This window comes from Neisseria sp. 20925_1_37 (assembly GCF_041433255.1).
Lineage (GTDB): Bacteria > Pseudomonadota > Gammaproteobacteria > Burkholderiales > Neisseriaceae > Neisseria > Neisseria flavescens_D.
The window spans coordinates 1-57,671 of the sequence record NZ_JAPWBC010000004.1; the positions used below are offsets into that span (position 1 = coordinate 1).

Below are 57,671 nucleotides of genomic sequence, written 5' to 3' on the forward strand. Positions count from 1 at the left end.
CTTGCTGACATTTCACGAAAGCGAACAAGACAAACGCGAACGCTTATTGTCGCTGACCGAGCAAGGCAAGGAATACGCCGCACCATTGGTGCAAAACATGCAGGAATTCAGCAAACGAATTTTTATCACCTTCGGTGAAAAACGTGCAGCCCGACTGTTTGCCGATTTGGACGCATTGGCCGAATTAATGGCGCAAACCCTCAATACTAAATAAGGAGGGCAACCATGTGGAAAATGTTGAAACACATCGGTCAAACACACCACCGAAAACTCATCACAACCTTCTCTCTCGTTGGCTTGGATAATCTGCTCTTTCTGGTATATCCCGTGTTTGGCGGCTGGGCGATTAATGCCGTTATGAAAGGCAACGTCTGGCAGGCGATGTTGTATGGCGTGGTGGTTTTATTAATGTGGCTGGTCGGAGCCGCCCGCCGAGCAGCAGATACGCGTACGTTTACCCAAATCTATACCGAAATCGCCGTCCCCGTTGTATTGGAACAGCGCAAACGAGAAGTACCGCATTCCGCTATTACTGCACGCGTCGCCCTATCGCGTGAGTTTGTCAGTTTTTTTGAAGAACACCTGCCCATCGCTGCTACTTCGCTGGTCTCCATCTTCGGTACATGTATGATGTTGCTGATACTGGAATTTTGGGTAGGCGTATTGGCTGTCGCGATACTTGCCCTGTTTTTATGGTTGCTGCCGCGTTTTGCCGCCATCAGCGAAAATCTATATTTCCGTTTAAACAACCGGCTTGAACGCGACAACCACCTTATCTGCGACGGCAACGAGCATCAGCTCTACCGCCACTATGGCTGGGTTGCCAAACTACGCGTGCTGATTTCCAACCGCGAAGCCTTAGGCTATCTCAGTATCGGCATGGCGATGAGCGTATTGTTCGGCTTCGCCTTTATACACATGACGCTTAAAGGCTACGGAAGCGCCGGCCATATCTATTCCGTCAGCACTTATTTATGGATGTTTGCAATAAGCTTGGACGACGTACCGCGCTTGGTCGAACAATACTCCAATCTAAAAGATATCGGACAACGCGTTGAACTCTCGGAAGAAAACAATCTTTCCAAGGCCGTCTGAAACCTTAACACACTATCAGGACATATTATGAGTTGGTTTTATTTAATCTTAGCCGGTATGCTGGAAATCGGCTGGCCATTGGGCTTAAAGCTGGCACAACAGGAAGGCTACCGCTGGCATGGCTTTGCCGCCGCGCTTGCCTGCATCGTCGGCAGCGTATACCTCCTTTACCTTGCCCAAAAAAGTATTCCGATGGGTACAGCCTACGCCGTCTGGACAGGCATAGGCGCGGCAGGAGCTTTTTTGGTAGGCGTTGTATTTTTCAACGATGCAGCCAACTTCGGCCGCTGGCTCGGAGCATTTCTCATCATCTCCGGCGTCGTAGTGATGAAACTCTCCAGCGGAAACTGAAAATCTCGTTTCTATCCAATCCAAGGCCGTCTGAACGAGCATGTTCAGACGGCCTAATACCTTCCCGAATATAACGAAATCATCTTAAATTAAAACCAAGCATTCTTTCCTTTTTTCAGACGGCCTGTTTAAAGTGGCGACTGTCCATTATTCAAACAATCGGTTATAGCCGTCCAACAAAGGAATCCAAATGAGCCAAGCCAATCCGCTTCCACCCGAACTCTCCGTCCAACTCTCAACCCTATCCCCCACCCAACTTGCCTGGCTCTCCGGCTATTGCTGGGCGCAAAGCCAAGGCGTATCCGGAGCAGCAGCCGAACCATCTGCCCTGCAAACAGCTGCCCCGACAGTCAGCCGCCGCGTATTAGTCCTCTCCGCCTCCCAAACCGGCAATGCACGCAGCGTTGCCGAATCCTTACACGCCAAACTTCAAGCCGCAGGCGTAGAAGCCCGCCTCAGCAACGCAGGCGATTTCAAAAGCAAAACCCTGCCCGACGAGGACATCGTGCTTTTGGTTACCTCCACCCAAGGCGAAGGCGAACCGCCCGAAGAAGCCCTGCCCCTGTACAAATTCATCTACGGCAAAAAGAAACCTGATCTCAGCAAACTCACCTTTGCCGTCTTGGGCCTTGGCGACTCCTCCTATCCCAACTTCTGCCAAGCAGGCAAAGACTTTGATGCCAAATTTGCCGAACTGGGCGCAGGCCGTCTGAACGACTTGGGCATTTGCGACTTAGAATTCCAAGCCGATGCCGACACATGGATTGCCGCCGTCGTACCCAAAGTAGCCGAATTGACCGCCCAAGCAGCAAGCCCAAGTCCAACCGCTACACCAAACAGCTCAGCAACACCAAGTAGCGGCACCGTCTACACCAAAGAAAAACCCTACACAGCCACCCTATCCGTGCGCCAAAAAATCACCTCGCGCGACGCAGAGAAAGACGTCGAACACATCGAAATCGACCTCAGCGGCTCAGGTCTGCATTATCAGGCAGGTGACGCACTCGGCGTATGGCCGCTGAATGCCGCCGACCTCGTTCAAGAAATCCTCGACCTCAACCAACTGAACGGCAACGAAACCGTCCAACTTTCAGACGGCCGCGAAACCGACATCCGTACCGCCCTGACCGAATCTGCAGACATTACCCAAAACACACCTGCATTCGTCCAACAATACGCCGAATTAACAAACAACGAAGAACTCAAAATCATAGCCGCAGATAAAGCCCAACTAGACGCTTATCTCGCCGCCACACCGCCCGTTGGCGTATTTGCCGCCCATCTACACCCACTGGACGCACAAACCCTATACAGCCTATTCCGCCCACAAACCCCGCGCCTTTACTCCATCGCCTCCGCACAAGACGAAGTCGGTGAAGAAGTCCACCTTACCGTAGGCGTCGTCCGTTTCAACCACCACGACCACACCTACACCGGTACAGCTTCCGGCTACTTGGGCGAACGCCTCGAAGAAGGCAGCGAAGTCCGCGTCTTTGTCGAACCCAACCCCAACTTCCGCCTACCCCAAAACGGCGATACCCCCATCATCATGATCGGCGCAGGCACAGGCGTCGCCCCATTCCGCTCCTTTATGCAACAACGCGCAGCCAATGGCGACAGCGGCAAAAATTGGCTCTTCTTCGGCAACCAACGCCTGGCCGACGACTTCCTCTACCAACTCGAATGGAGCGAATGGCGCAAAGACGGCCTCCTCACCCGCGCCGACCTCGCATGGAGCCGACAAGGCGAACACAAAGTCTACGTCCAACACAAAATCACCGAACGCGCCGCCGAAGTTTGGAACTGGCTGCAACAAGGCGCACACATCTACGTCTGCGGCGACGCCGCACGCATGGCACGCGATGTCGAAAACGCCCTGATCGAAGTCATCGAAACCCAAGGCAAACTCAGCCGTGACGAAGCCGAAGACTACCTCAACGACCTGCGCGAAGACAAACGCTACCAACGCGACGTTTATTGATTGGATAAACAAAAATAAAGGCCGTCTGAAAGCTAAATTTCAGACGTCCTTTTTAAAGAGCCAGCTCGGATTGTTATCAATTTACCCGGTTTTGCATTATAATTGTGCAAATTTGACTCACTTGAAAGAAAATAAATTGGAAGGATTACAACAACTTGTAGATTTATTGGTGGGTTTTGTCGATTGGATATTGAAATTACTGGCATTCTTGTTTTAAACTACGTTTCATTCTTTTATACATTAAAGACGTATTTTCATCATGCAAACCGCGCAACGCTCTGCTACTTTTTTCTATTGGTACCACACAAACGTGCGGTACTTTTTTGCGCTTGTCTGAAACAGACCAAATTGAAAATACGCAAATTAGAGCCGCCTCATTTGAGCGGCTTTTTTTATACCCACCATGGCCGCTTAAATCCACCCATTTTTAAGAAATAAGGAATACAGCCATGACTGCCTCAACTAAAATCCATAGCCAAACACAAATGTTACACACCTGCCGCATGGTCGTTGACAGCAACAGCCACCACAGCATGCTCAACATGCACACTTTGCCTGATTCGCCTGACAGCCTCATCAGCGAAGCCCTGATTCCGCAAGTACGCACCATCGCGACCTTGATTGCCGCAGAGCGCCACGACTTCAATCAAAGCAGCCCCAACGTTTTTACTGATGAAGCGGATTTCTTCGCAGCGCGTATTTTGGTTTTGGGCGTACGCCGTTTCCATTTGGACATTACCCTGCTGCCTATGCTCAAAACCGCCAACAAACGTGCCGAAGCTTTCGCCAAACGCCATCACATGCCCTTCTCTCCCGCTGAAATGCAAATGTCCCTGCACACCCGCCGCCCTGCCAACCTGCTGATTATCGAAACCGAACATGAAATGCCTGCACTGGGCAATCTGGCTGCCAACAGCCGTGCATTTGCAGCGCAACTTTCCAATATTATTTTGTAAAACTACTTGAAAAACAGGGAAATGGTTTAATATTAGGCAAACACACTCCGCCGAAATCTCGGCAAAGACAAACTTCTCTCAGGAAAAACAATGAAAAAACTGATTGCCTTAGCCGCCCTTTCCACTTTTGCCCTCGCTGCCTGTAAAGACAATACCCAAGCGCAGCTTGAGCAGCAACAAAAACAAATCGAAGCATTACAACAACAGTTAGCACAACAAGCAGGCCAACAAGAAGATAATACGGTTTACCAGCTCACGCCTGAAGCCGTGAAAGACACCATTCCTGCCGAGGCACAAGCCAACGGCAACAACGGCCAACCGGTAACCGGTACAGACGGCCAACAATACATCTACGACCAATCCACCGGCAGCTGGCTGCTGCAAAGCTTGATAGGTACTGCAGCCGGTGCATTTATCGGCAACGCATTGGCCAATAAATTTACTCAGGCGCGCAATCAAAACAGCCCGATTGCCCGTCAAGCCCGTGCCAACTATTATCAAACCGCACGTCCAAACGGACGCACTAGCCAACAGCTGAATACGCGCACCCTGCGTGCCCAACAGCAAAATGCGCAACAACAATACGCCCAGCAGCAACAGCGTTACCGCGAAACTACGCGTCAGCCTTCCAACTACCGCCGCCCAAGCATGGGGCGAGGCTTTGGCCGCCGTCGCTGATTCAGTTTATACCCTATCTTTAATATAAACTCGCACAATATAAAAGGCCGTCTGAAAATCTGATTTTCAGACGGCCTTTAGCCCTTCTCTATTTTCTTATTGCAGACTTGTGGATCTGTCTGTATGCGTTATGCCCAGAAGTCTCGCGGAGCATCCAATACAGGTTTGACGATGCCGGTACGGATGGCGAAATCGCCAAAACCTTCATCATCCAAACGGTTTCGAGACCAATCTGCCACCCAGCCTTCGACAATTTCAAGGATTTCAGGTTCGGTAATATTTTCTTTAAACAGGCGCGGAATGCGGGTACCTTCGCGGTTGCCGCCTGCGTAAAGGTTGTAGCGGCCGACCGCTTTGCCGACCAAACCGATTTCCGCCAGCATGGCGCGGCCGCAACCGTTGGGGCAACCGGTTACGCGCAAAACGATGTATTCGTCTTCCAAGCCATATTTGGCGAACATTGCGTCGATTTTATCGGAGAATGTCGGCAGGAAACGTTCAGCCTCCGCCATCGCCAACGGGCAAGTCGGCAAGGCAACGCAGGCCATCGAGTTCTCACGCTGGATGGTAATCGATTTGCTGATTAATCCATGTTCTTTGGCGATTTTATCAATCATGTCTTTCAATTCCGGCGGCACATTGGCAACCACCAGATTTTGATTGGCAGTCAGACGGAAGTCGCCGGGATGGATTTTAGCAATTTCGCGGATACCTGTTTTCAACGGTCTGCCGGGATAATCGAGCAGACGGCCGTTTTCAATAAACAAAGTCAAATGCCAGTTGCCTTCATGCCCTTGTACCCAGCCGATGTGGTCGCCGCGGTGGGTGAATTCGTAAGGGCGGATGGGCTCAAACTTAATGCCCATGCGTCTTTCGACTTCTTCTTTGAACACATCTACGCCGACGCGTTGCAGCGTATAGCGTGTACGCGCTGCTTTGCGGTCGCTGCGGTTACCCCAGTCGCGCTGGGTGCTGACGACGGCTTCTGCGGCGTTGAGGGTGTATTCAAGCGGAACGAAACCGAATTCATAGGAAATATTGGGATAAGTTTTGGTATTACCGTGTTCGCTGGATAAACCGCCGCCGACCAATACATTGAACCCTACCAACTTGCCGTTTTCTGCAATCGCCACAAAACCCAAGTCGTTGGAATGAATGTCCACATCGTTATCAGGCGGAATCACAACGGCGGTTTTGAATTTGCGCGGCAGATAGGTTTTACCCAAAATCGGCTCTACGTCGTCGGCAATTTCTTTATTGCGCGGCTCGGTCGGCTCGGTTGTAAACACTTTTTCACCGTCCAGCCATACATCGGCATATGCCATGGTGCGCGGCAGAAGGTGCATACTGATGCGCGCCGCCCATTCATAGGCTTCTTGGTGCAAAGTGCTTTGTACAGGATTGCTGGTGCACAACACATTACGGTTGACATCGCTGGCTGTGGCAATGGAATCCAAACCAAGTTTGTGCAATGCCTGATGTGCCTGTTTTAAATCGGTTTTCAGAATACCGTGGTATTGGAAGGTTTGGCGGTTGGTCAGGCGGATGGAGCCGTAAATCGTATTTTCACCGGCAAATTTGTCGATACCCAGCCACTGTTTCGGCGTAATGATGCCGCCGGGCAAACGGCAACGCAACATCATGTTTTTTAAAGGTTCAAGCTTTTGTTCGGTACGCTCGGCACGGATGTCGCGGTTGTCCTGTTCGTACATGCCGTGGAAGCGGATAAGTTGAAAGTTGTCGGCGGTAAAGCCGCCGGTAAAGTCGTCTTTCAACTCTTCTTTAATGGTGCCGTGCAGATAATCGCTGCGTTCTTTCAAGGCTTCGTTGCCGGAAAGCGGTGTATCAGGCAGCTTGGCGCGCGGGTCGGTCGTGGTAGCAGTCATTGAAGCACTCCTTATTTTTGGTATAGGCGTTACTTTAATGAGGCCGTCTGAAAATGGGAAAGAATGGTTTGTTTGTTTTAAAGACGATTTTGTTATATCGGTTGGGAACATAAAAAGGCCGTCTGAACTTTGCTTTCAGACGGCCTTGATATTGGACGGGACAAACTGATTAGGCTTGTTTGTTCCAACGTTCGATAGATTCTTTGATGACTTGTTTCGCTTCTTCTACATCGCCCCAAGATTCAACTTTAGTGGTACCTGCTTTTTTCAGGTCTTTGTAGTGGTTGAAGTGGAACTCGATTTGTTTGATCAGTTGTTGCGGCAAATCGGCCAAAGTTTTGTAGGCGTTGCCGTTGTTGCGGTCGTCGGCCGGAACGCAGACGATTTTGTCGTCCACTTCGCCGTCGTCAACGAATTTCATCACGCCGATAACGCGTGCTTCCAGGAAAATACCGGTTGCCAAAGGCTGCTCGGTAACCAGCAATACGTCCAATTCGTCGCCGTCTTCGTCCAAAGTTTGCGGAATGAAGCCGTAGTTGGTCGGTTTGGCGAAAATTGCCGGTTCAACGCGGTCGAGTTGGAAAGCGGCCAGTTTGCGGTTCCACTCGATTTTGTGGTTGCTGCCTGCTGGGATCTCGTTGACAACATTGATGATGCCGCCGTCCACGTCGCCCGGGGTCAGGATTTTGTTGAAGTCTGCCATGATGGTTTCCTTTGATTTTAAAGAGAGTCAAACGGCGAAAGTATAGCAAACCCAAGGCCGTCTGAAAATGTGAAACTGTCGTATTCAGACGGCCTTTTTGGCATTCAACCTTTTGACCAATTCTAAAATTGCGCGTTTATTGGAAGGCGAAAACACTTTTTCCGCCGCTTCTTCTGCGCCAAACCAACCGTAGGCAACGTGTTCGTCCGGTTGCAAGACGATAGGCGTATCGTGTGGAATTTGGGCGGAGAAGATGTGTTCGCGGTTTTCAAAAACGCCTTTGGGATAGCGATGGCGCCAGTGATGATAGATTTCATAAACGGTGCTGTCATGCCAGTTTTCCAGCTGGCCGTCTGCAAGGCGGATACCGGTTTCTTCCCACACTTCGCGCCATGCAGTTTCTTCGATGCGCTCGCCTTCTTCCAAGCTGCCGGTAACCGACTGCCAAAAACCTTGCGGCGCCGTGCGTTCAATCAGCAGGATATTGCCGTCTTTATCATGCAAAACAACCAAAGCAGAAACGGGATACTTCAAAGGCTTACCGCTCATGACTTGTCCTTGCCGGTTTGATTGGGGAGGCTGATTTTTTGTAGTAAGTAAGCCAAAAGGTTTTCCATGTATCTCTCAAAAATGGGAAATTGATATTCAGACGGCCTTTGCCGGAAATCCGCAAAGGCCGTCTGAAATTATACCTGATTTAACTGCGCCAGTTTCCGAGACACCAGCTCAGCCGCTTCTTCCGGCGAATTGGCCTTCAAGCCTGCTTCGCCAAAATATGAAATTTTAGGCAACTCGCACAAAAACTTATCGACGTCTTGTACCGTCAAAAAACGGCCGTGCAAATCGAATCCGACATTTAAAGCACGCCCTTTGATTTCCGCCACCCTGTCATGCAAATGGCCGTACAAGTGATACCAGCCCTGATAGCAGCCGTCCCACTCCTGAATCGGATAGTGAAAGAGAACCAGCGTATTCTTAATTTCCGGCAATTTGAGTTTCAAATACGGCCGTATGGACGACAGCAGCGGATGACCGTCATGCTTGGTTTGGCTGCGGAAAAAATCGGCATGCTGCCGAATCACATGATCATGATTGCCGTAAATCAAGTGATGTTGCCCGTTCAAACGCGACAAAACGCGCTCTATCTGCTTATAGTCTTGGGCAAAGGAAAAATCTCCCAAGTTGTACACCGTATCTTCAGGCGTAACGGTTTCATTCCACGTTTGGATTAAAAATTCATCCATCTGCTCCACATTATCGAACGATCGAAATTGCGGGCAGAATTTGGCAATGTTTTTATGTGAGAAATGTAGGTCTGATGTGAAGTAGGTTTTGCTCATACCGTGCTTTCTGCGTTGCAGGCTTGAATCGTATCACGCGCGGGCGTATGCTGAATAATGTTTATTGTGTGCTTCAAGGAGTTTTTATGCGTTTGGTTATTGCCGCGCCGGCCAACGGCGCAATATTGAAAGACGCGCTCAAAGCGCATCTGCAAAACGACCTGCGCGTCAGCAGCTTGGTCGATTTATCCTCGCCCGAAGGGACCTATCCGCAACTCTCGTTTGCCGCGGCCAAAGAAGTCGCGGCAGGACGTGCCGACCGTGCGCTGTTGATTTGCGGCACCGGCGTGGGCACGGCAATTGCCGCCAATAAAGTGCGCGGCATACGGGCGGCGACGGCGCATGATTTACTCACGCTCCGCGGCTCGGTAGAAAACTATGATGCGCAGGTTTTATGTATGGGGCAAAACGTCATTGCCGCACCTGCCGCTTGGGCATTGGTCGATATCTGGTTGGACTTACGCCACAACACAAGCAGCAGCTATGCACCTAAAGTCGGCGAAATCGAAGCGTACGAGCGCGGAAAATAAATACGTGTTGCTCCATATATTTTCAGACGGCCTTGTTACGTTTCGCTTTAGCAAAACCGGTAAGGCCGTCTGAAAATATTTAAATGCTTATTTTCCTTTTTTATTGCAAGGATGTCCTGCGCTGTTGTCGCAGACGCGTAAATTGCGCAAATGCATGACGGCATTGGTCAATTCGGCCTTCGTCGGCTCGTAACGGAAAGCATATTGCTTCACGTACAAAGCTTCGTTACCCTGTACGGCTTTTATCCAAGTAAATTCAGGTTTGCTGGTTTGCGGATTGTTGGCGCAAAACAACATCACCAAAGCGAATGGATAGCCGTTTTCTTCACCTGCCGTTATTGGGTTGACACTACTTTGCGGACAGGCATTCTGCCATGAGGCTGAAAGATTGCCGAAAAACTGCTCAACACCCGGTTTCATACCTGCCATAGATTGCAGCGTGACCATTTGCGTCCAGTCTTCCACAGTCTGTTTCTGCGGCACAAGTTCTATCAATGTCACACCATTTTGCGCGGTTTGATAGCCGACTTTGAAGCCTTTAGGCGGAGCGCCGAAAGACCCAAATTCCTCAGCCTGCGCAGTTTGAGCAGCCAACGGAAGCATGGCGACAGCGAGCATCAGTTTCCTAACGATACTTGTTTTTTTCATTGTTTTTCCTTATTCACTAAAAGTATGGCAGATGAAACACTCCATCCGCCAGCGCCATACTAACACAAACATACGGCATTTTTTCAGACGACCTTACAACTGTCTCAAAAACGCCTGAATGAACGCAATCTTATCCGATTCCGGCATAACGTTGAATGCTTCCTGATACTCGTGGATATAGTCGATTAAAGGATAAAATTCTTCATCAACATGGCGTTTATCCAGTTTGCGGCCGATATTCCCCTCGTTGCTTCGTCCTAAAAACTTAGAAATCAGATAATACGGCGATTTAAGTTTGAACAACATTTCGCCGTTTTGCGCATCAAATACCATAAAGCCTTCGTGTTCCACATTTTTCAGACGGCCTTTCAGCTCGCCGAACGTGATGTTTTTCAGCGTTTCGGGGCGGCGGATGGCGTATTGTTTGCCGATTTCGTCCAATTCGGCTTCGGTAAACTGACGGCCTGTCGCCACGTCGATGCAGCCGATTAAGGTTTCCCCCAATTCTTCGCGGATGATGTGCACGTCTTTTGCGTCTGTGATTTCAAACAAAAAAGTGTGGTTCGGATAAGCGCGGAACAGGGTTTCGTATTGCGCGCAGTGTGCGGCGGTCATGTCCGCAAACACGCTATCAAGCGAACCGGTAGTCGAATACAGCACTTTGCCGTCAAACGAAGCGCCGTGGGACGGATGGTCGTCTGAAAGCGAGACGAAAGTGCAGCAGCCGAGGAAGCCGTTTACTTTCACCACCGCGTCCACCAGCCTCTCGTCGCCGATTCTGATCGGATAGCGGCTGCCTTTGGCAATACATTCCGAATAATTGAACACTTTTTTAAACGGGCGCACAATGATTCGATTATGCGCATCGATAATCAAACCGCGCATTTCCAGCAAAGCATCATCAAAGCGGTTGTTATAGAACACGCTGCGGGCGTATTTCAACACGCGCAATTCAGGATAACGCTTGGATGCTTTGGCGGTAAAGTTGCGGCTGCCGTGTTGCAGATAGTGATCGGTCACAAAGGTTTGCTGCGCTTCATCAAACACCAGCGGCTTATGCTCGACAGCCTGCATCTGTTCGATTTGTTCTAACTGCTCCGCATTTGCCGGTTGCACGGCCTCGATATGGATTTCGTTTGCCACTCGGTTTTGGTTCAACTTGATATACGCCGCCAACACATCATGCTCTTTCACGCCGTGCAGGTTGGGATAGAAATTGTGCAGTCGGTAGGCCTCTGTTTCAAAACCGCTTTTCTCCGCCTGATCCAATAAATGACGGCAACGCGAAGCTTTTTGGTTAGTATTGGAATTAATGATCAGAATATTTCGATTCGGATTTTGACGTCCAAGTCTCAAGGTTTTAGTCATCAAGACATTGCCGCGTTTTTGCGCCTTATCCACCGCTTCGCCCGACCAACGATATTCACCGTATTCATCGGTAATGAACAAATCGTTTTCAATACGGACAACTTCCGCATCCTGATACTGCGCTTTAAATTCCGCGGCTTTTTGTTCGGCAAACGTCGATTTTCCCGAACCTTGATGACCGCGGATTAAGATAAATTTTTGCATTTTATTTCCTTATTCTTTTTCTCAGCTTGCCCTGAATAAATAGGCCGTCTGAAAAATATTTCCACCCTTTTTTCAGACGGCCTTAGCTTCAGTTCACAACTGCCAACGGCGTTTTCTCAATCTCTTCTACCCAGAAATCTGTACCCATGCCTCGTTCGGCAAAGGAACCAATCAGGGAGAATACTTGGTCGGAGAAGCCGCCGATGTTCAAAATATCCTGACGGTTTCGTGCTTGAGCCTTGGTGTAGGGCTGGATATCCAGACAAACGAGTTTGGCTTCTGGGCAACGTCGTTTCAGAATATTCCACTCTTTCATCAGGCTGGTTGTTGCGCCCCATCCTTGGTTGTCATCTGCCCAACTTTCATTGTCTGACACGATGACGACCAAATCCACGTCGGCTTTTTCACGGTTCAGCATGGCAAGCGGTGCGCTGCATGCCGTTCCGCCGCCGCCGATATTGGCGAGTTTTTCGGCGTTGGTCATGATACTGTCGCGCGGATTGAGCTGCACGTTTACCGTGATTTGTTCAAACGGTATCACGCGGGCTTGCGGATTGGTACGCAACATGGCGGCGGACACGAGCGCGGCAATATCGATGCAGCGGGTTTTGGTGGTCGCGCTGCCGCGATAGCCGGTAACCGAGCTGTGCATAGAGCCAGAAACGTCCGGACAAACCACGACTTTGCCTTGGATGGCCGGTACGTTTTGTACGGCGGTTTCCATCGCATCTTGCAGCGCTTCGCGGATTTCAAACGGCATTTGATTAGATGTTGCCTGATACGCGGTCAGCAATTGGTAAGGCAGGACGCGGGCGCAGGCAATGGCGGTTTCGTCACGCAGTTTTTCTGCCACCATTTTGATGTTTTTGCTTTTGGCAAACACTTCGTGGCGCAGGAAAGTGTTCAGGTTTTGACGAACCTGCTGCCATGAACCGTTACAGGCGATTTGCGCCCAGTCGCCGCTGTTCAAGTCTAAAGCAGTGAGCATTTGGAAAGGAACGTTGGGTAATTCGCCTTCTCGGCTTTGTTTGTAGTCTTCAAAAGCGCGGGTAATGGGCGGCAATGCTTCGCGGTCGTAAGGTTTGCCGATCAGCCATGCAAACCATGCGGCACGCCATGCTTCACGCGGTTTGGGGTGCACCATTTTGACCACGTCTGCCAGCGACGGCGAATTACCGACGGCGGCGTTCAACAGTTGTTTTTCGGTGGCAGTCAAAAGCCAAGTCTGCATCAGTTTTTTCGGACGGTTGCCGAAAGATTTTCTACCGACTGCGCCGCTGCGGATGATTTGAGCGAAGTTGCGCAACATTTTACCGTTGTCCACTACTTGGTCGAATACCCGGGCGAGCATGTTCACATCTTTTTGCGCCAACACGGCAAGTAACAGCGCAGGCATATCTTTCATAAAACCTTTTTGACGGGCATATACGGCAGTTTTGGCGATAAACTCGGCATCCAGGCTTTCTGCCAACTTCAATACTTGGTCAAGCTGACTTTGGGCATCGGCATAGTAAGTATTGTTCAGACAACCGGTAGCAGCAAGCTGTGCCAGCTGTTGTTTGGGCGTCAGCGTGTAGGCGATACCGCCGGCTTCATTATGGGTATCGGTTTTAGTAAAACGGTTTTTAATCGATTGAAACAAGGTAGTATTAGCCATTTTCATTTTCTTTCATATTGTTGGTTTGAGGCCATCTGAACTTGTTTTAGCTTTGTTTTCAGACGGCCTTGAATGGGTGGCAGTGTGGCGGCTAAAGATGAAGAGAAGTGTTTTTAACTGAAAGCTAATGTATTCTCTTCCGGGCATCCGCCTACTGCCGTAGGGCGACTAGATTTACTAGGATCATTCAGGTTTGTAGCAAGCAAGGAATGTAATCCTAATGGCATTCGCCCATAAGGGGTGGAACATTGGGCAACAAAGAGTGGAGAAATTTTTACGCGCTCTATCCTCTGAGCTACTCTGCCATAGTTGGCGGCAGAGACGGGACTCGAACCCGCGACCTCGAGCTTTACAGGCTGTAATTCCTCCGGCATTTGCCGTTTGCACCAAAAACAGTTTTTATATCAGCCCGCCTGAATATTTCAGACGGCCTTGCATGGGTGGCAGCGTAGCGGATAAACATGAAGAGAAATGGTTTTAACGTGAAAGGTTCATGTATTCTCTCCAGACATCCGCCTGCTGCCGTAAAAGTAATATGGCACGCAACAAGTTTTTAAGGGAAACATGCCTTGGCTCTACCAACTGAGCTACTCTGCTATTTTGAACAACAGAGACAGGACTCGAACCTGCGACATAAGGATATCCATGTTGTAGTTTCCCTAGGCATTTGCCTGCCATATTGAAAAAGGGTGGGCGACTAAATAAACAAGACGTTCAACGTCTATCAGACGAGACAGGATTCGAACCTGTTAATCCAAATGTAGTCTTGTTGGCATTCGCCCTGTAACCACACCGCAACTAAATTTACGGAAAATTTTTCTCCGGTAACTGTATTTCCCGAAGCATCTGCTGTATCGTTACATTCACAACATAGCCAACAGCGTGCCAAGAATAAAATTTTTATAAAAATAATTTTTAATTAATTGAATATAAAGAAAATATATTTTAAAGTGGCTTTTATCGCCAAATAGCGTAGAATACTAAAAAATATATTTATAGATAGTTATATAGAAAATAAAATATACAAGGATATATGATGCGATTCGATGATTTGGACAAACACTTGCGGCTAAGTAAACGGAAAATTTGTCCTGGAAAAATAATTTAAAGGCCCTCTGAAACATGAATACCATCCCCAAAAAACAAGTCGCCGTCAGCTTTCTTGGTACAGTGCTGGACAAAGGTTTCGGTCAGGGCCGTTGGTTGAAATGGCGGCCAAACGTCGCCATGAATCAGCGTCAAGATTTTCATCTCGACCGTATGGAGCTGTTTTATGCGGAGAAATACCGCGAACTGGCGGATCATGTAAAAGCCGATATTCAGCAAGTATCGCCGCACACAGTCGTCAATCTCGTGCCTATGGAGCTGGCAAACCCGTGGGATTTCTCCGAGGTTTATACCAAACTGCACGATTGGGCAGCAAACTATCCATTTGATACAGAAGAAGAAACCTATCTCACCCACATCACGACAGGTACACACGTTGCCCAAATCTGCCTGTTTTTATTGGTGGAATCACGTCAAATCCCCGGCGTACTGTTGCAAACCGCTCCGCCCAAAAATCAAAGACGCAGTATGGAGGACGGCAATGTCGGTAGTTATGAAATCATCGATTTGGACTTGGCGCGTTACGACGTGCTGGCCGAACGCCTCGCCGCCGTGCGCGATGACGCAGTGCGCTACCTGAAAAGCGGCATTTCTACCCAAAACGCCGCCTTCAACCGCATGATTGCCGAAATTGAACAAGTCGCACTCAACTCTCCTTCCCCCATTCTGCTTTCCGGCCCGACAGGCGCGGGTAAATCCATGCTGGCACGCAGGATTTTTGAATTGAAAAAAGCGCGCCATCTGATTAAAGGCACATTTGTCGATGTAAACTGCGCCACCCTTCGCGGCGACGGCGCAGCATCTGCCCTGTTCGGCCACAAAAAAGGCGCCTTTACCGGTGCTGCAGAAAAGCGTGAAGGCTATTTGAAAACCGCCGACGGCGGTGTATTGTTTTTAGATGAAATTGGCGAATTGGGCTTGGACGAGCAAGCTATGTTGCTCAAAGCCATTGAAGAAAAACACTTTTATCCCGTCGGCAGCGACAGCGAAGTCAAAAGCGACTTCCAACTTATCGCCGGCACCAACCGCGACCTACGCCACGAAATCCGCGCCGGACGCTTCCGCGAAGACCTGTTCGCCCGCATTAATATCTGGAATTACCCACTACCTGCACTCGCCAACCGTCGCGAAGACATCGAGCCCAACGTCGAACACCAGCTCGCCTTAGCCTCGCAAGAACTCGGCCGAACCACCCGCTTCAACAAAGAAGCCCTGGCCACCTACCTCGACTTCGCCCACTCCAACCAAGCACCATGGCGCGGCAACTTCCGCGACCTCGCCGCCAGCATCATGCGCCTGGCCACACTCGCGCCGCAAGGCAGGATACAAGTAGAACAAGTCCAAGCCGAAATCGAACGCCTCAAATGGTTATGGTCGGAAGAACCCTTTTCAGACGGCCTCCTACATAACAGGCCGTCTGAAAAAGCACAAGACTACCCCGATAAAATCGATTGGGACACATTGGATTTATTCGACAAACTACAACTGCAACACGTTATCGACGAATGCCGCAAACATCCCAACATGGCCGCCGCCGGCCGTGCATTGTTCAACGTCTCCCGAACAGAAAGGGCAAAAGTCAATGACAGCGATCGACTGAGAAAGTATTTGCAACGGTTTGGACTGGAATGGGGGGATATTTAAATAGAGTGGGCAGACTAGTTCATTTTGAGAGCATTATTTTTTATCATTTATAAAAAACAAAAGGCATCAATCTGATGCCTTTTTATTTTCGTTAACATAAAAAATTAACGTTCATACTAACGTTTGGTCGATTCACGAATCACTTCTTTGGTTTACTTCAAAAATGCCGCATGATAGGCAATATGCTCGCCAACAAAACTGGCGATGAAGTAATAGCTATGATCATAGCCTTTGTGGAAGCGCACATCGACTGGTTGATTTGCCGCACGACAGGTTTCAATAAAATCTTCGGTACGTAATTGTGTTGGCAAAAACTCATCTTCCAAGCCCTGATCAATGCGCATACCTTGCACTTTATAGCCTTGTTGAATGAGTGAGCTGGCATCATATTGCTGCCATTTTTCACGATCTTTCCCTAAATAGGCAGAAAAGGCTTTTTCTCCCCAAGGCACGAGGCTTGGCGACAAAATGGGCGAAAAGGCAGAAACACTTTGATAACGTTCTTGGTTTCGCAATGCCAATACCAATGCGCCATGTCCGCCCATTGAATGTCCCATAATCGAACGTTTGCCGTTGGTAGGGAAATTTTCCTCAATCAGACCAGGCAACTCGTTCAAAATATAATCATACATTTGATAATTTGTCGCCCAAGGCTGCTCGGTCGCATTAAGGTAAAAGCCTGCACCTTGCCCTAAATCGTAAGCAGCATCGTTCGGCACTTGCTCTCCGCGAGGACTAGTATCAGGTGCAACCACAATTACTTGATGTTCTGCCGCATAACGCTGAAAGCCTGATTTGGTAATGAAATTTTGTTCCGTACACGTTAAGCCGGAAAGCCAATAAATCACACCAAGCGGTCGATTCTTCGGATTATCCGGCAAATAGACGGCAAATTTCATTTCGCATTGAAGCGTTTGGGCATGGTGTGCCCAAACTTGTTGCGAACCACCAAAAATTTGATGTTGTTCAATCAGTTTCATCGCGTACCTTAGTAATGAATAACAGCGCGGATCGATTTACCTTCGTGCATTAACTCAAAGGCTTCATTGATTTGATCGAGCGTCATTGTGTGGGTCACAAACGGTTCTAACTCGATATCGCCTTTCATTGAATCTTCCACCATTTTCGGCAGTTCAGAGCGGCCTTTAACGCCACCAAACGCCGTGCCTTTCCAAACACGACCTGTGACCAACTGGAACGGACGAGTTGAAATTTCTTGTCCTGCACCTGCTACGCCGATGATAATGGATTGTCCCCAACCACGGTGTGCACTTTCTAATGCTTGACGCATTACATTTACGTTGCCGATACATTCAAAGGTATGGTCAATGCCCCATTTATTAATGTCTAACAACACATCTTTGATCGGTTTATCGTAATCGTTCGGGTTCAAACAATCAGTTGCACCAAACTGTTTTGCCAGCTCAAATTTTGAAGGATTGGTATCAATAGCGATAATGCGGCCAGCTTTGGCTTGACGCGCACCTTGCACCACCGCCAAACCAATCGCCCCCAAGCCAAACACGGCAACAGAGTCGCCTTCTTGCACTTTTGCCGTATTATGTACCGCACCAATACCTGTGGTAACGCCGCAGCCGAGCAAACATACTTGTTCGTGGTTTGCTTCCGGATTGATTTTCGCCAGTGAAACTTCGGCAACAACTGAGTATTCACTGAAGGTCGAACAGCCCATATAGTGATAGATCGGCTGACCTTGATAAGAAAAACGCGTCGTGCCGTCCGGCATTAAGCCTTTACCTTGCGTATCACGCACTGAGACGCATAAGTTGGTTTTACCTGAACGACAAAACTCACATTCGCCACATTCAGCGGTATAAAGAGGAATGACGTGATCACCTGGTTTTACGCTTGACACACCTTCGCCCACAGCAACAACCACCCCCGCACCTTCGTGTCCAAGCACCACGGGGAATACGCCTTCAGGATCGCTTCCTGATAACGTAAATGCATCAGTATGGCACACGCCAGTATGGGTATTGCGGATTAACACTTCGCCTTTACGCGGCATTTCTACGTCGATTTCCACAATTTGTAAGGGTTGATTTGGGGCAAATGCTACCGCCGCACGAGATTTGATGGTTGAATTGGTTTGTTTATTTTCCATTATTTTTGCCTTTTAATTCATTAATAAAGTTATCTAGCCTAAGTAAGATAACCACAGTTTATACTTTGGAACCCACCCTGAAGCAAGCGTTTTTGCAATTTTGACTACAACAGTAACATGATCGACTGAAGGGCTGCCATGCAAACGGTGGTCAAAGGTTTCGGAATATTTCCCTAAGTCATGAAGCTGTCCCGTCTGACAAGCAATTTCCTGCGCACCAAATACCCGAGCAAACTCCGCCGCCATTTCCCCAACATTTACCGAATGGCTTTGTAAGGTTTGCTAATGTTCGTAAGGTAAGAGATTACCAAGTTTGTCTTGCGCGAAATGAGTGTAGTAAATTAAGGGTTTCATTTTGAAATTCTAAAAAAATTCAAATTGATACAGATGCAATGATAATATGCTATCAAATTTAATATGCAAATAGAAAAAATGCCGTCTGAAACTTTTTCAGACGGCATTGTTATTGATTAACCTTTATAACTTGCTTCTAATATCCTCTACTGCTTTTACTAAAGCCTCGGAAAGCGAAGGATCAAAAGAAGAATGGCCTGCTTGGACAATTCTCAATTCTGCTTCAGGGACGGCTTGCGAGAGCTCCCACGCGCTTTGCATCGGGGTGCATAGGTCGTAGCGGCCTTGGACGATGATGGTTGGGATATGGCGGATTTTGTCGATGTTTGCCAAGATAGCCTTATCGCCCTGCAGCCAGCCTTCGTTCACGAAGTAATGGTTTTCCATTCTTGCGATGGCAAGGGAGGCTTGCGGGTCTTCATCTACGTCTTTAGGTTCAAACTGAATAAGGTAGCTTTCCCAGTCTGCCCATGATTTAGCCGCTTTGAGGCGCGTGGCTTCATCTTCGCTGAACAGCATTTCATGGTAGGCTTTAATTAGGGCTTGGCGTTTGTTTTCGGCTACGGGGGCAATGAATTTTTGCCATTGAGCCGGATAAATTTGGCTGACGCCGCCTGCTTCGTTCAGCCATGCCATTTCAGACGGCCTACACAGGAAAATACCGCGCAAAACTAAGCCGCTGACGCGCTCGGGATGGGTTTCGGCATAAGTCAGTGACAAGGTGCTGCCCCATGAGCCGCCGAAAACCAACCATTTTTGAATGCCGAGCATTTCGCGTACTTTTTCAATATCGGCAACCAAATCCCATGTGGTATTGTCTTCAATACAGGCATACGGTTTGGAGCGTCCGCAACCGCGTTGGTCGATAATAACGATTCGGAAATGCTCTGGATTGAAAAAGCCGCGACAGGCAGGTGATGCCCCTGCTCCGGGGCCGCCATGCAGGAAAATCACGGGGTGGCCATCAGGATTGCCTGATTCTTCCCAGTAGATTTCGTGAATGTCGGATACGCGCAAAAGGCCGCTATTTCGTGGTTCTTGAATCGGATGCATGAGCTTTCTCCTTTGTCTGATGAATATGTTGATTGTAACACTTTGCCTTCTGATTTTTCAGACGGCCTACATAGGTTTATCGCCACAAATGGCGTAAAATAGCACTTTTTTGACAGGATTATTTATGTCTGACAACAAACAAACACATGCTGCACCCGAAGGGCAACTTTTATTGCGTACGGTAGCCATGCCGCGCGATACCAATCCTAATCAGGATATCTTCGGCGGCTGGATTATGTCACAAATGGATCTAGGCGGCGGTATTTTGGCGGCAGAAATCGCACAGGGACGAATTGTAACCGTGGCCGTTCAAGAAATGAATTTCATCAGACCGGTAAAGGTCGGCAACGTCGTGTGCTGCTACGGTCATTGCGTCCGCGTAGGCAATACTTCTTTGCAACTTAAAATCGAAGTATGGGTTAAGACTTTGATGAACGATATGGTAACGGAAGACCGCCAACTGGTCACCGAAGCAGTGTTCACTTACGTCGCCATCGATGCACAAGGCAATCCGCGCCCTATTCCTCGCGAAGGCAATGCAAAACTAGCACATTTGTAAGTTTAAAAAAATCAAAACAAGGCCGTCTGAAACCTCAACGTTCAGACGGCCTTTTTTCATACAGAAGCAAAATGTAACCAGCAATATGATGATCATGTCTTTAGGCAGATTGGCCGGACGGATTTCCTCCAAAATGCTGCTGCGTAACTGGGTTATCGTCTGCATGGGCAATTTGGTGGGCACACTGGCAATGGCTTTTTTCCTTGGATACTATGTCGGTATGATTGAAGGCAGCGTGGCAGAAAAAACCATTGCCGTGGCGGAAGCAAAAGTCCATATGGATTTCGGCCGCGCTTTTGTATCGGCAGTAGCATGTAACTGGATGGTCTGCATGGGCACGTGGTTGCACTTTGCCGCTAAAAACACAACCGGACGAATGCTGGCCATTTGGTTCCCCGTCATGATTTTCGTATTAAACGGCTTCCAACACCTTGTCGCCAATATGTTCGTTATCCCCGCAGGTATTCTGGCAGGCGCAAACATCACATGGGGACAATTTTTCTTCAATATGATTCCCGTATTCCTGGGCAATGTCGTCGGTGGCGCATCCTTTGTCGGCGCATCTTATCTTTATACTTATAAAGACACGCTGAAAGATAGTGCCGAATAGGCTGCTTTATAAACAACAAAACCTGCTTTTGAAAAAGCAGGTTTTGTTTCAGACGGCATTGGTATTAAGTTTTAAAATCCATTCGGACACGTTATTCAGATAAATCATCCAAACGAAAAAAGAGCCGTTTTTAAAACGGCTCTTTCCAATTTTTTGGTCGGAGTGAAAGGATTCGAACCTTCGACCCCTTGCACCCCATGCAAGTGCGCTACCAGACTGCGCCACACTCCGACTCGATAAGCTGTGAATTCTAGTTTCAAACGCTGATTTTGACAAGTGCTTTTTAGAAAGGGAAATTTACTCGTTTGAAAACATTTGAATTATTTGTAAGCAAAAAAAGGCCGTCTGAAATCGTTCAGACGGCCTTTGATTATTCAGTCAAATATCAAGCTTCAACCGGAATAATACCGATTTTAGCCTGCCATTGTTTTGGCGCAATGGCGTGAACCGATTCGCCGTTACTATCTACCGCAACGGTCACAGGCATGTCTTTGACTTCAAATTCGTAAATCGCTTCCATACCCAACTCTGGGAACGCCAAGACTTTAGATGCTTTAATGGCTTTGGCCACCAGATATGCTGCGCCGCCGACAGCCATCAGGTAAACGGCTTTATTATCGGCAATGGCTTGGCAAGTTGCTGCGCCGCGTTCGGATTTACCGATCATACCCAAGAGGCCGGTTTGTTCCAGCATTTGGCGGGTAAATTTATCCATACGGGTGGAAGTAGTCGGACCGGCTGGGCCAACAACTTCATCACGGACTGGATCAACCGGGCCAACGTAGTAAATCAGTTTGTTGGTAAAATCTACCGGCAATTCTTCGCCTTTGTTAAGCATATCAACCAAACGTTTGTGCGCGGCATCGCGGCCGGTCAGGATTTTACCGTTCAACAACAACACGTCACCGGTTTTCCATGTAGCCACTTCTTCTTTGGTCAGATTGTTGACATCGACACGTTTGCCGTTGTCAGGGCTGTAAGTCAGATCCGGCCAGTCTTCCAAAGACGGGGCTTCCAGTTTGGCAGGGCCTGAGCCATCCAATTCAAATTCGATGTGGCGGGTTGCCGCGCAGTTTGGAATCATGGCAATCGGTTTGGAAGCCGCGTGGGTTGGGTAGTCAAGGATTTTGACATCCAGCACGGTGCTCAAACCGCCCAAACCTTGTGCGCCAATACCCAAGGCATTTACTTTTTTGTAGAGTTCCAAGCGCAGGGCTTCAGTAGTAGACAATTCTGCACCTGAATCGGCTTTTTCTTTGAGCTCCTGAATATCGATATGGCTCATCAGGCTTTCTTTGGCCATCAACACTGCTTTTTCAGGCGTACCGCCGATGCCGATACCCAAGATGCCCGGAGGACACCAGCCTGCACCCATTTGAGGAACGGTTTTCAATACCCAATCAACGATATTGTCTGAAGGGTTGAGCATGGCAACTTTGGTTTTGTTTTCAGAACCGCCGCCTTTGGCTGCGCAAGTGACTTCGACTTTGTCGCCTTTTACGATTTCCATGTGTACAACGGCAGGGGTGTTGTCTTTGGTATTTTGACGTTTGCCAGCCGGGTCGGCCAATACGGAGGCGCGCAGTTTGTTGTCAGGATAGGTGTATGCACGGCGTACGCCTTCGTTAACCATTTCCTGTACGCTCATCTCGGCATCCCACTGTACATCCATACCCACTTTCAAGAATACGGTCGCAATACCGGTATCCTGACAAATCGGACGATGGCCTTCGGCACACATACGGCTATTGACCAAAATCTGCGCCATCGCATCTTTGGCCGCAGGGTTTTCTTCTTTTTGATAAGCCTTATACAAAGCCTGGATGTAGTCTTTAGGATGGTAGTAGCTGATGAATTGGAAAGCATCGAAAATACTTTGGATAAAGTCTTCTTGCTTGATGACGGTCATGATTGTGTTCCTTTTCGGAGTCATGGTAGGGAGGATTTGTTTATTTCTTAAGAGACCAATTTTCTCAGACGGCCTTCAATAGTGTAATAGTGCTTTCAAATGAATAATCCAGACAATATCATTTTCATACCTTATTGATTTAAATAAAATTTAATATCGCATTAAATCACTTGGTTATTGATAATCTATATCTACTGACCATTCACTTACATAGAAATAAAATTACATTATTTTTAAATGATATTCTAATTGCAAGGCCGTCTGAAAATATTTGCCTTAAGCATCTGAGAAAGAAATTTAGTAGCCTGTATTAAAAGGGAATAACCTAAATTTCAGACGGCCTTTCTTATTTTCCAATACAATACATAATTGTAAAATCTGTGTCATTTTCTCCCTCAATCTTCTTGACTGATATCAAACTTGTTTGATTTCATGAAATTTTATAACAGTCTTTTCACTTACCCACATACCCAAATATTATTCAATATATACAACAATCTATGCAAAATTGTCTAACATATAATAATGATTTTTACTAGTAAATAGACGAATATTTTAAAATTTATAATAAAAAGTAATTTTATTTTACTTTTAAAATCAAATTTTTGTAATAAATTTGTCTAAATAATAGGCATATTTTGTTTGCAATCCTCCTTCTATAAAACCTTAGGTTACCCCTATCATCAAAACCACTAAATTCTGATACACTTCGAATCATACAGATAAATATTGATTTTAAAAGAATTTCTGAGTAAATCACTTGGATATTTCCTCACGCACCACAGATGTAATAAAAATACAATTAATCAAATTACCCACTATTCCAATTTCACAGGAACAAACCATGAGTGAAAATTTGTTAACCCTGACCATAGACGGCCATGAAGTCAAAGCTTCCGCCGACTCGTCAATCATCCAAGCCTATGCCCGTTCAGGCAATGCGATTACTGCCAATGTCGGCTGTATGGGTCAAGGCGTATGCGGTTCCTGCCGCTGCATGATTCGTAAAGAAGGCGAGCGCGAAGTAACCACTGCACTGGCATGCGAGACCAAAGTCGAAGAAGGCATGCAAGTCAGCTTCTTGGACTACTTTATTCCGGAGCACATCCAATATTACGACGTCGGCGAGATTGGTGACGGCTGGAACTGGTTGGACGATACCGCCAAAGCCTTCCCAGAAGCGCAAAACTGCCGTCATTGCGGCGGCTGTAATCGCGCCTGTCCTAAAGGTTTGCAAGTGGAAAACGGCGTAGCGCAGGTAGTTTCCGGCGATTTCGGCGCGGCTGCGCTGACCTTCGACCAATGCGTAATGTGCAACCTCTGCACCCTCTCCTGCCCCGAACACATCCGTCCAAACCACTTGGGCTTGTTCGCTCGCCGTATGAAAGCGGCGCGTACGCTGCGCCCGGTGGATTTGATGCGCCGCCTGCGCGAAATCGACAGCGGCAAAATGAAAGTCGAATTTGAAGAGGAGGCAATGTGATGGCAAACGAAATCCAAGGCATAGACTACGAAACCGCCCTTGCCAACCTGCGTGCGTCCTCATTGGAGTTGCGCGGCGATTTACCTGAAAAGAACGAATTACTGAGCCAATTTCACCCTGACTATCAGGCAAATGCCCGTGTGAAACTGCCTATCGGTCCAAACCAAGGCGATTACTGCCATCCTGATTTGGCGAAACTGCTGATCAGTCATCCACTGATTGACGACTATGATTTGTCGGGCGCGGAACATTTGAACACTGACGTGCTGGTTATCGGCGGCGGCGGTGCGGGTGCGGCAGCGGCGTTATCCGCGACCGAAGCAGGCGCGCGCGTGATTATGGCGAACAAGCTGCGTATCGGCGACAGCAATACCGTAATGGCAGAAGGCGGCATTCAGGCTGCTGTCGGCGCAGAAGACAGCTTGCAGCAGCACTTTGACGACACCATCAAAGGCGGCCACAACGCAGGCAAAAAAGAATTGGTTGCCCAAATGGTTACCGACGCGCCGTCCGCCATCCGCTGGCTGATCGGCTTGGGCATGACTTTCGATCTTGCCAAAGGTGCGGACAGCAACGGCACGTTGAGCCGCAAACGTGCAGGCGGTACGACCGTGCCGCGCATTCTGAGCTACCGCGACTTTACCGGCCTCGAAATGATGCGCGTACTGCGCGAGGCAGTCGAGCTCGACGAAAACATCACACAGCTCAACCGCCACCCCGCCATCGAATTATTATCGGACGAACACTGCCGCTGCGTCGGCGCGATTTTGTACGATTTGGAAAAACGTTCTTTGGTGTTGGTTCACGCCAAAGCCGTGGTATTGGCAACCGGCGGCAGCGGACGCCTGCATTTGCAAGGTTTCGCCACTTCCAACCACTATGGAGCGACTGCAGACGGCCTGGTCATGGCCTACCGTATCGGCGCCAAACTGCGCGATGTCGATTCTTTCCAATACCACCCAACCGGCGTCGCCCACCCTCCGCACTTGGCAGGCGCGCTGATTTCCGAAGCCGTGCGTTCCGCAGGCACCAAGCTGGTCAACGGTTTGGGCGAACGTTTCGTTGACGAATTGCAACCGCGCGATGTTGTTGCCGCTGCGATTCTGCGCGAATGCCGCGAAGGCCGCGGTGTGGTACGTGACGGTCAAGTCGGCGTGTTCCTTGACACCCCGCGCCTGATTGCTAACGACCCTGACGTATTAAACCGTTTGGTAACACTCGGCCACGTTGCCCACAAATGCGGCATCGACCCTGCTGTTGAGCCGGTCATGATTCATCCAACCCTGCACTATCAAAACGGCGGTATCGAAATCAACGGCGACGGCGCAACCTGCGTCGAAGGCCTCTATTGCGCCGGCGAAGTAACCGGCGGCATTCACGGCCGCAACCGTCTGATGGGCAATGCGCTTTTGGACATCATCAGCTTCGGCCGCCGCGCGGGTAAAGCCGCAGCAACTTGCGGCCTGCCGCTGAAAAAAGTACGCGGCGGTGTCGGACACGTCCACGACCTGCAACGCGAAATGACCCGTGCCGGCCTGACCAGCGACATCAAAGCCCCCGTTTTATATCCCGACTACGGCAAATTCGATTTGCGCGAACACGCCGGTTTGCAGGAGCAACAATCATGAATCAAGCCAATCAAAACTTACTGCATCCTTCCCGCCAAGTCGGCGCAGATTTAGCCGCGTGGCGCAAAGTCGGCGGCGGCGAAGGCCTGCTGGCTGCGCTTGCCGATCCTCAAAGCATTGTTTCCAAACTGCAAGATGCCAATCTTTGCGGTATGGGCGGTGCAGGTTTCCCGACTTGGCGCAAATGGGAAGCGGCCGTTGCCGCCCAAAGCAAAAATGGCGACAAATACGTTGTCTGCAATGCCAACGAAGACGAACCGGGTACATTTAAAGACCGCGTACTATTGGCAAATACGCCGCACCAAGTCATCGAAGGCGTCCTGATTGCCGCCGTTGCCTGCCGTGCCAACAAAGCGATTTTGTACGTCAACCCTCATCAAACTGAATCCATCGCTTCCATCACACCGGCCATCGAGCAATGGAAAAACAGCGATTTGTTTATCCGTATCGAAAACTACTTGGGTAAACCTTTGGACTTGCAACTGGTTGAAACCTCAGGCCGTTATATCGGCGGCGAAGAAACTGCCGTGATTTCATGGCTGGAAGGCGGTTTCCCCTTCCCGCGCCGCAAGCCGCCGTTCCCTGCCGAAAGCGGTGTCAACGGTGAACCGACCTTAATCAACAACACCGAAACCTTCGCTAACATCCCGCAAATCCTTGCCAAAGGCGCGGAATGGTACAAATCGCTGGGTTTGGGCGATGCCGCAGGCACGAAACTCTACTCGCTTTCCGGCGACGTATTGAATCCGGGCCTGTACGAACTGCCGATGGGCACGACCTTGCAATCGCTGATTTACGATCACGGCGGCGGTATGCTTGAAGGCCGCACGTTTAAAGCCGTATTTACCGGCGGCCCGTCAAACACGCTTTTGACCGTAAAAGATTTGGATGTGCCTTTGGACTTCGTTTCCGTACGCGAACGCAAATCCAGCCTCGGTACCGGCGCGATGATTGTGATTTCCGAAGGCACCAGCGTGGTGCGTAAAGTGGCCGAATATGTGGAATTTTTCGCTTCCAACTCATGCGGTCAATGCCCGCCGTGTAAAGGCGGCACATTCCAGCTTTCCCGCCTGCTCAACCGCGTGGACACCGGTATCGGCACTCCCGACGACCTGCGCGCCCTGCAAAGCCTGTGCCAACTGTTGCCACGAAGCGGCCGTTGCGGTTTGATTGACGGCGCAGTTACCGTGTTGCAAAGCTCGCTGCGTACCTTCCCCGAAGAATACGGCCTGCCGCAAGAACAGGAGTAAAACGGCGTTGTTTTCAGACGGCCTGTTACTGTAAAGGCCGTCTGAAAAACGATACCCGCCCCCCTTTCTCTTCTTTCCAAGATGGAAGAGAAACCCCAATAAGAAAATACCTTCCGAACCTACCAAAATACGTTCAGACAGACTTCAGCAACACTCAGGCCGTCTGAAAACCGATTTCCCAATACTTCAATCCTCAAATTAGGAGATTCAACATGGGCTTCAAGCCAATTCCTGCTGCGGTCGCACTTGTGCTGACGCTGCTTATCTGGTTCGTTATCCCCGTTCCTCAAGGCGTCTCGCCTGACGCATGGCATCTTTTGGCATTGTTTGTCGGCATCATTGCCGGTATCATCGGCAAAGCCATGCCTATCGGCGCAATGGCGATTTTGGGCATCACCTTGGTTGCACTGACCGGCGTGACCAACGAAAAAGCTGCAGACGCAACCAAAGACGCTTTGAGCAGCCTAAACAACTCACTCATCTGGATGATCGGTATCGCCATCATCATCTCGCGCGGCCTGTTGAAAACCGGCTTGGGTATGCGTATCGGCTACCTGCTGATCTCCCTCTTCGGCAAACGCACGCTGGGCGTTGGTTACAGCTTGGCGCTGGCAGACTTGGTCATCGGTCCGGTAACGCCGAGCAACACCGCGCGCGGCGGTGCCATCGTACATCCGATTATGAAATCCATTGCCCTGAGCTTCGACTCTGACCCTGAAAAAGGTACGGAAGGTAAAATCGGTAAATACCTTTCACTGGTCAACTTCCACTCCAACGTAATTACCTGTCTGATTTTTATCACTGCCACCGCACCCAATCCGCTGGTAGTCGAATTGGTTGCCAAAGCCACCAATTCGCAAATCCAACTCTCTTGGGGTACTTGGTTCTTGGCAATGATCGTACCCGGCCTGCTTGCTATGCTACTGATGCCGCTGGTGCTGTACTTCCTGTATCCGCCTGAAATCAAACAAACCCCTAACGCCACTGCATTGGCAAAAGAGCATTTGGCTGCCATGGGGCCGATGAAGCGTGAAGAAAAAATCATGCTGGGTATTTTCTTGGTTCTGCTGCTGTTGTGGGCTGGTATTCCCGAGATGCTGTTTGGTGTGAAAGTTGATGCTACTGCCACCACCTTCCTCGGCTTGAGCCTGTGTCTTTTAACCGGCGTACTGACTTGGGAAGATGCGCTGAAAGAAAAAAGCGCGTGGGATACCATCGTTTGGTTTGCGGCCTTGGTTATGATGGCAAACTTCCTCAACAAACTGGGCCTCATCAGTTGGTTGTCCGACTCCATGCAAAGCGGTATCGCCCACATGGGTTTGGGTTGGGAAGCCGGTTGTGCCATGTTGATGCTGGCCTACCTCTACGCCCACTACGTTTTCGCCAGCGGTACGGCACACGTTACCGCCATGTTCGGCGCATTCTACGGCGCAGGCTTGGCCTTGGGCGCACCACCGATGCTGTTTGCCCTGATTATGGCAGCCGCTACCGGCATCATGATGTCGCTGACCCACTACGCCACCGGTTCTGCACCTGTCATTTACGGCTCCAACTATGTAACCATGACCGAATGGTGGAAAGCCGGCTTCATTATGAGCGTGGTCGAAATCCTGATTTTCAGCACTGTCGGCATCTTATGGTGGAAAGCCTTGGGCTATTGGTAATTCTTTAGCCGATTGAAAAATCAGGCCGTCTGAAACTCCAATTTCAGACGGCCTTTTGTTACAATTTCATTTTTACCGAACACACTCGATTACCGTGAAAATACTCATTCTCGGCAGCGGCCAAGTCGGCTCGACCGTCGCCCAAAACCTCGCCTCCGTTCCCAGCAACGACGTTACCATCATCGACATCGACGAAAAAGCGCTCAACCGCATCAGCAGCCGCCTCGATGTCCAAACCATCGTCGGCAACGGCGCATCGCCCTTTACCCTCGAACAGGCAGGCGCGGCAGATTCCGACCTCCTGCTTGCCCTGACACGCAGCGATGAAACCAACATTGTCGCCTCCAAAATCGCCGCCGACCTATTCAACATCCCCAGCCGCATCGCACGCGTGCGCTCAAGTGAATACCTCGAATATCCGGTTGACGGCAGCGACAACCCCGAAGAAGGCAGCCTCAACATCTTCGGCATTACCGAAACCATCAGCCCCGAACAACTGGTTACCGAACAACTCGTCGGCCTGCTCAACTACACCAGCTCATTGCAGGTACTCAGTTTCGCCAACGATAAAGTGCGCATGGTGATTGTTCAAGCCCGCAAAGGCGGTTTGCTGATCGGCCGTGAAATTGCCGACATCAACCAACACCTGCTCGAAGGCGTGGACTGCCAAATCTGCGCCATCTACCGCAACAACCGCCTGATCGTCCCCACCCCGCAAACCGTCATCATCGAAGGCGATGAAGTCCTGTTTACCGCCGACATCAACAGCGTGGAAGCCATCATGCGCGAATTGCGTCCGAAAGAAGCGCGTACCCGCCGCATCATGATCGCCGGCGGCGGCAACATTGGCTACCGCCTCGCCAAGCAGCTCGAATCCAAATACGACATCAAAATCATCGAATACAAACCCCACCGCGCCGAATGGCTGGCCGAAAATCTGGACAACACCCTCGTCCTGCAAGGTTCCGCCACCGACGAAACTCTGCTGGACGAAGAATATATCGACGAAATCGACGTCTTCTGCGCGCTGACCAACGACGACGAAAACAACATCATGTCCAGTCTGTTGGCGAAAAATCTTGGTGCCAAACGCGTGATCACCATTGTCAACCGCTCAAGCTACGTTGATTTACTCGAGGGTAACAAAATCGATATCGTCGTTTCCCCCCACCTGATTACCATCGGCTCCATCCTCGCCCACATCCGCCGTGGCGACATCGTTGCCGTCCACCCCCTGCGCCGCGGCACGGCCGAAGCCATCGAAGTGGTGGTACACGGCGACAAAAACACTTCCGCCATCGTCGGCCGCCGCATCAGCGGCATCAAATGGCCGAGCGACTGCTACATCGCCGCCATCGTCCGCGGCGCAACCAGCGAGGTCATCATGGGACACCACACCGAAACCATCCTCCAAGACGGCGACCACATTATCTTCTTCGTCTCACGCCGCCGCGTCCTGCCGGAGTTGGAAAAACTCATTCAAGTCAAAATGGGCTTTTTTGGTTAAACCCGAAATCCATCCTCTTGAAGACATTAAAAGGCCGTCTGAAAACCTTTTCAGACGGCCTTTATTCTTGTTTTATTTACGCTTTGGCAACACGGTTTTTACGGCCAAACCAAACGAAACCAATCACGCCCAATACAATCATCGGCACGCTCAACCATTGACCCATGGATAAGCCCAAAGTCAATAGGCCGAGATAGTCGTCAGGCTGACGGGCAAATTCGGCGATGAAGCGGAACAATCCGTAACCGCCCAAGAACAATGCTGCCGTTTGTCCGGCCGGACGTGGTTTTTTCGAGAAAATCCAAACAATGACAAACAGGCAAATGCCTTCAAGTGCAAACTGGTAAAGCTGAGACGGATGGCGCGGCAGCATGCCGTATTGTTGCAGCCATTCGGCCCACAAAGGATTGTGCGCCGCAGCTTCCGTATCTTCGTAACGCGCTTGCGGGAAACCCATCGCCCAGAAAGCATTGAGTTCGGTCACGCGTCCCCAAAGTTCGCCGTTGATAAAGTTGCCGATACGGCCGGAAGCCAAGCCCAGCGGTACGAGCGGTGCAACGGTATCCATCAATTTTAAAATACTGATGTTGTGCTTGCGGCCAAACAGCCACATGGCAACGACCACGCCCAAGAAGCCGCCGTGAAACGACATACCGCCTTCCCATACTTTGAAAATATCCAACGGGTTGGCAAGATAGTCGGAAAATTTATAAAACAAAACGTAGCCGATACGGCCGCCCAAGATGACGCCCAAGATACCCCAAGTCAGGAAATCGTCGAGTGTTTCTTTAGTAAACACAGAATTGCCCTGCGCGATACGACGGCGGCCCAAAATCGTAAACAGGATAAAGCCGACGATATAGCTCAAGGCATACCAGCGGATGGCAAGCGGGCCGATGCTGATCAGCACCGGATCAAACTGGGGATGTATCATCATAATGTGTGTTCCTTATCTCAAAGGCCATCTGAAAGCCTGAACTTTCAGACGGCCTGTATGCGGTGTCGGATGGTTTAACGCAAATCGTCAACCACATTCAAAATAGCAGACAACATTGCCTCGCCCAAGCGCAGCGAACGTTGGCCGTTCCAGCCGAAATCATCGTCCGGCAGATTGGCATTGTCTTTAAACGGCATTTCCAAAGTATAGGCAAGGCAGTTGAAATGATTGCCGACCCAGTTGGTCGCCAAAGTCATATTTGCCTGACCCGGCGCATCTTTATCATAGCCGTAATCGTCTTGGAAATCTGGGCTGGCATTGAGCAGCGCGAGTTTGAATTGGTCTTCCAAGGCTTCGATGCGCTCGTTGTAGTTAGGCACGCCTTCGGTACCGGCCACAAAGACAAACGGCAGACCTTCATCGCCGTGAATATCCAAGAACAAATCCACGCCAGTTTCCATCATTTTTTCGCGGACGGTAAAGACTTCGGGGCTTCGCTCCAAAGTCGGGGTTTCCCATTCGCGGTTGAGATTGGCGCCGGCGGCATTGGTGCGTAGATTACCCAAAACCGAACCGTCCGGATTCATATTCGGCACAATGTAGAAAGTCGCGCGGTCAAGCAGCATGCGCGCGGTCGGATCTTGCGGATCAAGCAGACGGCCCAGCAAACCTTCGACAAACCATTCCGCCATGGTTTCACCCGGATGCTGACGGGCGATAATCCAGACTTTCATGTCGCTTTCGACTTGGTTGCCGATGGTCAGAAGATTGATGTCGCGGCCTTGAACGGTACTGCCCAAATCGTCGATACGGCACAAACCGCTGCCCTGAGCATCGCCCAAAAGGTTCAAATGCTGCTCGTTGGAATAAGGCTCGAAATAGGCGTAGTAAACGCTGTTGGACAAAGGCGTATGGTTGATGGTCAACACACCATTTTCATAGCTGGTCGGCACGCGAAACCAATTTTGGCGGTCGTAAGAGGCGCAAGCCTGATAGTCCTCCCAGCCCAAAGGATACGCAGCGTCCGCCGCATTTTCAAAATGCATCACGCAGTTTTGATAGGCCGCACCCTGCAAACGGAAGTAAAACCATTGGGCAAACTCCGAAGCATTGTCGGGACGCAGGGCGAGGCGGATATCGGCAGGGTTGCTCAAGTCTTTGACAACGACCGAACCGGCATCGAATTGGGTGCTGATTTTCATCATGGGTATCCTTAGTAATCGGCGAAGAGGCCGAAGCAAACCGTCATTTTACCGTTTGCATGAGGCTGGTTTCAACCATTTAACTGATTTAACAGGATTTCAAGCGCTTGGAAATATTGTTTCAGACGGCCTTTGGGATTAAGATAAAGGCCGAAATCATGAAACAAGGTTGAAACCATGACCCAGCAACAATCTGTCTCCCCTGCCATCAAGGCGCGCGTCCTTGCCGAATCTTTACCTTATATCCGCCGTTTTTCCGGCTCCATCATCGTCATCAAATACGGCGGCAACGCCATGACCGAACCTGCCTTAAAAGAGGGTTTCGCACGCGATGTCGTCCTGCTCAAACTGATCGGTCTGCATCCCGTCATCGTTCACGGCGGCGGTCCGCAAATCAATGAAATGTTGGAAAAAGTCGGCAAAAAAGGAGAATTTGTTCAAGGCATGCGCGTGACCGACAGCGAAACCATGGACATCGTAGAAATGGTTTTGGGCGGACACGTCAATAAAGAAATCGTTTCCATGATTACCACCTTCGGCGGTCGCGCCGTCGGCATTACCGGCCGGGACAACCACTTCATCAAAGCGGAGAAACTCCTGATCGACACGCCCGAACAAAAAGGTGTGGACATTGGCCAAGTCGGCACAGTGGCCGACATCGATACCCGTTTGGTGGAAGGCTTGGTCGAACGCGGCTGCATTCCTGTCATTGCACCCATCGGCGTAGGCCAAAACGGCGAAGCGTTCAACATCAATGCTGACTTGGTTGCCGGTAAACTGGCGGAAAAACTTCAGGCCGAAAAACTGCTGATGATGACCAATATCCCCGGCGTACTGGATAAAGAAGGCAAATTATTGACCACCCTGACGCCAAGCCGCATTGACGAACTGATTGAAGACGGTACGCTGTACGGCGGTATGCTGCCTAAAATTGCCTCTGCCGTCGAAGCCGCCAAAAGCGGCGTCAAAGCCACGCATATCATAGACGGCCGTGTTCCCAACGCCCTGCTCTTGGAAGTACTGACCGATGACGGCGTAGGCTCGATGATTTTGGGCGAAGGCTAATCTGTTTTTCAGACGGCCTTATGCCTTATTTAATCAGCTTTTCACCCTAAAAAGGGTAAAAAATGTTACACTATACGGCTTATGTTTGTTTGAGCGATATTGACGTGAAACAAACTTACAGTCGGTTTCATACCGACTACGATGCCATACTTGGCAAAGACGGTATAATGTCTGCATTCATCAGACTTCGGCAATCATCCTTAAGGCCGTCTGAAACGTAACAAAGCTACTTTTCTTTTACCATCCTATTTGGAGATATTCATGAGCGCAATCGTTGATATTTTTGCACGCGAAATTTTGGACTCCCGCGGCAACCCTACCGTAGAGTGTGACGTATTGTTGGAATCCGGCGTTATGGGACGCGCAGCCGTACCTAGCGGCGCATCAACCGGACAAAAAGAAGCTTTGGAACTGCGTGACGGCGACAAATCCCGTTACTTGGGCAAAGGCGTATTGAAGGCCGTTGACCACGTCAACAACCAAATCGCGCAAGCCCTCATCGGTATCGATGCCAACGAACAATCTTATATCGACCAAATCATGATCGAATTGGACGGTACTGAAAACAAAGGCAACTTGGGTGCCAATGCTACTTTGGCCGTTTCTATGGCCGTAGCACGCGCAGCCGCTGAAGATGCAGGCCTGCCACTGTACCGTTACTTGGGCGGCGCAGGCCCAATGGCTCTGCCGGTTCCGATGATGAACGTAATCAACGGCGGCGAACACGCCAACAACAGCCTGAACATCCAAGAATTCATGATCATGCCTGTCGGCGCAAAATCTTTCCGCGAAGCCCTGCGTTGCGGTGCAGAAATTTTCCACGCGCTGAAAAAACTGTGCGATAGCAAAGGCTTCCCAACTACCGTCGGAGACGAAGGCGGTTTCGCACCTAACCTGAACAGCCACAAAGAAGCCCTGCAGCTGATCGTTGAAGCAACCGAAGCCGCAGGCTACAAAGCTGGCGAAGACGTATTGTTCGCCCTGGACTGCGCATCCAGCGAGTTCTACAAAGACGGCAAATACCACTTGGAAGCCGAAGGCCGCTCTTACACCAGCGCAGAATTTGCCGAATACTTGGAAGGCCTGGTTAACGAATTCCCAATCATTTCCATCGAAGACGGCATGGACGAAAACGACTGGGAAGGCTGGAAACTGCTGACCGAAAAATTGGGCAAAAAAGTTCAATTGGTCGGCGACGACTTGTTCGTAACCAATCCAAAAATCTTGGCCGAAGGCATCGAAAAAGGCGTGGCAAACGCATTGCTGGTCAAAGTCAACCAAATCGGTACCTTGAGCGAAACCCTGCAAGCCGTCGACTTGGCCAAACGCAACCGCTACGCCAGCGTAATGAGCCACCGTTCCGGTGAAACCGAAGACAGCACCATTGCTGACTTGGCAGTTGCCACCAACTGTATGCAAATCAAAACCGGCTCCCTGTCCCGTTCTGACCGCATGGCGAAATACAACCAATTGCTGCGCATCGAAGAAGAATTGGCCGAAGCCGCTTACTACCCCGGCAAAGCCGCATTCTACCAACTGGGCAAATAAGCAAAATATAGGATATTGATTGTATGAAGTGGGTGACTTTTGTTTTAACCTTCGCACTTTTGTGCTGTCAGTACAGCCTTTGGTTTGGCAAAGGCAGCGTCGGGCATACGGAAGAATTGCAGGAGCAGCTCGTCCGTCAGGAGGAAAAAAACCAAACGCTCACTTTGCGCAACAATTTCCTCAATGCGGAAGTTGAAGACTTGGCACACGGACAAGAGGCCATCGCCGAAATTGCCCGCGTCGAATTGGGTTATGTCCAAGACGGCGAAGTGTATTACCGAATCATCGACCGCCGCTAAACCCTATCAAACAAAGGCCGTCTGAAAACACACTTTTCAGACGGCCTTTTTTATCGCAATCGCTATATAATCACATATCCCAAAATCAAATCACACCCATCATGTATGACGTAAACACCCACGATGTCCGCCGATTTTTTGCCCACGTCTGGCAACACAGGCTCGCACCGCTCCAATTAGACGGCCTGCAACAAAAAGCTTTGCGCATTATCGAAGCCCATCCCGAATACGGACACTATCTCGAAGACATCGAACAATATTTAGATAAAGAATGGTTGCCCGAAGACGGCGAAAGCAACCCATTCCTGCATATGTCGCTACACCTTTCCCTACAAGAGCAAAGCGCCATCGACCAGCCACCGGGCATCCGTGCCATCCACCATCAACTTTGCGCCCGTTATAACGGCGACTGGGTCAAAGCCGAACACGATATGATGGAAGCCTTGGCAGAAACCATCTGGGAAGCACAACGCTACAGACGGGGCCTTGACGTCAATGCCTACATGACCCGCTTGCGGAAATTAGTCGGCTTAGGCCAAGAAGAAAAAGCCCGCCTCAATCCCCATGAAGTCGGCTTGATGGATACAAAATAACTTCTTTTCAGACGGTCTCAACCCATACAAATCCTTACGCTTGCCAAAGCCAACGTTTCCATATTTCATGCTAAATTATTTTTTTAAAATCCGCATTACAAGGAAAACCAAAATGCTCCGCCCAGCCATTACCGCCCTACTGCTAGCTGCCTCCCTGCCCGTAGCAGCAGAAAGCCTCAACTACAACATCGTTGAATTTTCCGAATCCGCGAATATGGAAGTGCCACGGGATACCATGACCGCGCATTTCAGCGTCAACACAGAAGGCAAAGACCGTCAAGCCGTCAACCAAGCCTTCATAAAAAAATTCAACCAGTTCAACAAAATCTCCCAAAACAGCAAATTTAAAGCCGAGCTGATGGAGCGCAACGCGTCCCCTCGCTATCAATATACCAACGGCAAACGCACCCAAACCGGCTGGGAAGAACACGCCTACTTCAAAGTAGAAAGTAAAGACTTTGAAGCACTCAACCGCCTGATTGCCGACAGCATCAATATCGCTGTTTTAGAAAGCTCCTCATTTTCCGTATCCAAAGAAAAACGCGAAGAAACCGTCGATCAACTGAGCAAAGCCGTCATCCTGCGCTTCAAAGACCGCGCCCAAAATCTCGCCCAAACGCTTGGCTTCTCCAGCTACAAAATCGTCAAACTCAACCTGGGCCACATCGGCAACCGCCAAGTCGGCGGCGATTTCGCACACGCCAAAATGCTGCGTGCAATCCCTGCTGCAGAAGTGGCTGCAGGAATAGAAGATGGCATACCTGCTTCCCCCGGTTCGGAAGAGATCAGCCTGACCATCAACGGCTCGGTGCAAATGTAGGATTTTCTTTGAAATCATTTAAAAGGCCGTCTGAAAGTATATTTTTCAGACGGCCTTTTGTATTGTTCAATGATTAGAAGGGAATATCGTCGTCAATATCCTCAACCGGAGCGGTCGGTTGTGCCGGAGCAGGACGACGGGCCGGGGCGGCCGGGGGTTCTTGCGTCGGGGCAGATTGGTATTGCTGTTGAGGCGCTTGTTGGTAACTGCTTTGGCTTGAATGACCGCCTTGGTTGTAGCCGTCATCGTATGGTGCGCCGCCGCTGTTGTCGTTGCGGCTGCCGAGCATTTTCATCTCATTGGCGATGATATCGTAAGCGGTGCGCTCGATGCCGTCTTTACCTTGGTATTTACGGCTTTGGATACGGCCTTCCAAATACACTTGGCTGCCTTTACGCAGGTATTGACCGGCGATTTCGGCGAGTTTGCGGTACATGGTGATGTTGTGCCATTCGGTACGTTCTACGCGTTGGCCGTTGCGGTCGTTCCAAGTTTCGCTGGTGGCAACGCTGAAGTTACAGACGGCCTCGCCGTTGGGCATATAGCGGACTTCTGGGTCGCGGCCGAGACGGCCGATAAGGATGACTTTATTTAATGACATTTTACACTCCTGTGATGATTTTTTCGGCGGCCTCTTGGTCGAATCCTTTTTGCAAGGCCTTGATATAAATGGTTTGTTTGTCTGCGCTGAAGCTGATGCTTTCGACGCCTTCAATTTCGGTCAGTTTTTGGTAGAGCAAATCCGGATTTTGTTGCCATTCGGCGTTAAGCGGATAGCTGAGGTTTTTGACGGGTTTCGGTGCCGGTAAGATGAGTGCCAATACCAGCCACAACAGCATCAATACGCTACAAAAGGTAAAAACGCCTGAAAACCCATATTTTTGAAACAATAAGCCGCCGGTCGCGCCGCCGACAAACAAGCCGACTGACTGTAATGTGTTATACACGCCCATCGCCGTACCTTTCAAATCGGACGGGGCGATTTTCGATACCATAGACGGCAGGCTGGCTTCCAATACATTGAAACCAATAAAATAAACAATCAAATAAGCGGTAATCAACCATATTGAGTGCATGCCAAACAACAAGCCGATTTGTGCCGCGGCAATGCAAATGATACCGAGGATAAACACTTGCTTGAGTTTGTTGCGCGTTTCACCGACGATAATCAGCGGCACCATAATAATCAGGCCGGTAATGGTTGACGGCAGATAGACTTGCCAGTGATGGATTTTTTCCAAACCCAGCTGCGTCATGGCAAACGGCAATGCGGTAAATAATGCCATTTGCGCCGCATGCAAGGCAAAAATGCCGAAATCGAGATTGAGCAGCTGGCGGTTTTTCAATACTTCGCCCATACGCGAAGGCTGCGCCTGCGTGTCTTCGTGCAGTTTTGACTCTTCCGGCTCCGGCGTCATCCACGCAACCACGCCGATACTGATTACCGTCAGGATACCAGTCAGCGCAAACAGGCCGGATACGCCGATAAAGCTGGCAATCATCGGCGCGAGCACCAGGCTGACGGAGAAGGTCAAGCCGATACTCAGACCGATCATCGCCATCGCACGCGTCCGCACCTCGCTACGGGTCAAATCCGCCAGCAAAGCCGTTACCGCCGCGCTGACGGCACCCGCGCCTTGAATGGCACGCGCAACAACCAACATTTGCAGGCTGTCGGCAACTGCGGCCAAGAAACTACCGGCGGCAAACACAATCAAGCCGATATAAATCACTTTTTTACGGCCGAACTTGTCGGAAGCGATGCCCAATGGCAGCTGCAACAAGGCCTGTGTCAGCCCGTAAATGCCCATTGCCATACCAACCAATGCTTTATTATCTTCCGCACCGGGCAACGAAGCGGCATACATCGCCAAAACAGGCAGCACCAAAAACATCCCCAGCATACGCAGTGCGTAAACGCCTGAGAGTGTGGTACTGGCACGCCATTCGTGCGGAAACATTTGAATGCGGTTATCTCTTGCCATAAATAATGTTTCAGACGGCCTTAAATTTGTGAAAGGCCGTCTGAAAGTGTGAATTAACAGATTTTCTGATTATACAGGATTCAAAGGAATTGCATGGGGCAAATCGCAAGCCGCTCAACCCCACTGCCATCTATTCCGCCACGCGCCCAATACAGCATTCGGATATTTGTTGCTGCCCAAGCTGCCGTTAAACCTTGCCAATGCGCGGACAATATTGCCTTTTTCGATATTGTTGTAATGGCGCAGAATAGTGCAGCCGTAGCGCAGATTGGTGCGGATATCGAAAAGGTTGTGCGACGGATTGCCGATATAGTTTTTCCAAAACGGCATCACCTGCATCAAACCGCGCGCACCCACGCCGCTGATGGCATATTGGCGAAACGCGCTTTCCACTTCAATCAAACCCAAAATCACTTGAGTATTGAGTCCGGCGCGGCTGCTTTCGTATTGGATATTGATCAGCAGGCGGCGGCGCTCGCCTTCATCGGGAATAAAGCGTGCCAATCGGGAAGACATCGCCGCCAACCAACGCTCCCCTTCCCTTGCATCGGTAAACACCAGCCGCGCAGGGCTGGCGCTATTGATCGAACTACGCATCACGGACGCCACATCATCGGCCAGCGTTTCTTCACGTTGCGCCCCCGCCCGAGCGGCCGCAGGCGTCAAAAGCATGGCTCCGCCGACTTGCAACAGGCGGCGGCGCGATAAAAATAAGGAATCTTGGTTTTCCGATTTCATGTGTTTTCTCTTTTTAGGCCGTCTGAAAAGTTCAGACGGCCTTTGATATATTTGCTTAAAATCAGCATTATAAAATACATCTATGAGCAGAATCAAAGAGCTGTATTCCTTTTATTGTCAAGTGATACCGCCTCAAGTAACATTTAGGTTTTTCTAATCAAGCGGTATTTTTTATGACCACCACTCCCGCCAACGTTTTAGCCTCCGTCGATTTGGGCTCCAACAGTTTCCGCCTGCAAATTTGTGAAAACAACAACGGCCAGCTGAAAGTCATCGACTCCTTCAAACAAATGGTACGCTTTGCCGCCGGCTTGGACGAACAAAAAAACCTGAGCGAAGCCTCTCAAGAACAAGCCTTGGAATGTTTGGCAAAATTCGGCGAACGCCTGCGCGGATTCCAACCTGAAAACGTGCGCGTGGTGGCCACCAATACTTTCCGCGTCGCCAAAAACATCGCCCAATTCCTGCCTCGTGCCGAAGCGGAGCTGGGTTTCCCCATCGAAGTCATTGCCGGCCGCGAAGAAGCGCGTCTGATTTACACCGGCGTAGTGCATACCCTACCGCCCAAAGGTGACAAAATGCTGGTTATCGACATTGGCGGCGGCTCGACCGAATTTGTCATCGGCTCGGATTTGCAACCGCTGACCACAGAAAGCCTGCCTTTAGGCTGCGTAACGTACAGCATGCGCTTCTTCCAAAACAAAGTGACCGCCAAAGATTTCCAAGCTGCCGTTTCCGCCGCGCGTATCGAAATCCAACGCATCAGCAAACTGATGAAGCGCACCGGTTGGGATTTCGCCATCGGCACGTCCGGTTCGGCCAAATCCATACGCGACGTTTTGGCGGCCGAATTGCCGCAGGAAGCCGACATTACCGCCCAAGGCATGCGTTATCTTGCCGATAGGATTATCGAAGCCGGTTCGGTTAAAAAAGCCAAATTTGAAAACCTCAAACCCGAACGCGTCGAAGTTTTTGCGGGCGGATTGGCCGTGATGATGGCCGCTTTCGACGAACTCTCACTGACCAAAATGACCGTTACCGAAGCCGCCCTCCGCGACGGCGTGTTCTACGACTTAATCGGCCGCAGCCTCAATGTCGATATGCGCGAGCAGACAACGGCAGAGTTCCAAAAACGCTACCACGTCAGCCTCAACCAAGCCAAACGCGTTGCCGATACCGCGCAAGCCTTCATGAACAGCCTGTGCCACGCCAAAAACGTAACCGTTCAAGAACTTGCCCTGTGGAACCAATACCTCAGCCGCGCAGGCCGTCTGCATGAAATCGGTTTGGATATCGCCCATACCGGTTATCACAAACACTCCGCCTACATTCTCGAAAACGCCGATATGCCGGGCTTCTCACGCAAAGAGCAAACCATTTTGGCGCAACTGGTTATCGGCCATCGCGGCGACCTCAAGAAAATGGCGGACATTATCGGCGACAACGAAATCATGTGGTGTGCCGTATTGTCCCTACGTCTGGCCGCCCTCTTCTGCCGCTCGCGCCTGCCGCTCGATTTACCGCCGCAAACCCAGCTTCGCATCGATGAAAGTAACCACAGCTTTATCTTGCGCATCAACGCCCAATGGCTGGAGCAACACCCCCTCATCGCCGATGCGTTGGACTACGAAAGCGCGCAATGGCAAAAAATCGATATGCCTTTCTCGGTTCAAGCACAATAAACCGCGCTCCGTTATAATAGGCAGCTGTTCAAAATCCAAACCGCAGGCCGTCTGAAAACGACAGCCTGCCATACATCAAGGAAAACCATGAGAAAACCCCAACGCGGCTACGCCCGCCAAGACCGTGTCAAAGAACAAATCATGCGCGAACTGGCCGAACTCGTCCGCACCGGCCTGAAAGATCCGCGCGCAGGCTTCATCACCATCAACGAAGTCGAAGTCACCCGCGATTACAGCCACGCAACCGTGTTCTACACCGTCCTCGACGACAGCACACGCGACATCACCGAAGAAGCTTTGGAACACGCCAAAGGCCATTTGCGCAGCGAATTGGCAAAACGCATCAAACTCTTCAAAACGCCCGAGCTGCACTTCAAATACGACGAATCGTTGGAGCGCGGCATGAGCATTTCCAGCCTGATCGACCAAGTGGCGGCGGAAAAACCGGTTGAAGATTAAGAAATCTATGATGAAAAAATGGCTTGTATCTATTTTATTTGCAACAGCGTCCTATGCCTTTTCCACGCCTTTATCTTTTAATTGGAAGCAAAATAAAGCCGAAGTAACAGAGATAACTGATATTCCATCTGGCGTGACAGAAACAAATGATGTTTCATCCAACGTGATAGAGTATAGGTATTTCATTCAATTAACCAAACGGGGAATAGGCAACTTTGTACTGTCTTACGGCAACCGTAATATTATTTCTATCAATGATTACAAACCTAGCGAAGAAGATGTACTCTCTTCACAAACTCTGCCACCCCTTGTTTTACTAATTAATCAATCAGGACAAGCTGTTGATATTATCAACTGGAAAGATTTTTACACTCAATCAAAGAAAATAAGCCTTGAGAAGAAAAGTATTAGTAAAGATGACTTGGAGGAATTAAACAATCTAGAAATACAAAATGCCATAAAACAAAAAAAGATGGACAATCCATGGAGTTACTGGATATGGCTTTGGGCGGATATTAACCCTGACAAACTACCTGCCCCATCTCAGAAAAATTTTTCTATCTTAGGCATGCCGTATATTCAAACAAGTTCTTATCAATTGATAAATCAGACTGATCAAGAGATAACATTACGATACCAATCTCAAGTTAATATAGATCAGACTGCTGATATCGGCAACGAAAGCTTCTTGAAAACAGATAAGGTAACTACGAAAGAACTGATAGATGCAGACCAACTTTTCAAAAGTGTAACGGTAACCGCAACATTGGCAAAGCAAACCATGCAACCAAAATCTGTAGAGGTTTCTGAAGTTTCTTCATTTCCATTTATAAAAATCAAGCGGACAACTTATCGCTTTAAATGGTTCAACTGATAATAAAATGCCGTCTGAAAATATAAAACTCTTTTTTCAGACGGCATGTTCCTTAAAAAAACGCTATGACAACCAAACCCACCAAACGCCCGGTCAACGGCGTTCTTCTTCTCGACAAACCCGAAGGACTTTCCAGCAACACCGCCCTGCAAAAAGCGCGGCGCTTGTTCCGTGCCGAAAAAGCCGGGCATACCGGCGTACTCGATCCTTTGGCCACGGGGCTTCTGCCCGTCTGCTTCGGCGAAGCGACCAAGTTCGCCCAATATCTGATTGATGCCGACAAAGCCTATACCGCCACGCTGAAACTGGGCGAAGCCAGCAGCACGGGCGATGCCGAAGGCGAAATCATCGCCACCGCACGCGCCGATATTTCATTGTCCGAATTTCAAACGGCCTGCCAAGACTTAACGGGCGATATCCGCCAAGTGCCGCCGATGTTTTCCGCCCTCAAGCACGAAGGCAAACCGCTGTACGAATACGCACGCAAAGGCATCGTTATCGAACGCAAAGCGCGCGATATTACGATTTACTCCATTGATATCACTGAATTTGATGCACCCAAAGCCGTGATAGACGTACGTTGCAGCAAGGGCACTTATATCCGCACCCTCAGCGAAGACATCGCCAAACACATCGGCACATTCGCCCACCTGACCGCCCTGCGCCGTACTGAAACCGCCGGCTTTACCATTACCCAAAGCCACACGCTCGAAGCCTTGGCAGAATTGGACGAAGCCGAACGCGATGCCCTGCTGCTGCCTTGCGATGTCTTGGTGCAACATTTCCCCAAACTTGAGCTAAACGACTACGCCGTTACCATGCTCAAACACGGCCAACGTCCCCAGTTCACCGAAAACATTTCCACCGAGCAGCCCATCCGTGTATACAGCCGAGACGGCACATTCATCGGACTGGTGGAATATCAAAAAGAAATAGGCCGTCTGAAAGCCTTGCGCCTGATGAATACCGCCGACAAATAACTTCCTGCAAAGAGAGCCGATCATGAAAGTCTATACCGCCGCCCAGATGCGCGAACGCGAGCAAGCAGCCGTCGATAAAGGCACGAGCTTCGACCAACTGATGGAAAATGCCGGCAGCTCTGCCGCCCGAGACCTCATACAGCGTTATCCTCAAGCCGGACGCGCCCTGATCGTTTGCGGCAAAGGCAACAACGGCGGCGACGGCTTAGTCATGGCAAGATATATGCAGGCGCAAGGATGGCACATCGATATTCTGTTTTCACTCGGAGAAAACCTCTCCCCCTTGGCTCAAACCAATCGCGAACGCCTCAATGGTTTACCCCATATTGAATTGATATCCGTCCAAGAACTGGAAGGCCGTCTGAAAAAAGGTTACGACATCATTATCGAAGGCATATTCGGCACAGGCTTCAGCGGCGCACTTCCATCAGAAATCGCCGCCCTCTGCCGCCAACTCAATCATTCAGACGGCCTGAAAGTCGCCCTCGATATTCCCACCGGCCTCAACTGCGACACCGCCGAAGCCGATCCCGACACATTCCGCGCAGACCTGACCTACACCTTTGCCGCCTACAAACCGGCACATTTAAGCGAGTCCGGCAAAACCTATTGTCAAGAAACCGTCTGTTTGCCTATTGGCATTGATTAAATTCCTATAAAAAATAACAGGGTGCAAAATTGCACCCTGTTATTTTTGTTTACTTCCAAATCTGCGCCAATTTAATCCCCAGTGCCGTCAAACCAAACGAACCGAAAACATGCAGACAGGTTGCCATCAAAGCCATGCCCCAACGTTGCGCCTGCATCAAACCCACCATCTCCACTGAAAAACCTGAAAATGTGGTCAAGCTGCCGAGAAAGCCGGTAATCCAAAGCAAACGCCATTGCGGATCGGTTAAGAGTTCCGCCAATACGCCGATCAGCAGCGCGCCCAGCCAGTTTGCCGCCAATGTACCGATAGAAAAAGGCGCAGAAGACACCAGCACCAAGCCAAACAGCCAACGCAATACAGCCCCGACAGCGGCACCGCAAACAATGGGAAAAATATAAGCAAACATAATAAGTTAAACATTCAATTCAAAAACAGGCCATCCGGTCATTTAGGCCGTCTGAAAACCAAGTAAGGATGCCTTCATATCTTATTGCCAAATCTTAGGCGCGGATTTCAAATACCTGTCATCATCGAAAGTACAAATCCATTGCGGCTTGAGCGCGATAAAAATGGCTGTTGAAATACCGCTCAAAAATGCTTCCGCCCAAGCGATTAAGAAGAAAACAGGAAAAGCGGTTTTCCATAATACCGTCGTATCAAATACATCCGCCCAGTCCAACAAGCCGACCAAAATTACGCCGGTAAACACCATTCCGACCGCCGCAGCCCAAAAACCATTCAGAAAAATAAAGATAAAGATATTGGCAGGCAAACGCGACACCCAATGGCGGAAACCCAAGTTCACCAACAAAGGCGGAAGCAATACGGACAAGGCGTTGATGGGGAACATATGCCAATCGCCCCAAAGCCACAAATACGGAAAAAATAGTAAAACGCCAAGGCAGAAAGCAGCAGAGGTGCCCAGCATTAAAGCCGTCAGGCTCAAGGCGAGCAAATGATAGCTCATGCCGGCCAGTTGTCCGCTTTCCGGGGAGGCATTCAAACTCCAAGCCAGCGGCAACATCACGGCAGCCACCAAAAAAGCGGAACGATGCTGCGATACCGACACCCATGCCTGCTTTGCACACAAAGCAAAAATCACCAGCAACACAGGCCATGCCGCCATCACAACACCGACGGGAAACCATCCGTTTTGAAAAATCATCATCTCATCCGCAAAATGTTCAGACGGTCTATTATACGCGTCTCAAGCCATAGCTTTGACAATCCTGTCTGCCTTTGCCGTTAAAGCTTGTTTCGGCTGGTTTTGTTTACCCGAAAAAAGCGTTAGAATAACGGACTTTGCCGTTTAATTAAGGGGATGGACGCATGCTTTGGACAATATTGGCTTTAATTCTGCTGGCTGTCATAGCCGGCTTGTTCTGGTGGCGCCAGAAACAAGAGCAAAAGTGGCGCCAAGAATTGGCCCGACTCAGTGGCGACGAACAAGAAATAAACGAAGAAGACAGCTCGGTCGGTTTTTCCGACCAACTGGACAGCCTGAAACGTTTGTTCAGCATGAACAAGCGCACTGCCGACAACCATAAAATTGCCCGTATCCGCCTGCTTTCCGCGCTTGAACACAATAAAATGCAACGCGCCGAAACAAACGAAGAGCACGCAGCAGAACCAGTTGCCGAAGAGCCGGAACACATCGCAACAACCGAAGAAGAAATCAAAGTTGCGCCTAAAACCCGCAAATCTGCCAAACCGGAACGTATTCCTAAAATTACGCCGTTTGCACAAATGGAAACGCCCGAATACAGCCCGTCTTTGGTGCAAAACAGTAATTTTGAAGAAATCACATTAGAAGAAGCCACCCGTTCCCTGCACGAAGCAGCGGTTGAAGAATGGAACGAGCATTTGGCCGAAAAAAATGCGCCGATTTACAAAGACGAAGTTGAAACTCCATTGTTGCGCGCTTCGTCCCTGCCGATGACAGGCATGGAAATCATCGACTACAACGACCCTATCCTGCGCCGCACACGCGAGCGTGCCTTGGCGCGTGCCAATAATGTCCGCGTGGCAGAAGCCAATACGCCGCATATCGAAACCGTTCAGACGGCCTTAAGAACTGCCGAAAAAGAAGCCATCCTCCCCTATACTTCCATGCAGGCATTCCCTTCTGAAATCCAAGCCGAAGATATTCACGACAACCTTGCCCGCCGTACCGCCGCACGCCACAAACTGGCTGAGGCCGTCGCCCCATTGCGCGACTACTCTCCGCGCACCATCGAAAATGACGAAATTCTGGCCAACTTGGGACAAATCAGCCGTCCTGCCAGCCTGCGCCGTCAAGTTCGCCATACCGAAGCGGCCGCCGAAAGATGGGCGCGTAAACGAGCTGCCACGGAAGCTGTTGCACCACAACCTGCCACACTGGCAACACCGTCCCGTCCGAAACCGGCTGCTCCTGTTAAAAAATCCCCTTATATCTCCCGACCTGCCGCACCAAACGCAACCGTAGTCGAGCCGCCTGCCGTACCGGTTGTCCCTATGGCTAAAACCGATATTCCCGAGCTGCCCGTTTTCCAAACCTCGATTGCGCCGATTGATATCCCCGATCCGCCTGCTTTTGAACATAAAATCCAAGTGCCGATTTTTGATTCGCAAGTCAATGCGCACGTTAGCAATCAGCCTGAACGCAGTATCCGCGATTATTTAATCAGCGAATCTGCCGTCGAAGAAACAGAATTCGATGGTGAGCCGGAAGCGCCTGTACAAGCGGAAGCAGAAGCTATTCAAGCGGTTGAAACCATTGAACCCTTTGAATCTGTTGAAACAATCGCAAGGCCGTCTGAATATACACAGACAGTCGTTGAAACGCCTGTTCAAACCGTAGAACCAAGCATTCAAGAGAGTACGCCAAGTGTAGCTATTCCAGCTTCGGCAACACTTACCGAGGCACACCTGCCGACTACTGCCCTGCTTCTGCCGCCACAGTTTGACCCAAGCGCCTCGCAAACTGAAGAACAGTTGCTGGAAAACAGCATTACCATCGAAGAAAAACTGGCCGAGTTCAAAGTTAAAGTCAAAGTGATGGACTCCTATTCCGGCCCGGTCATTACGCGTTATGAGATTGAGCCTGATGTCGGCGTACGCGGCAGTGCCGTTTTGAACCTTGAAAAAGACTTGGCGCGCTCGCTTGGCGTGGCTTCCATCCGCGTGGTGGAAACCATCCCCGGCAAAACCTGCATGGGCTTGGAATTGCCTAATCCGAAACGCCAAATGATCCGCCTGAGCGAAATCTTCAATTCGCCTGCGTTTACCGAATCCAAATCCAAACTGACCCTCGCGCTCGGCCAAGACATTACCGGCCAGCCTGTTGTGACAGACTTGGCCAAAGCGCCGCATCTGCTGGTTGCCGGTACGACCGGTTCGGGTAAATCCGTGGGTGTGAATGCCATGATTCTGTCCATGCTCTTCAAAGCAACGCCTGAAGACGTGCGCATGATTATGATTGACCCGAAAATGCTGGAATTAAGCATTTACGAAGGCATTCCTCACCTGCTCGCCCCTGTCGTAACCGATATGAAGCTGGCCGCAAACGCGCTGAACTGGTGCGTCAACGAAATGGAAAAACGCTACCGCCTGATGAGCTTTATGGGCGTGCGCAACCTTGCCGGCTTCAACCAAAAAATTGCCGAAGCCGCCGCTCGTGGCGAAAAAATCGGCAGCCCGTTCAGCCTCACGCCTGAAGACCCTGAGCCATTGGAAAAACTGCCGTTTATCGTAGTCATCGTAGATGAATTTGCCGACCTGATGATGACCGCCGGTAAGAAAATTGAAGAACTGATTGCCCGCCTCGCCCAAAAAGCACGCGCAGCCGGCATCCATTTGATTCTTGCCACCCAACGCCCAAGCGTGGATGTCATTACCGGCCTGATTAAAGCCAATATTCCGACACGCATTGCCTTCCAAGTGTCCAGCAAAATCGACAGCCGCACGATTCTTGACCAAATGGGCGCGGAAAACCTGCTCGGCCAAGGCGATATGCTGTTCCTGCCGCCCGGCACCGGTTATCCGCAACGCGTACACGGCGCGTTCGCATCCGATAATGAAGTACACCGCGTAGTGGAATACCTGAAACAATTCGGCGCGCCTGACTATATCGACGATATTTTAAGCAGCGGTTCGACCGAGGACTTTACCGGTGCCAGCCGCAGCAACGACAGCGACCTCGACCCCATGTATGACGAAGCCGTTTCCGTTGTCTTGAAATCGCGTAAGGCCAGCATTTCCAATATCCAACGCCAACTGCGCATCGGCTACAACCGCGCCGCCCGCCTGATTGACCAAATGGAAGCCGACGGTATTGTTTCCCCGGCGGAAAACAACGGCAACCGCACCATCTTGGCGCAAAGCAGCGACCATCTGGATTAATTTATCCTCGCTTAAATCAAGGCCGTCTGAAAACTTTTCAGACGGCCTTTTAAAATCAGATAATGGGTTCAAAGATTCCGATTAAATGAATAATCTGTAAATAATATTACCAACAAAACCAAATGCTTTTGCATTAACGGCATTTGCTCTACTATTAAATAAACCCAGCCTCAATAAATAAAACTCGACCTGCAAGATATATCCCTCTATCCATTTGTCGCCATTTTCAGACGGCCTTTTGTCAAGACCGGAAAAAACAGGTAAATCTGTTTTTCGATTAGAAACAATATTATTATGATTCATGCCTTCGGCAACACCCCACCCTTTACGAGGAAAAACAAATGAAAAAATATTTTGCAGAATTTTTCGGCACTTTCTGGCTGGTATTCGGTGGCTGCGGCAGCGCAGTTTTGGCAGCAGCCTACCCAGAACTTGGCATTGGCTTTGCCGGTGTCGCTTTGGCATTCGGTTTGACCGTACTGACCATGGCTTACGCCGTCGGCCACATTTCCGGCGGCCACTTCAATCCTGCCGTTTCCGTCGGCCTTTTCATCGGTGGCCGTTTCAACGGTAAAGACCTGTTGCCTTACATCGTATCCCAAGTTATCGGTGCGATTGCCGCTGCAGGCGTTCTGTATCTGATTGCTTCCGGTAAAACCGGTTTTGATGCTGTTGCTTCCGGCTTTGCCAGCAACGGTTTCGGCGAGCACTCTCCTAACGGTTACGACATGATGGCCGCTTTGCTGATTGAATTCGTACTGACCGCATTCTTCCTGATCATCATCATGGGTTCTACCGACAAACTGGCTCCGGCCGGCTTCGCTCCTATCGCCATCGGCCTGGGTCTGACCCTGATTCACTTGATCAGCATTCCTGTAACCAATACTTCCGTTAACCCTGCACGTTCTACCGGTGTTGCCTTGTTCCAAGGCGGCTGGGCTGTTGAACAATTGTGGTTGTTCTGGTTGGCTCCTATTGCCGGCGCAGCAGTTGGCGCTGCTATTTACCGCTTCGTTTTGGCTAACGACGACAAATAATCTTGACGGAATGACATTCCCGGGGCGGCTGACACTCTAAACTGACCGCACCAAGCTGCCGAGATACAAACGCACCGCCTGACGCAGACGGTGCGTTTGTTTTTGCCATGTTACAATACTTCCTTTTCCCATATTCTCAAACCATCATGCAAACCTTACCTTTTCAAACCGATATCGCTGACAGAATGCTGGTCAATACCGAAAACGAAACCATTCATCCCGATGCCGTATTCGTACAAACGCAAAACGGCTACTGGATTGCTTGGCACGACCAACAAGCTGCCCTGCTTGCCCCCGACACACCACCCGATATTCCCTGCTTTTGGGTAGAAGGCACAGAAAGCTTGGAAGAGCTGGTAAGCATGGTAGAAAATGGTGAATTTGACGAAGTTGAAGAATTTGACGGCGATGATGATGCTTGGCAAGAAGCACTAGGATGCGACCATCATCACGAAGGACACTGCGGATGCAGCCATTGAGATGCACAAAACGCCTGCTTCCGGCACTTGCCCTTTGTCTGACGCTTAACGGCTGCGTTGTAGGCGCGGCTGTCGATTTAGCCGCCACAACCGTCCTGACTGCCGGGAAATTAGTTGTCAAAGGAACGGGGGCAGTGATTGATGCCGCCATTCCTGACGGCAAAAAAGACAAGGACAAAGAAAAAGAAAAGAGCAAAGAAAAGCCAAAATCGGAAGAAATCATCCACAAAGAAGAATCATCCGATGAAGTAACGCAATAATCCTTCAGACGGCCTCGGAATCCTACTGAGGCTGTCTGAACATTCATCCTTACATATAGCCCTGTTCGCGCAAAGAGCAGGTTTCTTTTGCCGTCACGATAAAATGGTCCAAGAGCGTAATATCCACCAAACTTAAAGCCTGTTTCAAACGCTCTGTAAACTGCACATCAGATTCTGACGGCCTTGCCGAACCGCCCGGATGATTGTGTGCCAAAATCAAACTGTCGGCGTATTCATCTAATGCTAATTTGACAATTTCACGGATATAAACCGTATTTTCCGCCACCGTACCGCGCGACAATTCCCGTACCGCAATCAATTGATTTTGACGGTTGAGCAGCAAAGCAACGCTGACCTCGATTTTTTCATGCCCAAGATGCAGGCGCAGATAATCCGCGACCGATTTCGGGTTTGACAGAACAATCTGCTCCTGCAAATCTTCACCCAAAATCCGCCGCCCGATTTCTTTGACCACTGCAAATTGAGTATAGCTCGCCAAACCCATGCCCTTGCAAGCAGAAAGTGTTTTGGTATCCGCACTCATCAGCTTTCCCAAGCTACCGAACTCGCTCAACAAATAACGCGCCAAATCAACCGCGCTCATGCCGCGTGTTCCGACACGCAGCAAAATCGCCAGCAACTCCGCATCACTCAACGCCGCCGCGCCACGCTCCAACAGCTTCTCACGCGGCCGCTCCCCTTCAGGCCATTCTTTAATGCTCATGTTTTCACTTTTTATTCATATAGCGGATTTAGTTTTTATTTAGAACAAAACCATCTTGCCCGCATAAAACGCAATCCGCACGATTTTATTAAAATTAATGCAATTTGCGTATTTTATTCTATTCTGAATAATTATTTAAGACATATAAATAATAATTAAACCCCTTTGTGCAGAAAAACAACGTTACCCATTTTTACTATCTTGTTCCCCTGCCTGCCTTTCCTTTCCTATTTGTTTCAAATCAGCCGATACGAGCAATTTCATATTGCCCCTATGAGGCTTAGGCTAATATAATATTGAGTTTGCCGAAAGCAAAAGCTTAGGCTTAAACTGCTTTCTATCCACGCTGCCCGTGCGCTTTACAAGAGTTTCAGACGGCCTCCGTCCGACTCCCGCCAGCAATCAAACAGCTTTTTATCACCCATTCGAAAATCCGTTTTGCCGGTACTCGTCTTTCTTTTTGGAGTATTGCCATTATGACCGCAACCACTGCGTCTTCAGCCAAACCTTATCTGCAAATCCAAGGCTTGGTGAAAAAGTTTGGTGACAATTACGCTGTCGATAACATCGACTTGGACATCTATCAACATGAAATCTTCGCCCTTTTGGGCAGCTCAGGCAGTGGCAAATCCACACTGCTGCGCATGTTGGCAGGCATGGAAAGTCCCAATCAGGGCAAAATCATTCTCGACGGTCAAGACATTACCAAGCTTGCCCCGTATGAACGCCCAATCAACATGATGTTCCAAAGCTATGCCCTGTTCCCGCACATGAGCGTTGAACAAAACATCGCTTTCGGCCTGAAACAAGACAAAATGCCTAAAGGCGAAATCGACGCCCGCGTCGAAGAAATGTTGCGCCTGGTGCAAATGACCAAATACGCCAAACGCAAGCCGCACCAACTTTCCGGCGGTCAACAACAACGTATCGCTTTGGCGCGCAGCCTGGCGAAACGTCCAAAAATCCTGCTGCTTGACGAACCTTTGGGCGCACTCGATAAAAAACTGCGCCAACAAACCCAACTGGAATTGGTCAATACGCTGGAACAAGTCGGCGTAACCTGTATCATGGTTACCCACGACCAAGAAGAAGCGATGACGATGGCTACCCGTATCGCCATTATGTCCGACGGCCAATTGCGCCAAGTCGGCACACCTAGCGATGTGTACGACTACCCTAACAGTCGCTTTACCGCTGAATTTATCGGCGAAACCAATATTTTTGATGGCGTCGTTATTGACGACCGCGCCGATTTCTCTATCGTCAAATGTGACGGCTTGGAAAACCACGTCCGCATCGACCACGGCTTGGGCGTTCCGAACGACCATGAAATCTGGATCAGCATCCGCCCTGAAGACATTGATTTGCATAAAGAAAAACCAGAACACTTGGGCGCACACAACTGGGCCCAAGGCACGGTTAAAGAAATTGCCTACTTGGGCAGCTTCGCGATTTACCACATCAAACTCGCCAACGGCCGTGTCGTTAAGAGCCAAGTTCCCGCACCTTATTGGTATGTGCGCAACATTACGCCGCCGACTTGGGACGAAACCGTCTATATCAGCTGGCCTGAAAACCAACCTACGCCTCTGTACAGTTAATTTGAGGGAAATGCAATGGACCTTAAAAAACTGAAAAAGAAACTGTTTCGCCGTCCTGGACAGCGTGCAGTGATTGCCGTGCCGTATATCTGGCTCTTGGTGCTGTTTCTGATTCCGTTCGCCATCGTATTGAAAATCAGTTTTGCCGAACAAGAAATCGCCATTCCTCCATTTACGCCGTTGACGACGATTGATGAAGACTTAGGCCGTCTGAACATTGCCATCAGCTATCAGAACTACGCCGACATCTTCCAAAACTTTTGGAGTACGCTCAATCCGTTTGGCGACAGTGAAAACAGCAATATCTATCTGATGACCTACTGGTCTTCGATTAAGACTGCGCTGACGACGACCATCATCTGCCTGTTGATTGGTTACCCGACCGCTTATGCCATCTCACGCGCCAATCCGGCTGCGCGCAACGGCCTGCTGTTGGCAATCATGCTGCCTTTCTGGACCTCTTTCCTGTTGCGTGTTTACGCATGGATGGGCTTATTGGGACACAACGGTATCATCAACAATTTCTTAATCAAATATGGAATCATCAGCGAGCCTTTAGATCTGTTCTACAATGCTTTCTCGCTGAATTTGGTGATGGTTTACGCCTATCTGCCGTTTATGATTTTGCCGCTGTACACACAACTGGTAAAACTGGACAACCGTCTGCTCGAAGCTGCTTCCGACTTGGGCGCAGGTCCGATCAAATCGTTCTTTACCATTACCTTGCCTTTATCCAAAACAGGCATCATCGCAGGCTCTATGCTGGTCTTTGTTCCGGCCGTCGGTGAATTTGTGATTCCTGAATTGGTGGGCGGCTCTGAAAACCTGATGATCGGTAAAGTATTGTGGCAGGCTTTCTTCGACCAAAACAACTGGCCGCTGGCTTCTGCTGTCGCCGTCGTCATGGTTGCCCTGCTGGTTGTACCGATTGCCCTGTTCCAGCACTATGAAAACCGCGAATTGGAAGAAGGAGGCAAATAATGCAGAAAACCAAATTATCCTGGTTCTTGAAACTGATGCTCCTGCTCTCGCTGGCATTCCTCTATATTCCGCTGGTGGTTTTGGTCATCTATTCTTTCAATGAATCCAAACTGGTTACCGTTTGGGGCGGTTTCTCAACCAAATGGTACAGCGCATTGATGGAAAACGACACCATCTTGGAAGCGGCCTGGCTGTCATTACGTATCGCCATCGTTTCGTCGCTTGCCGCCGTAGCACTCGGCACATTAGCTGGTTACGCTATGGCGCGTATCAAGCGCTTCCGCGGCAGCACCCTGTTTGCCGGTATGATTTCCGCGCCTATGGTGATGCCTGACGTGATTACCGGTTTGTCCATGCTGCTGTTGATTATTCAGGTGCAAATGTTCCTGCAAGGCAGTGAATTGCTGCAATCGCTCTACTTCGATCGCGGCTTCTTCACCATCTTCCTCGGCCACACCACACTTTGCATGGCGTACATTACCGTCGTTATCCGCTCGCGCCTGGTGGAATTGGATCAATCCTTGGAAGAGGCTGCAATGGACTTGGGTGCCCGTCCGCTGAAGATTTTCTTCGTGATTACCCTGCCGCTGATTGCCCCTGCGATTGCTTCAGGCTTCCTCTTGGGCATTACCCTGTCTTTGGACGACTTGGTGATTACCTCCTTCCTGTCAGGCCCGGGTTCATCGACATTGCCGCAAGTGATTTTCTCCAAAATCAAACTCGGCCTTGACCCTCAAATGAACGTTTTGGCAACCATCCTGATCGGTATCATCGGTACGCTGGTGATTGTCGTCAACTACTGGATGATGCGTCAGGCAACCAAACGGGAACGCGAGGCTGCCGAAGCCTACCGCCAAGAAAAATTGGCAGCCGAGAAAGCCGCCTAATATGCAGACAGGCTGTCCGATAAAGTGTCGGAACAGCCTGTTTTATTAACTGCATCTTATCCTTTCAGACGGCCTGAACCCAAACCCACATTTAAGGCCGTCTGAAAACCTATTTTCAATGAAGTGAAAACCAACCTAAAGCTCAAATCATGATCAATCCCAGCTTCAAAGAATACCTTCCTTCCTACTATGTCAGCACGGCCAATCCCCATCCGTCTTATCCGATGCTTGAAGGCCGTCTGAAAACTGAAACCTGCGTTATCGGCGGCGGCTTGACCGGTTTATGCACCGCCCTACCGCTTGCCGAAAACGGCCATGAAGTCATCGTACTTGAAGCCGCCCGTATCGGTTTCGGCGCATCAGGTCGCAGCGGCGGACAAGTCATCAGCGACTTTGCCTGCGGCATGGAAGAAATCGAAAAACAAGTCGGTTTGGAACAGGCCCAATGGTTCTGGCAGCAATCTCTGCAAGCCGTTGAACTGGTTGACTCGCGCATTCAAAAACACAACATCCAATGCGATTGGCAACGCGGCTACGCTACCGTCGCCGTCCATCCTCAGCATTGGGAAGAATTGCAACAATGGCACGAACACGCCCAAAAACATTATGGTGCAAGCCATTACCAGCTTTGGGATAAAGCCACGCTGAAGCAACAACTTGCCAGCGATATGTATCAAGGCGCGCAATTTGATCCTTTATCCGGCCACTTGCACCCGCTTAATTACACCTTAGGCATTGCCAAAGCGGCAGCCGACGCAGGCGCACAACTTTTTGAGCAATCACCGATGACACGTATCGAGCCATGCGATAACGGCTGGCTGGTTCATACGCCCAATGGCAGCGTTGAGTGCAAAAACCTCGTTTATGCCGTTAATACTTATGCCGGTTTACACCCGAAATTCAAAGTATTGGAACAAAAAGCCATTGCAGTCAGTACCTTTATCATCGCCACCGAGCCTCTGGGCGAGCGTGCCAAAGACCTGATCCGCAACAATATGGCCATCTGCGACAACCGCCACGTCCTTGACTACTATCGCCTCAGCGCCGACGGCCGCCTGCTCTTCGGCGGCAAAGACAACGAGTTTATCGACGATCCAGACCGCATGACCGAACTCGTCCGCCAAGATATGTTGAAAGTTTTCCCGCAACTTGCCGACGTCAGAATCGAGCATTCCTGGGGTGGCGAATGTGACATCACGCGCAATCTCGCCCCACATTTCGGCCGCCTCGCCCCTACCGTTTTCTACGCCCAAGGCTATTCGGGACACGGTATGGCGATTACCGGCATTGCCGGTTTGGCGATTGCCGAAGCCATTATGGGCGATGACGGCCGTCTGAAACCTTTTGAACAATTGCGCCACAGCAACATCATTACCCAGCCTTTCCTACGCAAACTCGGCTCTTTCCTCGGCTCAAAATACTATCAATGGAAAGACAGCCACTAAACCCAAGCAACAAACATATTTCAGACGGCGGCAGATTCAAGTAAAATTCAGGCCATCTGAGAGCTTAGATACAACAAAATTCAATCATTTATCAGTAAGGAAACCATCATGAGCAACCATCACAAACTCATCATCCTCGGCTCCGGCCCTGCCGGCCATACTGCCGCCGTCTATGCCGCCCGTGCCAATCTCAACCCTGTGATCATTACCGGCGTTGAGCAAGGCGGACAACTGATGACCACCACCGAAGTGGACAACTGGCCTGCCGATGCAGAAGGCGTACAAGGTCCGGAACTGATGGCCCGTTTCCAAGCTCATGCCGAACGCTTCGGTACCGAAATGATTTTCGACCAAATCCACACCGTTGATTTGCAAAACCGTCCGTTTACCCTCAAAGGCGATATGGGCGAATACACCTGTGATGCGCTCATCGTTGCCACCGGCGCATCCGCCAAATATTTAGGTTTGCCAAGCGAAGAAACCTTTGCAGGCAAAGGCGTTTCCGCCTGTGCAACTTGCGATGGTTTCTTCTATAAAAAACAAGATGTTGCCGTAGTCGGTGGTGGCAATACCGCTGTGGGAGAAGCACTCTACCTTGCCAATATCGCCAACACCGTTACCCTGATTCACCGCCGCGACAGCTTCCGCGCCGAAAAAATCATGGTTGACAAGCTGATGCAACGGGTCGAAGAAGGCAAAATCATCCTCAAGCTCAACAGCTCGGTTGATGAAATCTTGGGCGACGAAAGCGGCGTTACCGGTGCACGCCTGAAACACAATGACGGAAGCACTGAAGAAATCGCTGTAAAAGGCGTTTTTATCGCCATCGGCCACAAACCCAACACTGATATTTTCAAAGGCCAACTCGATATGGATGAAACCGGCTACCTGAAAACCAAAGGTGGCACCGGTGACAATGTCGGCGCAACCAATATCGAAGGCGTATGGGCGGCAGGCGACGTCAAAGACCATACCTACCGTCAAGCCATCACCAGCGCCGCTTCCGGCTGCCAAGCCGCGCTTGATGCCGAACGTTGGCTTGACCGCCACGGCGTATAAGCATCTAAGCTACGCCCTATTATTTAAAACATAATCAAAAGGCCGTCTGAAATTTCAGACGGCCTATAATCTATCTGCCACACTCAAATATTCATTTTAAAAGCAAATTTATATCAAATAAGTACTTTTGCTTTATAATAACGACAAATACCCAACAAACAGGGAACAAACATGAAAAAAACACTAATGACACTTATCCTTTGCGCACTGACTCCTGCCGCCCTGGCTGCCGATACTTACGGCTACTTGGCCATGTGGCAAAACCCTGCCGACAGCAATGAAGCTCTGCAAATCAAAACCACCAAAGAAAATGCCACCCAACTGGATGCGACAGCCGAACTCGAAACATTCTGCAAAGGCCAAGATGCCTTAGTCGGTATCAGCGCAGGCCAAGCAACAGGCTGTAAAACTGTTGTCCCTCTGCACAACACCTGTATCGCTGTTGCCTATCCTAAAGCCATGGGCAAATTGACTGCTCAAAATGTAGTGGCCATTACCTCCCCACGTTTCAAAACCGTGCATCAAATTGCCTTGAACCAGTGTATCAAAAAATACGGCTCACAAGGACAATGCGCTTTAGAAACAGTCTATTGCACTTCCGAAACCTACTATCAAGGTACAGTCAAAACCCTTTGGGAAAAAATCAAATCCATTTAAGGCCGTCTGAAAATAAAACCGGCTTGCCCGATAT

General features: G+C 49.9%; 52 protein-coding genes, 1 tRNA gene and 3 pseudogenes. 35 read left to right on the forward strand and 21 right to left on the reverse strand.

Features of this window, described 5'->3' with window-relative positions; genetic code table 11:
• From O3661_RS04020 to O3661_RS04045, 6 genes and pseudogenes are all read left to right on the forward strand, one after another.
• Window positions 1-214: pseudogene (locus O3661_RS04020) on the forward strand (MarR family transcriptional regulator); the annotation flags it as partial.
• Between the two features lie 11 nt (window positions 215-225).
• On the forward strand, window positions 226-1,095 hold the full coding sequence (locus O3661_RS04025) for an ABC transporter six-transmembrane domain-containing protein (RefSeq protein WP_371492376.1): 870 nt from the start codon (window positions 226-228) through the stop codon (window positions 1,093-1,095).
• 27 nt (window positions 1,096-1,122) lie between these two features.
• On the forward strand, window positions 1,123-1,446 hold the full coding sequence (locus O3661_RS04030) for a multidrug efflux SMR transporter (protein WP_371492378.1): 324 nt from the start codon (window positions 1,123-1,125) through the stop codon (window positions 1,444-1,446).
• A 190-nt stretch (window positions 1,447-1,636) separates the two neighbouring features.
• Window positions 1,637-3,427, forward strand: coding sequence for an assimilatory sulfite reductase (NADPH) flavoprotein subunit (locus O3661_RS04035; RefSeq protein ID WP_371492379.1), 1,791 nt, complete (start codon window positions 1,637-1,639; stop codon window positions 3,425-3,427).
• Window positions 3,428-3,876: 449 nt separating this feature from the next.
• A complete protein-coding gene (locus tag O3661_RS04040) occupies window positions 3,877-4,383 on the forward strand; it encodes a hypothetical protein (protein WP_003685697.1) in 507 nt (168 codons plus the stop codon).
• Between the two features lie 90 nt (window positions 4,384-4,473).
• Window positions 4,474-5,061 (forward strand): hypothetical protein, encoded by a 588-nt coding sequence (locus tag O3661_RS04045; protein ID WP_293198073.1) that lies wholly within the window; start codon window positions 4,474-4,476, stop codon window positions 5,059-5,061.
• A gap of 128 nt (window positions 5,062-5,189) precedes the next feature.
• On the opposite strand, the gene cysI is transcribed toward O3661_RS04045, so the two are convergent.
• From cysI to O3661_RS04065, 4 genes are all read right to left on the reverse strand, one after another.
• Complete coding sequence (cysI, locus tag O3661_RS04050; RefSeq protein WP_371492380.1) at window positions 5,190-6,947, reverse strand: assimilatory sulfite reductase (NADPH) hemoprotein subunit; 1,758 nt, start codon at window positions 6,945-6,947, stop codon at window positions 5,190-5,192.
• Window positions 6,948-7,116: 169 nt separating this feature from the next.
• On the reverse strand, window positions 7,117-7,650 hold the full coding sequence (locus O3661_RS04055; RefSeq protein WP_003678634.1) for an inorganic diphosphatase: 534 nt from the start codon (window positions 7,648-7,650) through the stop codon (window positions 7,117-7,119).
• Between the two features lie 84 nt (window positions 7,651-7,734).
• Complete coding sequence (gene nudB, locus O3661_RS04060; RefSeq protein WP_371492381.1) at window positions 7,735-8,199, reverse strand: dihydroneopterin triphosphate diphosphatase; 465 nt, start codon at window positions 8,197-8,199, stop codon at window positions 7,735-7,737.
• Window positions 8,200-8,336: 137 nt separating this feature from the next.
• Window positions 8,337-8,990, reverse strand: a complete 654-nt coding sequence (locus O3661_RS04065) for a phosphoesterase (RefSeq protein ID WP_371492382.1) — start codon at window positions 8,988-8,990, stop codon at window positions 8,337-8,339.
• Window positions 8,991-9,076: 86 nt separating this feature from the next.
• On the opposite strand from O3661_RS04065, the gene O3661_RS04070 reads away from it, so the two are divergent.
• Window positions 9,077-9,520, forward strand: coding sequence for an RpiB/LacA/LacB family sugar-phosphate isomerase (locus O3661_RS04070; protein WP_371492383.1), 444 nt, complete (start codon window positions 9,077-9,079; stop codon window positions 9,518-9,520).
• Between the two features lie 87 nt (window positions 9,521-9,607).
• Here O3661_RS04070 and O3661_RS04075 read toward each other — a convergent pair whose 3' ends face one another.
• From O3661_RS04075 to O3661_RS04085, 3 genes are all read right to left on the reverse strand, one after another.
• Window positions 9,608-10,168 (reverse strand): hypothetical protein, encoded by a 561-nt coding sequence (locus tag O3661_RS04075; protein ID WP_371492384.1) that lies wholly within the window; start codon window positions 10,166-10,168, stop codon window positions 9,608-9,610.
• Between the two features lie 93 nt (window positions 10,169-10,261).
• Complete coding sequence (locus O3661_RS04080) at window positions 10,262-11,740, reverse strand: 2'-5' RNA ligase (RefSeq protein WP_371492385.1); 1,479 nt, start codon at window positions 11,738-11,740, stop codon at window positions 10,262-10,264.
• Window positions 11,741-11,828: 88 nt separating this feature from the next.
• Window positions 11,829-13,403 carry an RNA-binding protein gene (locus tag O3661_RS04085; protein WP_371492386.1) on the reverse strand — a complete coding sequence of 525 codons (1,575 nt, stop codon included), beginning with the start codon at window positions 13,401-13,403 and terminating at the stop codon, window positions 11,829-11,831.
• A gap of 1,116 nt (window positions 13,404-14,519) precedes the next feature.
• Here O3661_RS04085 and rtcR point away from each other — a divergent pair.
• Window positions 14,520-16,148: an RNA repair transcriptional activator RtcR gene (gene rtcR, locus O3661_RS04090; protein ID WP_004520021.1), complete on the forward strand. Its 1,629-nt coding sequence runs from the start codon at window positions 14,520-14,522 to the stop codon at window positions 16,146-16,148.
• Window positions 16,149-16,300: 152 nt separating this feature from the next.
• Here the strand turns inward: rtcR and fghA are convergent, their stop codons facing one another.
• From fghA to pip, 4 genes and pseudogenes are all read right to left on the reverse strand, one after another.
• Window positions 16,301-17,128 carry an S-formylglutathione hydrolase gene (gene fghA / locus O3661_RS04095; RefSeq protein ID WP_371492388.1) on the reverse strand — a complete coding sequence of 276 codons (828 nt, stop codon included), beginning with the start codon at window positions 17,126-17,128 and terminating at the stop codon, window positions 16,301-16,303.
• Window positions 17,129-17,136: 8 nt separating this feature from the next.
• On the reverse strand, window positions 17,137-18,246 hold the full coding sequence (locus tag O3661_RS04100) for an S-(hydroxymethyl)glutathione dehydrogenase/class III alcohol dehydrogenase (protein ID WP_197459467.1): 1,110 nt from the start codon (window positions 18,244-18,246) through the stop codon (window positions 17,137-17,139).
• A 120-nt stretch (window positions 18,247-18,366) separates the two neighbouring features.
• Window positions 18,367-18,627 (reverse strand): annotated as a pseudogene (locus O3661_RS04105) (CRISPR-associated helicase/endonuclease Cas3); the annotation flags it as partial.
• Between the two features lie 123 nt (window positions 18,628-18,750).
• On the reverse strand, window positions 18,751-19,680 hold the full coding sequence (pip, locus tag O3661_RS04110) for a prolyl aminopeptidase (RefSeq protein WP_371492389.1): 930 nt from the start codon (window positions 19,678-19,680) through the stop codon (window positions 18,751-18,753).
• 124 nt (window positions 19,681-19,804) lie between these two features.
• On the opposite strand from pip, the gene yciA reads away from it, so the two are divergent.
• Window positions 19,805-20,239 (forward strand): acyl-CoA thioester hydrolase YciA, encoded by a 435-nt coding sequence (yciA, locus tag O3661_RS04115; RefSeq protein WP_283122045.1) that lies wholly within the window; start codon window positions 19,805-19,807, stop codon window positions 20,237-20,239.
• Between the two features lie 73 nt (window positions 20,240-20,312).
• Window positions 20,313-20,849, forward strand: a pseudogene (locus O3661_RS04120) (formate/nitrite transporter family protein); the annotation flags it as partial.
• A 154-nt stretch (window positions 20,850-21,003) separates the two neighbouring features.
• Here the strand turns inward: O3661_RS04120 and O3661_RS04125 are convergent.
• A tRNA-Pro gene (locus tag O3661_RS04125) sits at window positions 21,004-21,080 on the reverse strand.
• A gap of 154 nt (window positions 21,081-21,234) precedes the next feature.
• On the reverse strand, window positions 21,235-22,758 hold the full coding sequence (locus tag O3661_RS04130) for a fumarate hydratase (protein WP_003746217.1): 1,524 nt from the start codon (window positions 22,756-22,758) through the stop codon (window positions 21,235-21,237).
• An 844-nt stretch (window positions 22,759-23,602) separates the two neighbouring features.
• Here O3661_RS04130 and O3661_RS04135 point away from each other — a divergent pair.
• The 5 genes from O3661_RS04135 (at window position 23,603) to trkA (ending at window position 30,290) form a co-directional block, all read left to right on the forward strand.
• Window positions 23,603-24,241, forward strand: coding sequence for a 2Fe-2S iron-sulfur cluster-binding protein (locus O3661_RS04135; protein ID WP_371492390.1), 639 nt, complete (start codon window positions 23,603-23,605; stop codon window positions 24,239-24,241).
• Window positions 24,241-25,869 carry an FAD-binding protein gene (locus tag O3661_RS04140; RefSeq protein WP_371492391.1) on the forward strand — a complete coding sequence of 543 codons (1,629 nt, stop codon included), beginning with the start codon at window positions 24,241-24,243 and terminating at the stop codon, window positions 25,867-25,869. Before O3661_RS04135 ends, O3661_RS04140 begins: the two co-directional genes overlap by 1 nt.
• The gene (locus tag O3661_RS04145) at window positions 25,866-27,119 is read left to right on the forward strand and encodes an NADH-quinone oxidoreductase subunit F (protein ID WP_070460286.1); all 1,254 of its coding nucleotides are present in this window, start codon (window positions 25,866-25,868) and stop codon (window positions 27,117-27,119) included. Before O3661_RS04140 ends, O3661_RS04145 begins: the two co-directional genes overlap by 4 nt.
• Window positions 27,120-27,331: 212 nt before the next feature.
• On the forward strand, window positions 27,332-28,783 hold the full coding sequence (locus tag O3661_RS04150; protein ID WP_371492392.1) for a DASS family sodium-coupled anion symporter: 1,452 nt from the start codon (window positions 27,332-27,334) through the stop codon (window positions 28,781-28,783).
• A 94-nt stretch (window positions 28,784-28,877) separates the two neighbouring features.
• Window positions 28,878-30,290 carry a Trk system potassium transporter TrkA gene (trkA, locus tag O3661_RS04155; RefSeq protein ID WP_371492393.1) on the forward strand — a complete coding sequence of 471 codons (1,413 nt, stop codon included), beginning with the start codon at window positions 28,878-28,880 and terminating at the stop codon, window positions 30,288-30,290.
• A gap of 76 nt (window positions 30,291-30,366) precedes the next feature.
• Here the strand turns inward: trkA and lgt are convergent, their stop codons facing one another.
• Together lgt and O3661_RS04165 are read right to left on the reverse strand one after the other, a co-directional pair.
• A complete protein-coding gene (lgt, locus tag O3661_RS04160) occupies window positions 30,367-31,227 on the reverse strand; it encodes a prolipoprotein diacylglyceryl transferase (protein WP_371492394.1) in 861 nt (286 codons plus the stop codon).
• A 74-nt stretch (window positions 31,228-31,301) separates the two neighbouring features.
• Complete coding sequence (locus O3661_RS04165) at window positions 31,302-32,432, reverse strand: M14-type cytosolic carboxypeptidase (RefSeq protein WP_107857575.1); 1,131 nt, start codon at window positions 32,430-32,432, stop codon at window positions 31,302-31,304.
• A 174-nt stretch (window positions 32,433-32,606) separates the two neighbouring features.
• Between O3661_RS04165 and argB the strand changes: the two genes are divergently transcribed.
• The 5 genes from argB to O3661_RS04190 all read left to right on the forward strand — a co-directional run bounded on the left by argB (window position 32,607) and on the right by O3661_RS04190 (window position 36,754).
• Window positions 32,607-33,494, forward strand: coding sequence for an acetylglutamate kinase (gene argB / locus O3661_RS04170; protein ID WP_049328699.1), 888 nt, complete (start codon window positions 32,607-32,609; stop codon window positions 33,492-33,494).
• 261 nt (window positions 33,495-33,755) lie between these two features.
• Entirely contained in the window at window positions 33,756-35,042 is a 1,287-nt protein-coding gene (gene eno, locus O3661_RS04175) for a phosphopyruvate hydratase (protein ID WP_371492395.1), read from the forward strand.
• A 23-nt stretch (window positions 35,043-35,065) separates the two neighbouring features.
• The gene (gene ftsB / locus O3661_RS04180) at window positions 35,066-35,341 is read left to right on the forward strand and encodes a cell division protein FtsB (RefSeq protein WP_003679613.1); all 276 of its coding nucleotides are present in this window, start codon (window positions 35,066-35,068) and stop codon (window positions 35,339-35,341) included.
• Window positions 35,342-35,442: 101 nt separating this feature from the next.
• A complete protein-coding gene (locus tag O3661_RS04185; protein WP_371492396.1) occupies window positions 35,443-35,934 on the forward strand; it encodes a DUF1841 family protein in 492 nt (163 codons plus the stop codon).
• 112 nt (window positions 35,935-36,046) lie between these two features.
• Window positions 36,047-36,754: an SIMPL domain-containing protein gene (locus O3661_RS04190; protein WP_371492398.1), complete on the forward strand. Its 708-nt coding sequence runs from the start codon at window positions 36,047-36,049 to the stop codon at window positions 36,752-36,754.
• Between the two features lie 73 nt (window positions 36,755-36,827).
• Here the strand turns inward: O3661_RS04190 and O3661_RS04195 are convergent, their stop codons facing one another.
• The 3 genes from O3661_RS04195 to O3661_RS04205 all read right to left on the reverse strand — a co-directional run bounded on the left by O3661_RS04195 (window position 36,828) and on the right by O3661_RS04205 (window position 39,477).
• Window positions 36,828-37,355 (reverse strand): single-stranded DNA-binding protein, encoded by a 528-nt coding sequence (locus tag O3661_RS04195; protein WP_070813743.1) that lies wholly within the window; start codon window positions 37,353-37,355, stop codon window positions 36,828-36,830.
• A gap of 1 nt (window position 37,356) precedes the next feature.
• A complete protein-coding gene (locus O3661_RS04200; RefSeq protein WP_371492399.1) occupies window positions 37,357-38,739 on the reverse strand; it encodes an MFS transporter in 1,383 nt (460 codons plus the stop codon).
• Window positions 38,740-38,853: 114 nt separating this feature from the next.
• Window positions 38,854-39,477: a lytic transglycosylase domain-containing protein gene (locus O3661_RS04205; RefSeq protein ID WP_371492400.1), complete on the reverse strand. Its 624-nt coding sequence runs from the start codon at window positions 39,475-39,477 to the stop codon at window positions 38,854-38,856.
• A 173-nt stretch (window positions 39,478-39,650) separates the two neighbouring features.
• On the opposite strand from O3661_RS04205, the gene ppx reads away from it, so the two are divergent.
• The 5 genes from ppx to O3661_RS04230 all read left to right on the forward strand — a co-directional run bounded on the left by ppx (window position 39,651) and on the right by O3661_RS04230 (window position 44,121).
• Window positions 39,651-41,159, forward strand: a complete 1,509-nt coding sequence (gene ppx / locus O3661_RS04210; RefSeq protein WP_371492401.1) for an exopolyphosphatase — start codon at window positions 39,651-39,653, stop codon at window positions 41,157-41,159.
• Window positions 41,160-41,246: 87 nt separating this feature from the next.
• Window positions 41,247-41,618 (forward strand): 30S ribosome-binding factor RbfA, encoded by a 372-nt coding sequence (gene rbfA, locus O3661_RS04215; RefSeq protein ID WP_003685554.1) that lies wholly within the window; start codon window positions 41,247-41,249, stop codon window positions 41,616-41,618.
• Window positions 41,619-41,628: 10 nt separating this feature from the next.
• Entirely contained in the window at window positions 41,629-42,492 is an 864-nt protein-coding gene (locus O3661_RS04220) for a hypothetical protein (RefSeq protein ID WP_371492402.1), read from the forward strand.
• A 65-nt stretch (window positions 42,493-42,557) separates the two neighbouring features.
• Entirely contained in the window at window positions 42,558-43,472 is a 915-nt protein-coding gene (truB, locus tag O3661_RS04225; RefSeq protein ID WP_371492404.1) for a tRNA pseudouridine(55) synthase TruB, read from the forward strand.
• Between the two features lie 22 nt (window positions 43,473-43,494).
• A complete protein-coding gene (locus O3661_RS04230; RefSeq protein ID WP_371492405.1) occupies window positions 43,495-44,121 on the forward strand; it encodes an NAD(P)H-hydrate epimerase in 627 nt (208 codons plus the stop codon).
• A 49-nt stretch (window positions 44,122-44,170) separates the two neighbouring features.
• Here the strand turns inward: O3661_RS04230 and O3661_RS04235 are convergent, their stop codons facing one another.
• Together O3661_RS04235 and O3661_RS04240 are read right to left on the reverse strand one after the other, a co-directional pair.
• Entirely contained in the window at window positions 44,171-44,530 is a 360-nt protein-coding gene (locus O3661_RS04235) for a CrcB family protein (RefSeq protein WP_003679592.1), read from the reverse strand.
• An 81-nt stretch (window positions 44,531-44,611) separates the two neighbouring features.
• Window positions 44,612-45,289 carry an energy-coupling factor ABC transporter permease gene (locus tag O3661_RS04240; RefSeq protein WP_371492406.1) on the reverse strand — a complete coding sequence of 226 codons (678 nt, stop codon included), beginning with the start codon at window positions 45,287-45,289 and terminating at the stop codon, window positions 44,612-44,614.
• Window positions 45,290-45,453: 164 nt separating this feature from the next.
• Between O3661_RS04240 and O3661_RS04245 the strand changes: the two genes are divergently transcribed.
• From O3661_RS04245 to O3661_RS04260, 4 genes are all read left to right on the forward strand, one after another.
• Complete coding sequence (locus O3661_RS04245) at window positions 45,454-48,507, forward strand: DNA translocase FtsK (protein ID WP_371492407.1); 3,054 nt, start codon at window positions 45,454-45,456, stop codon at window positions 48,505-48,507.
• A gap of 341 nt (window positions 48,508-48,848) precedes the next feature.
• Window positions 48,849-49,544: an aquaporin Z gene (aqpZ, locus tag O3661_RS04250; protein ID WP_063067881.1), complete on the forward strand. Its 696-nt coding sequence runs from the start codon at window positions 48,849-48,851 to the stop codon at window positions 49,542-49,544.
• A 146-nt stretch (window positions 49,545-49,690) separates the two neighbouring features.
• Complete coding sequence (locus O3661_RS04255; RefSeq protein ID WP_371492523.1) at window positions 49,691-50,023, forward strand: hypothetical protein; 333 nt, start codon at window positions 49,691-49,693, stop codon at window positions 50,021-50,023.
• Window positions 50,011-50,283 carry an NF038104 family lipoprotein gene (locus O3661_RS04260; protein ID WP_070826810.1) on the forward strand — a complete coding sequence of 91 codons (273 nt, stop codon included), beginning with the start codon at window positions 50,011-50,013 and terminating at the stop codon, window positions 50,281-50,283. Before O3661_RS04255 ends, O3661_RS04260 begins: the two co-directional genes overlap by 13 nt.
• 49 nt (window positions 50,284-50,332) lie before the next feature.
• Here O3661_RS04260 and radC read toward each other — a convergent pair whose 3' ends face one another.
• Complete coding sequence (radC, locus tag O3661_RS04265) at window positions 50,333-51,007, reverse strand: DNA repair protein RadC (protein WP_371492408.1); 675 nt, start codon at window positions 51,005-51,007, stop codon at window positions 50,333-50,335.
• 476 nt (window positions 51,008-51,483) lie between these two features.
• Here radC and O3661_RS04270 point away from each other — a divergent pair, with 476 nt between their 5' ends.
• From O3661_RS04270 to O3661_RS04295, 6 genes are all read left to right on the forward strand, one after another.
• Window positions 51,484-52,608 carry an ABC transporter ATP-binding protein gene (locus O3661_RS04270; RefSeq protein WP_063076462.1) on the forward strand — a complete coding sequence of 375 codons (1,125 nt, stop codon included), beginning with the start codon at window positions 51,484-51,486 and terminating at the stop codon, window positions 52,606-52,608.
• 15 nt (window positions 52,609-52,623) lie between these two features.
• Window positions 52,624-53,589, forward strand: coding sequence for an ABC transporter permease subunit (locus O3661_RS04275; RefSeq protein ID WP_295709309.1), 966 nt, complete (start codon window positions 52,624-52,626; stop codon window positions 53,587-53,589).
• Window positions 53,589-54,476: an ABC transporter permease subunit gene (locus tag O3661_RS04280; protein WP_049329770.1), complete on the forward strand. Its 888-nt coding sequence runs from the start codon at window positions 53,589-53,591 to the stop codon at window positions 54,474-54,476. Before O3661_RS04275 ends, O3661_RS04280 begins: the two co-directional genes overlap by 1 nt.
• Window positions 54,477-54,625: 149 nt before the next feature.
• Window positions 54,626-55,921, forward strand: coding sequence for an NAD(P)/FAD-dependent oxidoreductase (locus O3661_RS04285; RefSeq protein ID WP_371492409.1), 1,296 nt, complete (start codon window positions 54,626-54,628; stop codon window positions 55,919-55,921).
• A 108-nt stretch (window positions 55,922-56,029) separates the two neighbouring features.
• The gene (trxB, locus tag O3661_RS04290; protein ID WP_371492411.1) at window positions 56,030-56,980 is read left to right on the forward strand and encodes a thioredoxin-disulfide reductase; all 951 of its coding nucleotides are present in this window, start codon (window positions 56,030-56,032) and stop codon (window positions 56,978-56,980) included.
• 171 nt (window positions 56,981-57,151) lie between these two features.
• Window positions 57,152-57,637, forward strand: coding sequence for a DUF4189 domain-containing protein (locus tag O3661_RS04295; protein ID WP_371492413.1), 486 nt, complete (start codon window positions 57,152-57,154; stop codon window positions 57,635-57,637).
• Window positions 57,638-57,671 lie beyond the last annotated feature (34 nt).

Bases quoted from the DNA above. Each gene is read 5' to 3' on its own strand.
- O3661_RS04075 (WP_371492384.1), bottom strand. From the start codon at position 10,168: ATGAAAAAAACAAGTATCGTTAGGAAACTGATGCTCGCTGTCGCCATG.
- argB (WP_049328699.1), top strand. From the start codon at position 32,607: ATGACCCAGCAACAATCTGTCTCCCCTGCCATCAAGGCGCGCGTCCTT.
- O3661_RS04140 (WP_371492391.1), top strand. From the start codon at position 24,241: ATGGCAAACGAAATCCAAGGCATAGACTACGAAACCGCCCTTGCCAAC.
- O3661_RS04035 (WP_371492379.1), top strand. From the start codon at position 1,637: ATGAGCCAAGCCAATCCGCTTCCACCCGAACTCTCCGTCCAACTCTCA.
- O3661_RS04240 (WP_371492406.1), bottom strand. From the start codon at position 45,289: ATGATTTTTCAAAACGGATGGTTTCCCGTCGGTGTTGTGATGGCGGCA.
- O3661_RS04195 (WP_070813743.1), bottom strand. From the start codon at position 37,355: ATGTCATTAAATAAAGTCATCCTTATCGGCCGTCTCGGCCGCGACCCA.
- O3661_RS04200 (WP_371492399.1), bottom strand. From the start codon at position 38,739: ATGGCAAGAGATAACCGCATTCAAATGTTTCCGCACGAATGGCGTGCC.
- O3661_RS04270 (WP_063076462.1), top strand. From the start codon at position 51,484: ATGACCGCAACCACTGCGTCTTCAGCCAAACCTTATCTGCAAATCCAA.
- ppx (WP_371492401.1), top strand. From the start codon at position 39,651: ATGACCACCACTCCCGCCAACGTTTTAGCCTCCGTCGATTTGGGCTCC.
- O3661_RS04235 (WP_003679592.1), bottom strand. From the start codon at position 44,530: ATGTTTGCTTATATTTTTCCCATTGTTTGCGGTGCCGCTGTCGGGGCT.
- truB (WP_371492404.1), top strand. From the start codon at position 42,558: ATGACAACCAAACCCACCAAACGCCCGGTCAACGGCGTTCTTCTTCTC.
- O3661_RS04145 (WP_070460286.1), top strand. From the start codon at position 25,866: ATGAATCAAGCCAATCAAAACTTACTGCATCCTTCCCGCCAAGTCGGC.
- trxB (WP_371492411.1), top strand. From the start codon at position 56,030: ATGAGCAACCATCACAAACTCATCATCCTCGGCTCCGGCCCTGCCGGC.
- O3661_RS04190 (WP_371492398.1), top strand. From the start codon at position 36,047: ATGCTCCGCCCAGCCATTACCGCCCTACTGCTAGCTGCCTCCCTGCCC.
- ftsB (WP_003679613.1), top strand. From the start codon at position 35,066: ATGAAGTGGGTGACTTTTGTTTTAACCTTCGCACTTTTGTGCTGTCAG.
- O3661_RS04165 (WP_107857575.1), bottom strand. From the start codon at position 32,432: ATGATGAAAATCAGCACCCAATTCGATGCCGGTTCGGTCGTTGTCAAA.
- O3661_RS04070 (WP_371492383.1), top strand. From the start codon at position 9,077: ATGCGTTTGGTTATTGCCGCGCCGGCCAACGGCGCAATATTGAAAGAC.
- O3661_RS04085 (WP_371492386.1), bottom strand. From the start codon at position 13,403: ATGAAAATGGCTAATACTACCTTGTTTCAATCGATTAAAAACCGTTTT.
- fghA (WP_371492388.1), bottom strand. From the start codon at position 17,128: ATGAAACTGATTGAACAACATCAAATTTTTGGTGGTTCGCAACAAGTT.
- yciA (WP_283122045.1), top strand. From the start codon at position 19,805: ATGTCTGACAACAAACAAACACATGCTGCACCCGAAGGGCAACTTTTA.
- eno (WP_371492395.1), top strand. From the start codon at position 33,756: ATGAGCGCAATCGTTGATATTTTTGCACGCGAAATTTTGGACTCCCGC.
- O3661_RS04245 (WP_371492407.1), top strand. From the start codon at position 45,454: ATGCTTTGGACAATATTGGCTTTAATTCTGCTGGCTGTCATAGCCGGC.
- O3661_RS04260 (WP_070826810.1), top strand. From the start codon at position 50,011: ATGCAGCCATTGAGATGCACAAAACGCCTGCTTCCGGCACTTGCCCTT.
- O3661_RS04080 (WP_371492385.1), bottom strand. From the start codon at position 11,740: ATGCAAAAATTTATCTTAATCCGCGGTCATCAAGGTTCGGGAAAATCG.
- rbfA (WP_003685554.1), top strand. From the start codon at position 41,247: ATGAGAAAACCCCAACGCGGCTACGCCCGCCAAGACCGTGTCAAAGAA.
- O3661_RS04220 (WP_371492402.1), top strand. From the start codon at position 41,629: ATGAAAAAATGGCTTGTATCTATTTTATTTGCAACAGCGTCCTATGCC.
- O3661_RS04280 (WP_049329770.1), top strand. From the start codon at position 53,589: ATGCAGAAAACCAAATTATCCTGGTTCTTGAAACTGATGCTCCTGCTC.
- nudB (WP_371492381.1), bottom strand. From the start codon at position 8,199: ATGAGCGGTAAGCCTTTGAAGTATCCCGTTTCTGCTTTGGTTGTTTTG.
- O3661_RS04295 (WP_371492413.1), top strand. From the start codon at position 57,152: ATGAAAAAAACACTAATGACACTTATCCTTTGCGCACTGACTCCTGCC.
- aqpZ (WP_063067881.1), top strand. From the start codon at position 48,849: ATGAAAAAATATTTTGCAGAATTTTTCGGCACTTTCTGGCTGGTATTC.
- O3661_RS04135 (WP_371492390.1), top strand. From the start codon at position 23,603: ATGAGTGAAAATTTGTTAACCCTGACCATAGACGGCCATGAAGTCAAA.
- pip (WP_371492389.1), bottom strand. From the start codon at position 19,680: ATGCATCCGATTCAAGAACCACGAAATAGCGGCCTTTTGCGCGTATCC.
- O3661_RS04255 (WP_371492523.1), top strand. From the start codon at position 49,691: ATGCAAACCTTACCTTTTCAAACCGATATCGCTGACAGAATGCTGGTC.
- O3661_RS04025 (WP_371492376.1), top strand. From the start codon at position 226: ATGTGGAAAATGTTGAAACACATCGGTCAAACACACCACCGAAAACTC.
- radC (WP_371492408.1), bottom strand. From the start codon at position 51,007: ATGAGCATTAAAGAATGGCCTGAAGGGGAGCGGCCGCGTGAGAAGCTG.
- O3661_RS04055 (WP_003678634.1), bottom strand. From the start codon at position 7,650: ATGGCAGACTTCAACAAAATCCTGACCCCGGGCGACGTGGACGGCGGC.
- O3661_RS04205 (WP_371492400.1), bottom strand. From the start codon at position 39,477: ATGAAATCGGAAAACCAAGATTCCTTATTTTTATCGCGCCGCCGCCTG.
- lgt (WP_371492394.1), bottom strand. From the start codon at position 31,227: ATGATGATACATCCCCAGTTTGATCCGGTGCTGATCAGCATCGGCCCG.
- O3661_RS04185 (WP_371492396.1), top strand. From the start codon at position 35,443: ATGTATGACGTAAACACCCACGATGTCCGCCGATTTTTTGCCCACGTC.
- O3661_RS04285 (WP_371492409.1), top strand. From the start codon at position 54,626: ATGATCAATCCCAGCTTCAAAGAATACCTTCCTTCCTACTATGTCAGC.
- O3661_RS04275 (WP_295709309.1), top strand. From the start codon at position 52,624: ATGGACCTTAAAAAACTGAAAAAGAAACTGTTTCGCCGTCCTGGACAG.
- cysI (WP_371492380.1), bottom strand. From the start codon at position 6,947: ATGACTGCTACCACGACCGACCCGCGCGCCAAGCTGCCTGATACACCG.
- O3661_RS04130 (WP_003746217.1), bottom strand. From the start codon at position 22,758: ATGACCGTCATCAAGCAAGAAGACTTTATCCAAAGTATTTTCGATGCT.
- O3661_RS04230 (WP_371492405.1), top strand. From the start codon at position 43,495: ATGAAAGTCTATACCGCCGCCCAGATGCGCGAACGCGAGCAAGCAGCC.
- O3661_RS04150 (WP_371492392.1), top strand. From the start codon at position 27,332: ATGGGCTTCAAGCCAATTCCTGCTGCGGTCGCACTTGTGCTGACGCTG.
- O3661_RS04030 (WP_371492378.1), top strand. From the start codon at position 1,123: ATGAGTTGGTTTTATTTAATCTTAGCCGGTATGCTGGAAATCGGCTGG.
- O3661_RS04045 (WP_293198073.1), top strand. From the start codon at position 4,474: ATGAAAAAACTGATTGCCTTAGCCGCCCTTTCCACTTTTGCCCTCGCT.
- rtcR (WP_004520021.1), top strand. From the start codon at position 14,520: ATGAATACCATCCCCAAAAAACAAGTCGCCGTCAGCTTTCTTGGTACA.
- O3661_RS04040 (WP_003685697.1), top strand. From the start codon at position 3,877: ATGACTGCCTCAACTAAAATCCATAGCCAAACACAAATGTTACACACC.
- O3661_RS04065 (WP_371492382.1), bottom strand. From the start codon at position 8,990: ATGAGCAAAACCTACTTCACATCAGACCTACATTTCTCACATAAAAAC.